This window comes from Mesorhizobium sp. B2-3-2 (genome assembly GCF_006442295.1).
Classification (GTDB): domain Bacteria; phylum Pseudomonadota; class Alphaproteobacteria; order Rhizobiales; family Rhizobiaceae; genus Mesorhizobium.
In genome coordinates this window covers 1-56,226 of record NZ_VFWA01000013.1, presented here as the reverse complement: position 1 = coordinate 56,226, position 56,226 = coordinate 1, and the positions used below count along the sequence as shown (strand labels likewise).

At 63.7% G+C, this 56,226-nt stretch carries 51 protein-coding genes and 1 tRNA gene (1 of these 52 only partly in view); 26 read left to right on the top strand and 26 right to left on the bottom strand.

Annotated features, from left to right (window positions below; translation table 11 throughout):
• The 5 genes from FJ964_RS23950 to FJ964_RS23930 form a co-directional block, all read left to right on the top strand.
• A protein-coding gene (locus FJ964_RS23950; protein WP_140552687.1) for an extracellular solute-binding protein crosses the window boundary here: on the top strand, positions 1–991 show its 3' portion. 281 nt of this gene lie to the left of the window's left edge; only the last 991 of its 1,272 coding nucleotides appear in the window; the start codon falls outside the window, past its left edge; its stop codon occupies positions 989–991.
• A gap of 124 nt (positions 992–1,115) precedes the next feature.
• Positions 1,116–1,976, top strand: a complete 861-nt coding sequence (locus FJ964_RS23945; RefSeq protein WP_140552686.1) for a sugar ABC transporter permease — start codon at positions 1,116–1,118, stop codon at positions 1,974–1,976.
• Positions 1,973–2,809: a carbohydrate ABC transporter permease gene (locus tag FJ964_RS23940; RefSeq protein WP_140552685.1), complete on the top strand. Its 837-nt coding sequence runs from the start codon at positions 1,973–1,975 to the stop codon at positions 2,807–2,809. The genes FJ964_RS23945 and FJ964_RS23940 overlap by 4 nt, the downstream gene beginning before the upstream one ends.
• 8 nt (positions 2,810–2,817) lie before the next feature.
• Complete coding sequence (ugpC, locus tag FJ964_RS23935; RefSeq protein ID WP_140552684.1) at positions 2,818–3,897, top strand: sn-glycerol-3-phosphate ABC transporter ATP-binding protein UgpC; 1,080 nt, start codon at positions 2,818–2,820, stop codon at positions 3,895–3,897.
• Between the two features lie 36 nt (positions 3,898–3,933).
• Positions 3,934–5,961 (top strand): aldo/keto reductase, encoded by a 2,028-nt coding sequence (locus FJ964_RS23930; RefSeq protein WP_140552683.1) that lies wholly within the window; start codon positions 3,934–3,936, stop codon positions 5,959–5,961.
• A 36-nt stretch (positions 5,962–5,997) separates the two neighbouring features.
• On the opposite strand, the gene FJ964_RS23925 is transcribed toward FJ964_RS23930, so the two are convergent.
• Positions 5,998–6,873 (bottom strand): AraC family transcriptional regulator, encoded by an 876-nt coding sequence (locus FJ964_RS23925; protein WP_140552759.1) that lies wholly within the window; start codon positions 6,871–6,873, stop codon positions 5,998–6,000.
• Positions 6,874–7,117: 244 nt separating this feature from the next.
• Here FJ964_RS23925 and FJ964_RS23920 point away from each other — a divergent pair, with 244 nt between their 5' ends.
• The 6 genes from FJ964_RS23920 (at position 7,118) to FJ964_RS23895 (ending at position 16,091) form a co-directional block, all read left to right on the top strand.
• A complete protein-coding gene (locus FJ964_RS23920; protein ID WP_140552682.1) occupies positions 7,118–8,584 on the top strand; it encodes an alpha-glucosidase/alpha-galactosidase in 1,467 nt (488 codons plus the stop codon).
• Positions 8,585–8,693: 109 nt separating this feature from the next.
• On the top strand, positions 8,694–10,766 hold the full coding sequence (locus FJ964_RS23915; protein WP_140552681.1) for an ABC transporter substrate-binding protein: 2,073 nt from the start codon (positions 8,694–8,696) through the stop codon (positions 10,764–10,766).
• A 112-nt stretch (positions 10,767–10,878) separates the two neighbouring features.
• Positions 10,879–11,886, top strand: coding sequence for an ABC transporter permease (locus tag FJ964_RS23910; protein WP_140552680.1), 1,008 nt, complete (start codon positions 10,879–10,881; stop codon positions 11,884–11,886).
• Positions 11,887–13,023, top strand: a complete 1,137-nt coding sequence (locus tag FJ964_RS23905) for an ABC transporter permease (RefSeq protein WP_140552679.1) — start codon at positions 11,887–11,889, stop codon at positions 13,021–13,023.
• Between the two features lie 10 nt (positions 13,024–13,033).
• Entirely contained in the window at positions 13,034–14,701 is a 1,668-nt protein-coding gene (locus tag FJ964_RS23900; RefSeq protein ID WP_140552678.1) for an ABC transporter ATP-binding protein, read from the top strand.
• 19 nt (positions 14,702–14,720) lie between these two features.
• Positions 14,721–16,091 carry an alpha-glucosidase/alpha-galactosidase gene (locus FJ964_RS23895; protein WP_140552677.1) on the top strand — a complete coding sequence of 457 codons (1,371 nt, stop codon included), beginning with the start codon at positions 14,721–14,723 and terminating at the stop codon, positions 16,089–16,091.
• Between the two features lie 13 nt (positions 16,092–16,104).
• On the opposite strand, the gene FJ964_RS23890 is transcribed toward FJ964_RS23895, so the two are convergent.
• From FJ964_RS23890 to FJ964_RS23875, 4 genes are all read right to left on the bottom strand, one after another.
• On the bottom strand, positions 16,105–17,106 hold the full coding sequence (locus FJ964_RS23890) for an ABC transporter permease (protein ID WP_140552676.1): 1,002 nt from the start codon (positions 17,104–17,106) through the stop codon (positions 16,105–16,107).
• Between the two features lie 16 nt (positions 17,107–17,122).
• Positions 17,123–17,911, bottom strand: coding sequence for an ATP-binding cassette domain-containing protein (locus tag FJ964_RS23885; protein ID WP_140552675.1), 789 nt, complete (start codon positions 17,909–17,911; stop codon positions 17,123–17,125).
• Positions 17,911–18,864, bottom strand: a complete 954-nt coding sequence (locus FJ964_RS23880; RefSeq protein ID WP_140552674.1) for a sugar ABC transporter substrate-binding protein — start codon at positions 18,862–18,864, stop codon at positions 17,911–17,913. Before FJ964_RS23880 ends, FJ964_RS23885 begins: the two co-directional genes overlap by 1 nt.
• A 100-nt stretch (positions 18,865–18,964) precedes the next feature.
• Positions 18,965–20,146 carry an SGNH/GDSL hydrolase family protein gene (locus FJ964_RS23875; RefSeq protein WP_181172594.1) on the bottom strand — a complete coding sequence of 394 codons (1,182 nt, stop codon included), beginning with the start codon at positions 20,144–20,146 and terminating at the stop codon, positions 18,965–18,967.
• 170 nt (positions 20,147–20,316) lie between these two features.
• Between FJ964_RS23875 and FJ964_RS23870 the strand changes: the two genes are divergently transcribed.
• The gene (locus tag FJ964_RS23870; RefSeq protein ID WP_181172593.1) at positions 20,317–21,522 is read left to right on the top strand and encodes an ROK family transcriptional regulator; all 1,206 of its coding nucleotides are present in this window, start codon (positions 20,317–20,319) and stop codon (positions 21,520–21,522) included.
• A gap of 20 nt (positions 21,523–21,542) precedes the next feature.
• Here the strand turns inward: FJ964_RS23870 and yacG are convergent, their stop codons facing one another.
• The 9 genes from yacG to FJ964_RS23820 all read right to left on the bottom strand — a co-directional run bounded on the left by yacG (position 21,543) and on the right by FJ964_RS23820 (position 27,289).
• Positions 21,543–21,740 carry a DNA gyrase inhibitor YacG gene (yacG, locus tag FJ964_RS23865; RefSeq protein WP_140552671.1) on the bottom strand — a complete coding sequence of 66 codons (198 nt, stop codon included), beginning with the start codon at positions 21,738–21,740 and terminating at the stop codon, positions 21,543–21,545.
• Entirely contained in the window at positions 21,737–22,363 is a 627-nt protein-coding gene (locus FJ964_RS23860) for a Maf-like protein (protein WP_140552670.1), read from the bottom strand. Before FJ964_RS23860 ends, yacG begins: the two co-directional genes overlap by 4 nt.
• Before the next feature lie 22 nt (positions 22,364–22,385).
• On the bottom strand, positions 22,386–22,604 hold the full coding sequence (gene infA / locus FJ964_RS23855; RefSeq protein ID WP_006200926.1) for a translation initiation factor IF-1: 219 nt from the start codon (positions 22,602–22,604) through the stop codon (positions 22,386–22,388).
• A gap of 196 nt (positions 22,605–22,800) precedes the next feature.
• Positions 22,801–23,211, bottom strand: a complete 411-nt coding sequence (locus tag FJ964_RS23845) for a low molecular weight phosphatase family protein (protein ID WP_140552668.1) — start codon at positions 23,209–23,211, stop codon at positions 22,801–22,803.
• A 48-nt stretch (positions 23,212–23,259) separates the two neighbouring features.
• Entirely contained in the window at positions 23,260–23,745 is a 486-nt protein-coding gene (locus FJ964_RS23840) for a UPF0262 family protein (RefSeq protein WP_140501043.1), read from the bottom strand.
• A 5-nt stretch (positions 23,746–23,750) separates the two neighbouring features.
• A complete protein-coding gene (gene hisD, locus FJ964_RS23835) occupies positions 23,751–25,043 on the bottom strand; it encodes a histidinol dehydrogenase (protein ID WP_140552667.1) in 1,293 nt (430 codons plus the stop codon).
• A gap of 3 nt (positions 25,044–25,046) precedes the next feature.
• Complete coding sequence (locus FJ964_RS23830; RefSeq protein ID WP_140501047.1) at positions 25,047–25,481, bottom strand: DUF2948 family protein; 435 nt, start codon at positions 25,479–25,481, stop codon at positions 25,047–25,049.
• Positions 25,482–25,620: 139 nt separating this feature from the next.
• Entirely contained in the window at positions 25,621–26,913 is a 1,293-nt protein-coding gene (gene murA, locus FJ964_RS23825) for a UDP-N-acetylglucosamine 1-carboxyvinyltransferase (RefSeq protein WP_140552666.1), read from the bottom strand.
• Between the two features lie 127 nt (positions 26,914–27,040).
• On the bottom strand, positions 27,041–27,289 hold the full coding sequence (locus FJ964_RS23820; protein WP_140552665.1) for a hypothetical protein: 249 nt from the start codon (positions 27,287–27,289) through the stop codon (positions 27,041–27,043).
• A 160-nt stretch (positions 27,290–27,449) separates the two neighbouring features.
• Between FJ964_RS23820 and FJ964_RS23815 the strand changes: the two genes are divergently transcribed.
• Positions 27,450–27,524: transfer RNA gene (locus FJ964_RS23815), tRNA-Thr, on the top strand.
• 407 nt (positions 27,525–27,931) lie between these two features.
• The gene (locus FJ964_RS23810) at positions 27,932–29,320 is read left to right on the top strand and encodes a multicopper oxidase family protein (RefSeq protein WP_140552664.1); all 1,389 of its coding nucleotides are present in this window, start codon (positions 27,932–27,934) and stop codon (positions 29,318–29,320) included.
• A 21-nt stretch (positions 29,321–29,341) separates the two neighbouring features.
• Here FJ964_RS23810 and FJ964_RS23805 read toward each other — a convergent pair whose 3' ends face one another.
• From FJ964_RS23805 to FJ964_RS23795, 3 genes are all read right to left on the bottom strand, one after another.
• Positions 29,342–29,629 carry a PTS sugar transporter subunit IIB gene (locus tag FJ964_RS23805; protein WP_140552663.1) on the bottom strand — a complete coding sequence of 96 codons (288 nt, stop codon included), beginning with the start codon at positions 29,627–29,629 and terminating at the stop codon, positions 29,342–29,344.
• A gap of 17 nt (positions 29,630–29,646) precedes the next feature.
• Positions 29,647–30,108 (bottom strand): PTS sugar transporter subunit IIA, encoded by a 462-nt coding sequence (locus FJ964_RS23800; RefSeq protein WP_140552662.1) that lies wholly within the window; start codon positions 30,106–30,108, stop codon positions 29,647–29,649.
• Positions 30,109–30,182: 74 nt separating this feature from the next.
• Positions 30,183–31,589: a PTS transporter subunit IIC gene (locus FJ964_RS23795; protein ID WP_140552661.1), complete on the bottom strand. Its 1,407-nt coding sequence runs from the start codon at positions 31,587–31,589 to the stop codon at positions 30,183–30,185.
• Positions 31,590–31,642: 53 nt separating this feature from the next.
• On the opposite strand from FJ964_RS23795, the gene FJ964_RS23790 reads away from it, so the two are divergent.
• The 4 genes from FJ964_RS23790 to FJ964_RS23775 all read left to right on the top strand — a co-directional run bounded on the left by FJ964_RS23790 (position 31,643) and on the right by FJ964_RS23775 (position 34,194).
• Complete coding sequence (locus FJ964_RS23790; RefSeq protein WP_140552660.1) at positions 31,643–31,861, top strand: hypothetical protein; 219 nt, start codon at positions 31,643–31,645, stop codon at positions 31,859–31,861.
• A 321-nt stretch (positions 31,862–32,182) separates the two neighbouring features.
• Complete coding sequence (locus FJ964_RS23785) at positions 32,183–33,535, top strand: NAD(P)H-dependent oxidoreductase (protein WP_140552659.1); 1,353 nt, start codon at positions 32,183–32,185, stop codon at positions 33,533–33,535.
• 24 nt (positions 33,536–33,559) lie between these two features.
• Positions 33,560–33,802, top strand: coding sequence for a type II toxin-antitoxin system VapB family antitoxin (locus FJ964_RS23780; RefSeq protein WP_140552658.1), 243 nt, complete (start codon positions 33,560–33,562; stop codon positions 33,800–33,802).
• Positions 33,802–34,194, top strand: a complete 393-nt coding sequence (locus tag FJ964_RS23775; protein ID WP_140552657.1) for a type II toxin-antitoxin system VapC family toxin — start codon at positions 33,802–33,804, stop codon at positions 34,192–34,194. The genes FJ964_RS23780 and FJ964_RS23775 overlap by 1 nt, the downstream gene beginning before the upstream one ends.
• 68 nt (positions 34,195–34,262) lie before the next feature.
• Here FJ964_RS23775 and proC read toward each other — a convergent pair whose 3' ends face one another.
• The 3 genes from proC to FJ964_RS23760 are packed head-to-tail and all read right to left on the bottom strand — an operon-like array spanning position 34,263 to position 37,451.
• Positions 34,263–35,078: a pyrroline-5-carboxylate reductase gene (gene proC, locus FJ964_RS23770; RefSeq protein ID WP_140552656.1), complete on the bottom strand. Its 816-nt coding sequence runs from the start codon at positions 35,076–35,078 to the stop codon at positions 34,263–34,265.
• Positions 35,079–35,137: 59 nt separating this feature from the next.
• Positions 35,138–36,484 (bottom strand): O-antigen ligase, encoded by a 1,347-nt coding sequence (locus FJ964_RS23765; RefSeq protein WP_140552655.1) that lies wholly within the window; start codon positions 36,482–36,484, stop codon positions 35,138–35,140.
• Positions 36,453–37,451: a glycosyltransferase gene (locus FJ964_RS23760; RefSeq protein ID WP_140552654.1), complete on the bottom strand. Its 999-nt coding sequence runs from the start codon at positions 37,449–37,451 to the stop codon at positions 36,453–36,455. The genes FJ964_RS23765 and FJ964_RS23760 overlap by 32 nt, the downstream gene beginning before the upstream one ends.
• 170 nt (positions 37,452–37,621) lie before the next feature.
• Here FJ964_RS23760 and FJ964_RS23755 point away from each other — a divergent pair, with 170 nt between their 5' ends.
• From FJ964_RS23755 to FJ964_RS23745, 3 genes are read left to right on the top strand one after another with little or no spacing between them, the layout of a single operon-like run.
• Positions 37,622–38,794: a glycosyltransferase family 4 protein gene (locus FJ964_RS23755; RefSeq protein WP_140552653.1), complete on the top strand. Its 1,173-nt coding sequence runs from the start codon at positions 37,622–37,624 to the stop codon at positions 38,792–38,794.
• Positions 38,791–39,585 (top strand): WecB/TagA/CpsF family glycosyltransferase, encoded by a 795-nt coding sequence (locus tag FJ964_RS23750; RefSeq protein ID WP_140552652.1) that lies wholly within the window; start codon positions 38,791–38,793, stop codon positions 39,583–39,585. Before FJ964_RS23755 ends, FJ964_RS23750 begins: the two co-directional genes overlap by 4 nt.
• Positions 39,582–40,511 (top strand): DUF6492 family protein, encoded by a 930-nt coding sequence (locus FJ964_RS23745; protein WP_140552651.1) that lies wholly within the window; start codon positions 39,582–39,584, stop codon positions 40,509–40,511. Before FJ964_RS23750 ends, FJ964_RS23745 begins: the two co-directional genes overlap by 4 nt.
• Positions 40,512–40,556: 45 nt before the next feature.
• Here FJ964_RS23745 and FJ964_RS23740 read toward each other — a convergent pair whose 3' ends face one another.
• On the bottom strand, positions 40,557–41,852 hold the full coding sequence (locus tag FJ964_RS23740; RefSeq protein WP_140552650.1) for a lipopolysaccharide biosynthesis protein: 1,296 nt from the start codon (positions 41,850–41,852) through the stop codon (positions 40,557–40,559).
• 199 nt (positions 41,853–42,051) lie between these two features.
• On the opposite strand from FJ964_RS23740, the gene FJ964_RS23735 reads away from it, so the two are divergent.
• The 4 genes from FJ964_RS23735 to FJ964_RS23720 all read left to right on the top strand — a co-directional run bounded on the left by FJ964_RS23735 (position 42,052) and on the right by FJ964_RS23720 (position 48,565).
• A complete protein-coding gene (locus FJ964_RS23735; RefSeq protein WP_140552649.1) occupies positions 42,052–44,646 on the top strand; it encodes a GumC family protein in 2,595 nt (864 codons plus the stop codon).
• Positions 44,647–44,887: 241 nt separating this feature from the next.
• A complete protein-coding gene (folD, locus tag FJ964_RS23730) occupies positions 44,888–45,787 on the top strand; it encodes a bifunctional methylenetetrahydrofolate dehydrogenase/methenyltetrahydrofolate cyclohydrolase FolD (protein ID WP_140552648.1) in 900 nt (299 codons plus the stop codon).
• Between the two features lie 55 nt (positions 45,788–45,842).
• A complete protein-coding gene (locus FJ964_RS23725; RefSeq protein ID WP_140501084.1) occupies positions 45,843–46,805 on the top strand; it encodes a GlxA family transcriptional regulator in 963 nt (320 codons plus the stop codon).
• Between the two features lie 89 nt (positions 46,806–46,894).
• Positions 46,895–48,565 carry a VWA domain-containing protein gene (locus FJ964_RS23720; protein WP_140552647.1) on the top strand — a complete coding sequence of 557 codons (1,671 nt, stop codon included), beginning with the start codon at positions 46,895–46,897 and terminating at the stop codon, positions 48,563–48,565.
• A 69-nt stretch (positions 48,566–48,634) separates the two neighbouring features.
• Here the strand turns inward: FJ964_RS23720 and edd are convergent, their stop codons facing one another.
• The 3 genes from edd to zwf form a co-directional block, all read right to left on the bottom strand.
• Positions 48,635–50,458 carry a phosphogluconate dehydratase gene (gene edd / locus FJ964_RS23715; RefSeq protein WP_140552646.1) on the bottom strand — a complete coding sequence of 608 codons (1,824 nt, stop codon included), beginning with the start codon at positions 50,456–50,458 and terminating at the stop codon, positions 48,635–48,637.
• A 73-nt stretch (positions 50,459–50,531) separates the two neighbouring features.
• On the bottom strand, positions 50,532–51,248 hold the full coding sequence (gene pgl / locus FJ964_RS23710) for a 6-phosphogluconolactonase (RefSeq protein ID WP_140552645.1): 717 nt from the start codon (positions 51,246–51,248) through the stop codon (positions 50,532–50,534).
• A complete protein-coding gene (gene zwf / locus FJ964_RS23705) occupies positions 51,230–52,702 on the bottom strand; it encodes a glucose-6-phosphate dehydrogenase (protein ID WP_140501096.1) in 1,473 nt (490 codons plus the stop codon). The genes pgl and zwf overlap by 19 nt, the downstream gene beginning before the upstream one ends.
• Positions 52,703–53,015: 313 nt before the next feature.
• Between zwf and FJ964_RS23700 the strand changes: the two genes are divergently transcribed.
• Positions 53,016–53,762 (top strand): SDR family oxidoreductase, encoded by a 747-nt coding sequence (locus tag FJ964_RS23700; protein WP_140552644.1) that lies wholly within the window; start codon positions 53,016–53,018, stop codon positions 53,760–53,762.
• A 66-nt stretch (positions 53,763–53,828) separates the two neighbouring features.
• Here FJ964_RS23700 and FJ964_RS23695 read toward each other — a convergent pair whose 3' ends face one another.
• Positions 53,829–54,683 carry an SH3 domain-containing protein gene (locus tag FJ964_RS23695; RefSeq protein ID WP_140552643.1) on the bottom strand — a complete coding sequence of 285 codons (855 nt, stop codon included), beginning with the start codon at positions 54,681–54,683 and terminating at the stop codon, positions 53,829–53,831.
• A gap of 224 nt (positions 54,684–54,907) precedes the next feature.
• Positions 54,908–56,194 carry an FAD-binding oxidoreductase gene (locus tag FJ964_RS23690; RefSeq protein ID WP_140552642.1) on the bottom strand — a complete coding sequence of 429 codons (1,287 nt, stop codon included), beginning with the start codon at positions 56,192–56,194 and terminating at the stop codon, positions 54,908–54,910.
• Positions 56,195–56,226: the final 32 nt, after the last annotated feature.

Sequence of the window (56,226 nt, the reverse complement as noted above, 5' to 3'; positions counted from 1 at the left end):
GAGCCAGTTTCCCGATTGCTTCGTCGACCTGCACACGCTGGGCTACAGCGCCGAGGACCAGGCGAAATTCCCCGATTTCAAGCGCACCGAGCTCGAGGTCGGCGACAAGGCCTATGCCATGCCGTGGGATTCCGGCCCGGTCGCCGCCTTCTACCGGCGCGACTTCTACGAAAAGGCCGGCGTCGATCCGGCATCGATCAAGACCTGGGACGATTTCATCGCCGCCGGCAAGAAGATCCAGGCCGCCAATCCCGGCGTCACCATGACCAACGCCGACTTCAACGGCGACACCGAATTCTTCCGCATGATCTCCAATGAACAGGGCTGCGGTTATTTCTCCGAGGATGGCCAGTCGATCACGGTAAACCAGCCGAAATGCGTCGATACGCTGGCCAAGATCAAGGAGATGAAGGACGCCGGCATCATCTCCTCGGCCGACTGGGGCACCAAGATCACCAACAACACCGCCGGCACCGTCGCCACCCAGGTCTATGGCGGCTGGTATGAAGGCACCATCCGCACCGAATCGGCCGGCGAAAACGGCAAATGGGGCGTCTATCTGATGCCGAGCCTTACCGCCGACGGGCCGCGCGCCGCCAATCTCGGCGGCTCGTCGCTGGCCATCACTTCGGGGTCGAAGAACAAGGAAGCGGCTTACGAGTACCTGAAATACACGCTCGAAACCAATGAGGGCCAGATCACCATGCTCAAGGAGTTCGGCCTCGTCCCCTCGCTGGTCTCGGCCCTGAACGACCCCTACGTCTCGCAAGGTCTGCCCTATTGGGGCGGGCAGGCGGTGTGGAAGGACATCCTCGCCACTTTGCCCAAGATCGTCCCCAGCCGCGGCACGCAGTTCCAGAGCGACGCCGAAATCATCATGCGCGCCGTGCAGACCAAATATCTCGCCGGCGGCTATCCCGACGCCAAGGCAGCCCTCGACGATGCCGCCACCCAGATCGCGGCGGCGACCGGGCTGCCGGTCAAGGAGTGAGCGCCGCTTTTCCTTCTCCCACAAGGGGAGAAGGGAAGACAGGGCGGCGCTGAACTCGACAATAGACGCCGGCTAACAGCAACCGGACAAGAACCCGGCAACGAAGGGAAGGAGGAGAAAACCAATGCGCAACCGCAACGCCACGGCCTATCGTTTCCTCGCGCCCTACCTGCTGGTCTTCTCCGTCTTCTGGGTATGGCCGATCATCTCTTCGTTCCTGATCTCGTTCCAGGCGACGCGCACCGTGCCCTGGCGCTTTGCGCCCGGCTTCAACTGGGGCCGGCTGATCGGCGATCCGGCCTTCTTCAACGCGCTGAAGAACACGCTGCTCATCCTCGTCATCCAGGTGCCGGTGATGATCGCGCTGGCAATGGTTATGGCCGTGCTTTTGAACTCGCCGCTCTTGAAGGCGCGAGGGCTGTACCGTTTCGCGTTCTTCGCTCCGGTCGTCGTCGGCGAGGTCGCCTACTCGGCGGTGTTCCGGCTGATGTTCAATCTCGATTTCGGCATCATCAACAAGCTCCTGAACAGCGTCGGGCTGCCCAAGATCGACTGGTTCTCCAATGTCACGCCAGCCATGGCGCTGATCATGATCGCGGTCACCTGGCGCTGGGCCGGCTACAACGCCATCATCCTTCTGGCCGGCATGCAGTCCATCCCCGAGGATGTATACGAGGCGGCGACGCTCGACCGCGTCAGCAAGCTCAAGCAGTTCTTCTTCATCACCTTGCCGCTGTTGAAGCCGGTCATCGTGTTCTGCACCGTGCTGTCGATCATCGGCACCATGCAGCTGTTCACCGAACCGTTCCTGATCACCGAACGCGGCGGGCCGGGCGGCGGCACCGAGACGCTCGGCCTGCTGCTCTATCGCCAGGGCTTCCGGTCGCTCAATTTCGGCTACGCCTCGGCCGTCGCCTACACCATGGCGGGGTTGGCGATCGCCATCACGCTGGTGCAACTGTGGCTGACGAGGGAGAAGCAATGAGTTCGCTCTCGTCCGCTCGCCTGAGGCGCAGCCTCTTGCTGCATCTTTTCCTGACGCCACTGGCGCTGATCTGGCTGTTTCCGCTGTGGATGATGGTCGTGTTCTCGACCATGCCGGACAACGGCATCTTCAGCCCCGGCATCGAGCTTTTGCCGCATGGCAATTTCGTGGACAATTTCAATAACCTCCAGCGCGACACCGACTTTGTCGGCGCGATTTTCATCTCCGTCTCGGTGGCGGTCACCTACACCTTTCTGTCGGTGCTGCTGACCTCCATGGCCGGCTGGGCGCTGGCCCGCTACCGCTTCGTCGGCAAGGGCGTTGTCGTCGCCATCATCCTGGGTACCATCACGCTTCCATACGCGGTGGTGCTGATCCCGCAATTCATCCTGGTGGCGCGCGATTTCAAGCTCGCCAACACCTGGGTGGCGCTGATCGTGCCGCCGCTGTTCAATTCGCTTGGCGTGCTGTTCATGCGCCAGAGCTTTTCCATGATGCCCGATGACCTGTTCGATGCCGCCCGCGTCGAAGGCGTGAAGGAGTGGCGCATCTTCGTCTTCATCGCGCTGCCGCTGGCGCGGCCGATGCTGGCCGCGCTTTGCATCATCCTGTTCCTGGCGTCCTGGAACAATTACCTCTGGCCGCTTTTGATCAACAGCCAGCCGGGCGCGATGACCGCGCCGGTGGCGCTCGGCACGCTGATCGGCCTCACCAAAGTGTCGTGGGGCGGCATCATGGCGGGCGCGGTAATGCTGACCGTGCCGATGCTGATCGTGTTCGTGCTGTTGCAACGCCATTTCATTGCCGGCATCGCCGCCGGCGCGGTCAAGTAAGGGTAGGCATGGCAACCGTCACGCTCAACAATGTCGTCAAGCGCTTCGGCGTCTTCGAAGTCGTCCATGGCGCCAATATCGACATCAGGGACGGCGAATTCGTCGTCTTTGTCGGTCCCTCCGGCTGCGGCAAGTCCACGCTGCTGAGGATGATCGCCGGCCTCGAGGACATCAGCGACGGCGAGATCGCCATCGGCGGCAAGGTGGTCAACGATGTCGAGCCGGCCGACCGCGGCATCGCGATGGTCTTCCAGTCCTATGCGCTCTATCCGCATATGAACGTGGAGCAGAACCTCTCCTTCGGGCTGCGCATGACCGGCAACCCGAAGGCCGACACCGACCGGCGGGTGAAGCGCGCGGCCGAGATCCTGCGCATCAGCGAACTGATGGACCGCCGTCCGAAGAAACTCTCGGGCGGCCAGCGCCAGCGCGTCGCCATCGGCCGCGCCATCGTGCGCGAGCCGCAAGTGTTCCTGTTCGACGAGCCGCTGTCCAATCTCGACGCCGAACTGCGCGTCCAGATGCGGGTCGAGATCTCGCGCCTGCACAAGGAACTCGGCACCACCATGGTCTATGTAACGCACGACCAGACCGAGGCGATGACGCTCGCCGACCGGATCGTCGTGCTGCGCGGCGGCCATGTCGAGCAGATCGGCCGCCCGCTCGATCTTTATGACAATCCCGACAATCAGTTCGTGGCCGGTTTCGTCGGCTCGCCGAAGATGAATTTCATCAAGGGCCGTGTCGTCGGCTGCGATGCGCGCGGCGTCGTGGTGGAACTCGCTGGCCAGGAGAAGACCCGTATCACGCAGCCGCTGACGGGCGCGGTGTCTGAAATCGGCAGCAAGGTCATCGTTGGCGTGCGACCCGAACATTTTGGCAGCGCCGGAGAGGGGGACGCCGATCTTGCCGTCACCATCGATGTGGTCGAGCACCTGGGCGGCACGAGCTTTCTCTACGCCCGAACGGCCAATGGCGAGGACGTGGTGATCCAGCGCGACGCGGCCAGGGTCCCCGAGACATCAGAGATCATCGTATCCATCCGCAAATCCTACCTGTTCGACGAAAAAGGGCTGCGGCTGCGCTGATCGGCTGCCCTTTCCCATCTCGCAAGGAGAATGACAATGACTGCAACCACGCCCATCCGCTGGGGCATTCTTGGCCCGGGCAGCATCGCCAAGGCCTTCGCCGGCGGCGTCGCCGGCTCCCGCAACGGAAAGCTGATCGCCATCGGTGCGCGCGATCCGGGCAAGCCGGGCCTGGCGCAGAGCTTTCCCGGCGCGCGCATTCTCGACGGCTACGAAGCATTGCTCACTGACGCGGACATCGACGCGATCTACATTTCGGTCCCGCATCCTGGCCATGCGCAATGGGCGATCCGGGCAGCGGAAGCGGGAAAGCACGTGCTGTGCGAAAAACCGCTGGCGCTGACCGCCTTCGAGGCCGACGCCATGATGCATGCCGCGCGCAAGGCCGGCACCTTCCTCGGCGAGGCCTTCATGTATCGGCTGCACCCGCAGACGCTGAAGCTGGTGGAACTGATCAAGTCCGGCGTCATCGGCGAGATCAGGATGATCAAGTCGAGCTTCGGCTTCGCCATGCCTGATTTCATGCCGCAGCATCGGCTCTACGCCGACGACCTCGCCGGCGGCGGCATTCTGGACGTCGGCGGCTATCCCGTCTCGATGGCGCGGCTGATTGCCGGCGCCGCGGCTGGCAAGCCGTTCATCGAGCCGGACAAGGTGGCCGGCGTTGCCCATCTTGGCCAGTCCGGCGTCGACGAATGGGCGTCCGCGCTGCTGCATTTTCCAGGTGGCGTCCTCGCCGAGGTCTCCTGCAGCATCTCGCTCAACCAGGACAATGTGCTGCGCATCTTCGGCACCAGGGGCCGCATCGAAGTGCCGGATTTCTGGTTCGCCGGCGGCGACCGCGATGTCGGCCTCGGCCGGATCGATGTGATCGGCGCGGACGGTGTGCGCGAAACCATCAGCGTGAACGAAAAGCGTCACGTCTATTCCTTCGAGGTCGACGCCGCCGGCGATGCCATCCTTGCCGGCCGGCAGGAATTCGCCTGGCCGGGCATGGCCTGGGCCGACAGCCTCGGCACATTGCGCGTGCTCGACAGATGGCGCGCGGCCGTGGGGCTGGAGTACGAGATCGAGAAGGCTTCGCTGCGCACCAACACCATCTCCGGCCGGCCTCTGCGGTCCGCAGGAACGGCGATCGGCAAGCGTGCTATCCCTGGCTTGGCTAAACCGGCCTCGGTGGTGGCGCTCGGCTTCGAGGATTTCCGCACCTTCTCCTCGGGTTCGATCCTGCTCGATGCCTTCTTCGAGGCCGGCGGCAATCTGTTCGACACCGGCTATGTCTATGGCGCCGGCTACACCGAAAAACTGCTTGGCGAGTGGCTGAAGAACCGTGGCGTGCGCGAGCAGTCGGTGGTCATCGCCAAGGGCGCGCATTCGCCGCTCTGCTATCCCGACGTGATCGGCAAGCAGCTCGACCAGTCGCTGGACCGCCTGCAGACCGATCATGTCGACATCTATTTCATGCATCGCGACAATCCGGACGTGCCCGTCGGAGAATTCGTCGATGCGATGGACCGCGAAGTGAAGGCCGACCGCATCCGTGGCCCGTTCGGCGGCTCGAACTGGACGATGCAGCGCATGGACGAGGCGATCGCCTATGCCGAGCGCACCGGCAAGCAGAAGCCGGGCGCGCTATCCAACAATTTTTCGCTGGCCGAAATGCTGGAGCCGATCTGGGCCGGTTGCGTGACCTCCTCCACCGATGACTGGAAGGCCTGGCTGACCGCGCGGCAGATGCCTAATTTCGCCTGGTCGAGCCAGGGGCGCGGCTTCTTCACCGAACGCGCCGGGCGCGGCCGGCGCGACAATGAAGAACTGGTGCGGGTCTGGTACTCGGAGCGCAATTTCGGACGCCGCGACCGGGCGATCGAACTTGCCGCGCGGCTGGGCAAGAGCCCGATCCATATCGCGCTCGCCTATGTTCTCAACCAGCCTTTCCCCTCGGTGCCGTTGATCGGCCCGCGCACGCTGGGCGAACTGGACGACAGCTTGCGCGCCCTCGACATCGCGCTTTCACCTGCCGATCTCCAATGGTTGGACGGCGGTAGCCGGCAAGCGGCGTAGTGCATGTCGTCCAAGGCTGCGCTGACGGCGACGGGGTCAGGTCTCGTCGTCGGACACCCTGATGTCGCGCCTGGCCGGAACCCTCATGCTGGCATACATGCCGGTGGTGCGGAACTGGCCCGGGCTAATGCCGTAACAGCGGCGGAAGACCTTCGAGAAATAGTTCGCGTCCTCGAAGCCGCACAGGATGGCGACTTCCTTCACCGGCAGGAAGTCAGCCTTGGTCAAAAGCTTGGCGGCCCGTTGCAGCCGCTGCTGCAGCACGAACTCCGCGGGCGGGATGCCTTCGCTCTCGGCGAAGCAGCGCGAGAAGTGCGCCCGGCTGAGGCCGCTGATCTGGACGAGGTCCGCTACCGGTAGCCGCCTGTCGAGATTGGCGTTGATGTGGTCGATGACCGGCTGCATGGCGCTCTGCTTTTCGGCAAAGGCATGCGAGCCGAAGACATCGTCATAGAGCGCCATCGCCGCCTCGTAGGCGATCGCCGACGCTGCCCCCGGCGAAACGGCCCCGTTTATGAGCCGCAGGCTGCAATCGGCGAGGTGATCGATCGTCTCCGGCAGCAGCCGAAAGACCGGACCCGAAACGTCGAGGATCGATTTGTGGATGCGCAGCGCCTCCTCGCCATTCATCGAGATCCAGAAATATTCCCAGCGCTCGTCCTTGGCCAGCCAGTAGCGGTGATTGTGCGGCACCAGCACCAGCAGCGTGTCGTTCTGCTGCAGGCGATAGTTGCGGTTCTCATAGCGAAGCCGGCCGCTTCCGTTGATCGTGTGCTGGAGCACGGTGAATGGCGTCTGGCCGCGCTTGCGCCCGTCCCAATCGTAGATTTCGCCTTCGCGCACTTCGTAGCCGGTGCTCGTCGGCATGGCATGCAGGCGCTGGCGACCGCGCGGCAGCGAGATCGTGCGCATCGACTGTCCGTTGGCGATCAGATCCCGCAGCACAAAATTACCCTTGAAAGCATAATCCTTCTCTGGTCGCGCTCGCGAATAAGCGCATAATCGGATCCTCAAGAACGCGAAGAACCCGCGGTCGAGGAGCGGGCGGGAGGAGAAAAGCCGGAATCCGGCTCGATTGGCGCGCGCGCCTTGGCGTGTGGCCATATCCTCCCTTGTTGCTCCTTGCCTAGCATTCGATCGGATCGAGGTGAAGGTGATGAGTTTCAAAATCGCTATTATCGGCGCCGGCAGCGTCGGATTCACCAAGAAGCTGTTCACCGACATATTGTGCGTGCCGGAGTTCAAGGGCATCGAATTCGCGCTGACCGACGTTAGCGAGCACAATCTCCAGATGATCAAGGCGATCCTCGACCGGATCGTCGAAGCCAACAAATTGCCGACCAAAGTGACGGCGACGACAGACCGCCGCAAGGCGCTCGAGGGCGCGCGTTATGTCATCAGCTGTGTGCGGGTCGGTGGGCTCGAAGCCTATGCCGATGATATCAGGATTCCCTTGAAATATGGCATCGACCAATGCGTCGGCGACACGATCTGCGCCGGCGGCATCCTCTATGGCCAGCGCAACATCCCGGTGATCCTCGATTTCTGCAAGGATATACGCGAGGTCGCCGAAACCGATGCGAAATTCCTCAACTATGCCAACCCGATGGCGATGAACACCTGGGCGGCGATCGAGTACGGCAAGGTCGACACGGTCGGGCTGTGCCACGGCGTTCAGCACGGCGCCGAGCAGATCGCCGAGGTGCTGGGCGCGAAGTCGCCTCGGGAGCTCGACTATGTCTGTTCCGGCATCAACCACCAGACCTGGTTCATCGAGCTGCGCCTGAACGGCCGCGAAATCGGCAAGGACGAGCTGGTCGCCGCCTTCGAGGCGCATCCGATCTATTCCAGGCAGGAAAAGCTGCGCATAGACGTGTTGAAGCGCTTCGGCGTCTATTCGACGGAAAGCAACGGCCATTTGTCCGAATACCTTCCCTGGTACCGCAAGCGTCCGGACGAGATCACCCGCTGGATCGACATGTCCGACTGGATCCATGGCGAGACGGGCGGCTATCTCCGTTATTCCACCGAGACCCGCAACTGGTTCGAGACGGAGTATCCGCAATTCCTCGAAGCGGCGTCGAAGCCGATCGATCCGTCAAAGCGCTCCAACGAGCATGCCAGCCACATAATGGAGGCGCTGGAGACCAACCGCGTCTATCGCGGCCACTTCAACGTCAAGAATGATGGTGTCATCACCAATTTGCCGCAGGACGCCATCGTCGAATCCCCCGGCTTCGTCGACCGCTTCGGCATCAACATGGCGGCCGGCATCACCTTGCCGGAGGCATGTGCCGCGACCTGCATGTCCTCGATCAATGTCCAGCGCATGTCGGTGCATGCCGCCATATCCGGCGACATCGACCTGCTCAAGCTCGCCGTGCTGCATGACCCGCTGGTCGGCGCGGTGTCGACGCCGGAAGAGGTCTGGCAGATGGTCGACGAAATGGTCGTCGCCCAGGCGGCCTGGCTGCCGCAATATGCGCATGCGGTTCCGGCGGCAAAAGAGCGGTTGTCCAAATCCAGGGTCAAGACCCGCGAATGGGCGGGTGCCGCGCGGCGCAGCGTCCGCTCGATCGAGGAGTTGCGCGCCGAGAAGGCCGCGCTGAAGCAGGCTGGCTGAAAACCGGGTTCGACGGCGGATCCACGGGAGGCAGATCCACCGCAGTCATCCGTCCAGGCACAAGACGAGCAGCAGCAAAACAAAACGTCTGAACACGAGGGAGGAGACAATGAGGAACATACGCAGCATTGGCATGGTCGCGGGACTGGCGCTGAGCGTCTCCGTTCCGGCGCTCAACGCTTTCGCCTCCGAGCCGACGGTCCCGGCGACGTTTCCGGCTGAAGGCAAGATCACCTATGTGCCGCGTGACTCCATCCTGGAGTTCAAGGCGCTGCCGCAATATCACGAGCCGGATTGGGTGACCGAGAAATACGTCAATGCCGGCAAGCTGCCGCCGGTGAAGGACAGGCTGCCGAAGGAGCCGCTGGTCTTCAAGACGGGAAACATGCCGGATGGCATCGGTGTCTATGGCGATACGATGCGCCATGTCATCGGCGGGCGGCCGGAAGGCTGGAACTACGGCGCCGGCCAGACGCAGGGCTGGGGCGGCATCGACATCGGCCTATCCGAGTGCCTGACGCGCACCGCGCCGCTGTTCCAGGTCGAGGCCAAGGACACCGAGCCGCTGCCCAACCTCGCCAAAAGCTGGGATTGGTCGACGGATGGCCACAAGCTCACCATGCATCTTGTCGAGGGCGCCAAATGGTCCGACGGCGCGCCCTTCAACGCCGACGACGTCATGTTCTACTGGGATGACGAGGTCATCGATCCCAATGTCTCTCCACTCAACGGCGCGACGCAGGAAACCTTCGGCGTCGGCACGACGCTGAAGAAGATCGACGACTACACCGTCGAGTGGACCTTCAAGGAGGCCTTCCCGAAACAGTATCTCTACGCAATGGCCTACGGCACCTTCTGCCCCGGCCCGGCGCACATATTGAAGCCGCAACATCCCAAATATTCGAAGAACACCTACGACCAGTTCAAGAACGCCTTCCCGCCGGAATATATGAACATGCCGGTCATGGGCGCCTGGGTGCCGGTCGAATACCGGCCCGACGACATCATCGTCATGCGCCGCAATCCTTACTATTGGAAGGTCGACGAGAAGGGCAACCAACTGCCCTACCTCAACGAGTTGCATTACAAGCTTTCCACCTGGGCCGATCGCGATGTCCAGGCGGTGGCCGGCTCGGGCGACTTCTCCAATCTGGAGCAGCCGGAGAACTTCGTCGCCTCGCTGAAGCGGGCCGCGGAGGCGAATGCGCCGGCCCGTCTTGCCTTCGGCCCGCGGCTCATCGGCTACAATCTGCGCCTGAACTTTTCCGCCAATGGCTGGGGCAACCCGGATGAGCGCGGCCAGGCGATCCGCGAGCTGAACCGCAACGAGGATTTCCGCAAGGCCGTCACCATGGCGCTCGACCGCAAGGCGCTCGGCAACTCGCTGGTCAAGGGGCCGTTCACCGCCATTTATCCTGGTGGCTTCTCCTCGGGCACCAGCTTCTATGACCGCAAGTCGACGGTCTACTATCCTTTCGACCTCGAGGGCGCCAAGGCCGAACTCGCCAAGGCCGGCCTCAAGGATACCGATGGCGACGGTTTCGTGAACTTCCCGGCCGGCACCGCCGGCGGCAAGAATGTCGAGATCGTGATGCTGGTCAACAATGACTACGGTACCGACAAGAGCCTCGCCGAAGGCGTCGTCGCCCAGATGGAGAAACTCGGGCTGCGGATCGTGCTAAACGGCCTCAACGGCACGCAGCGCGATGCCTCGCAGTATTCCGGGCGCTTCGACTGGCTGATCCGGCGGAACGACCAGGAGTTGACATCCGTCGTGCAGAACACCGTGCAGCTCGCTCCCGTCGGCCCCAAGACCAGCTGGGATCACCGCGCACCTGAAAGCGGCGAGGTCGACCTGATGCCTTTCGAGAAGGACCTCGTCGACATCGTCAACAAATTTGTCACGTCTGAGGACAATGACCAGCGCGCCGCCCTGATGAGAGACTTCCAGAAGATTTCGACGGAGCACGTCTACAATGTCGGCCTGACGGAATATCCCGGTGCGCTGATCGTCAACAAACGCTTCTCCAACGTTCCAAAGGGCACACCGATCTACATGTTCAACTGGGCCGAGGATTCGATCATCCGAGAACGGGTCTTCGTGGCGGCCGACAAGCAGGCGAAATACGAATTGTTCCCTGAAGAGCTGCCCGGCAAGCCTGGAGACAAGGGACCGATGTAAGTTTACCTCCCCTGACTGGGACCTCCGGCCGCGCCGCTGGCGCGGCCGGACAAAGGCAACCTCCGAACGCACCAAAAAGACGCGATCGGCAAGACGAGGAAGCGGACCGTCCATGCTGCGATTTCTGCTCATGCGCATAGCGTCGGCAATCCCGGTCCTTGCCATACTGAGCCTCGTCACCTTCGCCATCATCCAGGCACCGCCCGGCGACTATGCCGACTACATCCGCTCGCAGCTGATCAACCAGGGCGGCGCTTCCTTCGCCGAAGCCGACGCGCAGGCCAACGCCTACCGGATCGAACATGGCCTCGATAAGCCGCTGCCCGTCCAGTATCTCAACTGGATCGGCGGCATCGTCACCCGCGGCGATTTCGGCTACAGCCTCTACTACAACAAGCCGGTGGCCGACGTCGTGGGCGAGCGCCTGCCGCGCACCCTCATCCTGGCGCTTGTGTGCCATCTGCTCGCCTCGGTGCTCGGCATCACTTTCGGCATCTGGGCGGCGACCCGGCAATACACCTGGATCGACTCGACACTTTCGGCCATCTCTTTCCTCGGCATGACGGTGCCGCGCTTCCTGATGGCGCTGATCGTCGTCTATCTCCTGGTCTTCCAGTTCAACGTCTCGGAGATAGGCAGCTTCTTCTCGCCGCAATATGGCGGCGCGCCATGGTCGTGGGCCAAGTTCGTCGATCTGGTCAAGCATGTCTGGCCGGTGGTCGCGATCGCCACCTTCGGCGGGCTCGCCTACAACATGCGCGTCATGCGCGGCAATCTGCTCGACACGCTGAATGCGCAATATGTCGAGACGGCCAGGGCCAAGGGACTGACCGGCAGCGCCGTCGTCATGCGACACGCCGTGCCCAATGCGCTGCATCCGCTGGTCATGTATCAGGGCGTGGTGCTGCCTTACATGCTGACCGGCGAAATCGAGACGGCGATCATCTTCGCGCTGCCGACCGTCGGCCCGGCGATCGTCGGTTCGATGGCGGTCGGCGACGTCTATGTCACCGCCACTTTCATGATGGTGCTGTCGGCGACGCTGATCGTCGGCAACATCATCGCCGACATGTTGCTGGTCCTGCTCGATCCGCGCGTGCGCCAGTTCGGGGAGAGCTAGATGCTGGCCCGCGATACATCGCCACCGCCGCTGCCGGCCGAAGGACCTGTCGAGAGACCCGCGCGCGGCAACGAGAGCTACACCGCGCTCGTCTGGCGCCGGCTGAAGCGCTCCTGGACCGGCATGGTGGGGTTCTGGCTCGTCGTGCTGCTGATCCTTATGGCGGTGTTCGCGGAGTTCCTGGCGCCGATGGACCCGAAGGTGACCGATGTCGCCTTCGCGCCGCCGCAAACCCCTGTTTTCCACGACAGGGACGGCAATTTCGTCGCCCGGCCCAGGGTCTATGCGCTGGCGGATTCGGCGGATCTCGATCCGGTCACCTTCCAGCCCATCGTCGGCCCTGACTATGATCATCCAAGACTGCTCGGCTTCTTCGTCGAGGGCGCGCCCTACAGGCTCTTCGGGCTCATTGGGGCGAACCGGCATTTCTTCGGCTCGATGGACGGCCAGCCGGTGCATTTTCTCGGCACCGACAAGTTCGGACGCGACGTGCTCTCGCGCGCCATCCATGGCTCGCGCGTCTCGCTGATGATCGCGCTGACGGTGGTCTTCATCATCACCGTCATCGGCACTACGGTCGGCATGGCTTCCGGCTATTTCGGCGGTCGGTTCGATGTCTGGATGCAGCGCTTCGTCGAGCTCGTGCTGGCCTTCCCGCAGCTGCCGCTCTATCTGGCGCTGACGACGCTGATCCCGGTCACCGCGCCCACCAACGTCTTCCTCGCCTTCGTCATCATCGTGATGTCGGCGCTGGGCTGGGCGCAGATGTCGCGCGAGGTGCGCGGCAAGACGTTGGCGCTGGCGCGCATTGAATACGTACGCGCCGCCATGGCGGTCGGCGCCACCGACCGACGCATCATCATGCAGCACATTTTCCCCAATGTGATGAGCCATGTGATCGTCGCGGTGACGTTGGCGATCCCCACGGTTGTGCTGCTCGAATCCTTCCTCGGTTTTCTAGGCTTCGCGGTGAAGCCGCCGCTGATCTCCTGGGGGCTGATGCTGCAGGATACCGCGACCTACTCCGTCATCGGCACTTATCCGTGGATCCTGTCGCCGGTCGGTTTCGTGCTGGTCACCGTCTTTGCCTTCAACGCGCTGGGCGACGGGCTGCGCGACGCCGTCGATCCTTATTGAGGTGGCTGGGATGACGCTCGCGCTCGCCGAACCCTTCGCACCGTCCGTCCGGCACGACCATGACGGACGCCAGGGAGAACCCGTGATCGATGCCCGCAACATCGAGGTCGCCTTCAAGGTCGAGCACGGCACGGTCGAGGCGGTCAAGGACGTCTCGTTCCAGCTCTATCGCGGCGAGACGATTGCCATCGTCGGCGAATCCGGTTCCGGCAAATCGGTGACGGCGCGCACCGTCATGGGATTGCTGTCCCGGCGCGCCACCGTGTCGCCGAGATCGACCGTCTGTTATGATGGGCAGAACATCCTGAAGTTCCCCGAGAGCGCCCGGCGCAAGTTGCGCGGCAACCGCATCTCGATGATCTTCCAGGAGCCGATGAGCTCGCTCAATCCGATCTACACGATCGGCAGCCAGATCGTCGAGGCGATCAGGGTTCATCGCAAGGTCGGCCGGCGGCAAGCCTGGGCACGGGCGCTCGAACTCCTGCAGCATGTCCAGATCCCGGATCCGGTCGCGCGGCTCAAGCAATATCCGCATCAGCTTTCGGGCGGCCAGCGCCAGCGCGTGATGATCGCCATGGCGCTGGCCAACGATCCCGACGTGCTCATCGCCGACGAGCCGACGACGGCGCTCGACGTCACCGTCCAGGCACAGATCCTGAACCTGATCCGCAATCTGCAGAAAGAGCTGCGTATGGCGGTGATCCTGATCACCCATGACCTCACGGTCGTGCGCAAATTCTCCGACTACGTCTATGTCATGCAGCATGGAGAAATGCGCGAACACAACGTCACCGAACGTCTGTTCTCCGATCCCCAGCATCCTTATACGCAACGACTGCTTGCCTCCGAACCGCGCGGGCGGCCACAGCCGCTGCCGGAGGGCTCCGGCACCATTCTCGAAGCGAACGGGGTGCGCGTCTGCTTCATGCTGCGCCACGGCACTTTCCTCAAACCGGACTGGCGCGAGCTGGTCGCCGTCGACGATCTCGATCTCAAGCTTTGTCGCCACGAAACACTGGGGCTGGTCGGCGAATCCGGCTCCGGCAAGACCACTTTTGGCCAGGCGCTGCTGAGGCTGATCGATGCCAAGCGCGGTGAGATCCGTTTCGACGGCCAGCCTATCGAAGGTCTGTCTCGCAATGAGATGCGGCCGCTGCGGTCGCGCATGCAGATCGTCTTCCAGGATCCCTTCTCCTCGCTCAACCCGCGTATGACGATCGGGCAGATCATCGAGGAAGGGCTGGTCGTCAACAGCATCGGGGCGACGCGGCGCGAGCGGGTCGAGCGCGTGCGCGAGGCGCTGGTCAGCGCCGGCATGCCGGGCGACATTCTCTCACGGTTCCCCCACGAATTCTCCGGCGGCCAGCGCCAGCGCATCGCCATCGCCCGAGCCATCGCATTGGAACCGGAATTCATCCTGCTCGACGAGCCGACTTCGGCGCTGGACCTCTCCGTCCAGGCGCAGATCATCGATCTCTTGCGCAAGCTGCAGAACGAGCGCGGCTTGAGCTATCTCTTCATCTCGCACGACCTCAAGGTGGTGCGCGCTCTGTGCCACCGCGTCATCGTCATGCAGCACGGCAAGATCGTCGAGCAGGGACCTGTCGACGAGGTCCTCACCAATCCCAAGACCGCCTACACCGAACGGCTCGTCCGGGCCGCTTTCGACGTGGCCTGAACACATGCCGGAGGTTAGCGTGGCAAGAAATCCCAGGATCACTTTCATCGGCGCCGGCTCGACCGTGTTCATGAAGAACATCGTCGGCGACGTGCTGCAGCGGCCGGCGCTTTCGGGCGCGACGATCGCGCTGATGGACATCGATCCGCAGCGCCTGGAAGAGAGTGCCGTCGTCGTCAACAAGCTGATCGCGACGCTCGGCGTGAAGGCGAAAGCGGAGACCTATTCCGACCAGCGCAAGGCGCTGGCCGGCGCCGACTTCGTCGTCGTCGCCTTCCAGATCGGCGGCTACGAGCCCTGCACCGTCACCGACTTCGAAGTGCCGAAGAAATACGGCCTGCGCCAGACGATCGCCGACACGCTCGGCGTTGGCGGCATCATGCGAGGCTTGAGGACCGTTCCGCATCTGTGGAAGATCTGCGAGGACATGCTCGCCGTCTGCCCCGAAGCGATCATGCTGCAATACGTCAACCCGATGGCGATCAACACCTGGGCGATATCGGAGAGATATCCAGAGATCAGGCAGGTCGGCCTCTGCCACTCGGTGCAGGGCACCGCGATGGAACTGGCGCACGATCTCGATCTTTCCTACGAGGACATCCGCTATCGCTCGGCCGGCATCAACCACATGGCGTTCTACCTGAAGTTCGAGCATCGCCAGCCCGACGGCTCCTACCGCGACCTCTATCCAGATCTCCTGCGCGCCTATCGCGAGGGCCGTGCGCCCAAGCCCGGCTGGAATCCGCGCTGCCCCAACAAGGTGCGTTACGAGATGCTGACCCGGCTCGGTTATTTCGTCACCGAAAGCTCCGAGCATTTCGCCGAATACACGCCCTATTTCATCAAGAGCGGCCGTCCCGACCTGATCGAGAAATACGGCATTCCGCTGGATGAATATCCCAAGCGCTGCATCGAGCAGATCGAACGCTGGAAGGGCCAGGCGGAAGCCTACCGCTCGGCCGAGCGCATCGAGGTCGAGCAGTCGAAGGAATATGCCTCCTCGATCATGAATTCCGTCTGGACCGGCGAGCCATCGGTGATCTACGGCAATGTCCGAAACAATGGCTGCATCACCTCGCTGCCCCGCGAATGCGCCGCCGAGGTGCCGTGCCTGGTCGACGCCTCCGGCATCCAGCCGACTTACATCGGCGATCTGCCGCCGCAATTGACGGCGCTGATCCGCACCAACATCAACGTGCAGGAACTGACGGTGCGGGCGCTGATGAGTGAGAACCGGGAACACATCTACCATGCGGCGATGATGGATCCGCACACGGCAGCCGAGCTCGATCTCGACCAGATCTGGTCACTGGTGGATGAGCTTCTTGCCGCTCACGGCGACTGGCTGCCGGCCTGGGCGCGGACAAGCCGCAAGATCCAAGCCGCCTGATCAGAGAACCGCCTCACCGACGGCGCTTGTACAGACGTTCCCTGCGTATGTGATCAACCGCCACTGCGCAGATCAGGATCGCGCCGATGATGATGCTGTTGTACTGAGGCGGCACGCTGGCAACGATAAGGGCGTTATCGATTGCCGACAGCAAGAGCGCCCCAACGGCAACGCCTGTGACTGTCCCCAAGCCTCCGAGCAAGCTTATTCCGCCTATAAGCACGGCCGTTACGACCGAGAGTGTGACCGAGGGCCCGCCGGCGGCAACCTGGCCACTTCCAACGCGCGCCGCGTAGATGACGCCGGCAAGGCCGGCGGAGGCTCCTGCGGTGACGTATAGGATCGTATCGAGCCTGTTGACCTTGAGGCCATTGGCGATCGCGGCCTTGCGATTGCCGCCCAGCGCGCGTGTCTCGACACCGAACGGCGTCTGCTCGAGCAGGAACCAGAAGAGCAGCCCCAGCGCGATGGCATAGAGGACGATATATGGTATGCCGAGCACGGCTCCCTGACCCAGGGCCTGAAACGTTTCGGGCAGCGGGACAATGTCCTCTCCGCCCGTCAATTGGACGCATAGCCCGCCGACGATGAAGAACGTGCCCAGGGTCGCTATGATGGGGGGCACGTGCAGCCGCTCGATGATCACGCTGTTGACGTATCCGACAGCGGCGCCAGCCGCCACTCCCGCCAGGATGGCGAGTGGCCAAGGCACGCCCCACACCAACAACCACGCGCAGACGATGCCGCCGAGCGTGAAGACGGCACCCACGGAGAAATCGAGCCCGCCTCCGATCATGAGCAGTGAGGCGCCGCAGCCCATCACGAAATAGATCACCGCCGCGCGGGCGATATCGGTGAGATTTGCCGGGTTGAGGAATGCGGGGTTGCGAAGAGTGGCGATGATCCCAACCGCCACGATGACTGCCAGCAATGTCGTTTCCTGGCGCGACATCAGTGTCGAGAAGACACCTTGCGAGGGGGTCGAAGATTGCTGTTCCGCCTGTTCGCTGGCCATGGTTTGGTTCCCTCGTTCAGGCAAAGGTCGGGTCGGAACTGGCGGTGTCGCCCTGGATCGCGCCCGTTATCAGCCCGATGATTTCGTCGCGGCTGGTATCCTTGGTACGGCGCGTCGCGACCGAGCGCCCCAGCCGCATGACGGTGATGCTGTCGGTATTGCGGAACACGAAATCCACGTCGTGGCTGATGCAGATGACGGTCTTCCCCTGTTGCCGGAGTCCACCGAGAATGTCTCCCACATGGGCTGTCTCCCGGACTCCCAGTGCAGCGGTTGGCTCGTCGAGTAGTATGATCGGAAGGTCCATCCGAACCGCGCGAGCTATGGCGACGATTTGACGTTCGCCTCCAGAAAGGAGTCCGATCTGCGTGCGGACCGAACCCACTCTTATCTTCAGGTCGTCCAGCACCTTGGCGGCTTCCGTCTCCATGCGGCGACGGTCCAGCCGGAAGCGCCCTCTGCGTGGAATCGCTCCCAGGGCCATGTTTGTTGCGATGTCCAGGCATTCGACAAGCGCAAGGTCTTGATGGACAACCGATATGCCGAGGCGATGGGCTTCCGACGCATCGCGCATCTCGACCGATTTTCCGCCCAGTTGAAGTTGCCCCTGATCCGGACGGAAAATCCCGCACATTATCTTCAGCGTGGTCGACTTGCCCGCGCCGTTGTCACCGACAATTGCATGAATCTCGGATGCGCGGGCGGTGATATCGACGTTCGACAACGCCCTGACGTTGCCGAACGATTTGCCCACCCCTCGCATCTCCAGCGCAGGTGCCGAAACCTCCGGCCGGGCGATTGCCATCACTGCCATCCCTTGGCGAGATACTCCTTGTAATCGCTCGCGTCGAACATGCGTACGCCAACGTCGATCTGCGGCTGAACCGTCTCGCCGCGAGCGACGGCCGCGACGGAATCGACCATTTTCGAACCTGCTGTACAGAGATCCTGCAGCATCAGTTTGTACACGGTGCCGTCGGCTAGCCCCTGCTCGCCGCCGCCTGCCGTCCCATTGGCGACGAATACGACCTTGCCGGTCAGGCCCTTTGACTTGATGGCGGCGGTCCCGCCCTGCGTGGCGGTTCCCATATGCGAGGCGATGACATTGATGTCGGGATGCGCCGTCAAAAGGGCATTAGCCTGGTCAAGGGCCTTGCTGGCATCGTCGTTGGTGTAGACGACGGCGGAGACGGTGACGTTCTGCGTCTTCGCGGCCGCCGCCGTGAACCCGTCGACGAAGGCTTTGGCCGCGCCGCTCGGTCCTTGCGCCATAAGTCCGACATGCTGCGGGCCTTCGCGCTTTGCTATCGCTTCGACAAAGATCTCGCCGACCCGTGTGAAGTTTGCCCCGATGTTCACGTTCGAACCGGACTCCGTTCCGGAAGCGCCATAGAACGTGCCGACCGTGACACCAGCCTTCGCCGCCTGCTGAAGCACGGGAACAAATCCCGCGGTCGCCGGGAAGGTCAATATCGCTCCCGCCTTGTTGGCGATACCCTGCTGAATCTGCTGAATCATAATGGTGGCATCGAGATTGCCGGTGGTCGGGCCGGATTCGGTCGCGGGAATGTTCAACTCCTTCGCTCGATCGGCGACGCAGTCGCCGATCAGCCGCCAAGCCGGATATTTGGGCAACGGATTGACGAAAAGGATCGAGGAAAGGTCCGCCGCCCCGGCGGTCGCTGGCCCGAAGGCGGTGAAGGCACTCGCGGCGCATGCCAGCGCTATGCGCGACAACCGCAGACTATTGGTTCGCATGGTATCCTCCCATTGACGCTTGCGGTTCACGGCTCGCCAGCGTTCGAGGCCATTATGCACAAAGCGCCGGCGGACGTCAATAATAAGTCAGAATGACTTACTAAACCTCTCGCCGCTCGAACAGCGTCAGATCAATGGCTTGCGCCATGGCCCTGTAGCCTGCGTCGCTTGGGTGGATGTGATCACCGCAATCGTAGGCTGGCAGAAGTCTTGTTGGGCGGCTGGGATCGCGAACAGCAGCATCAAAGTCCACAAAGCCGTAAACGCCCTCCGCCTTTCGGATCCACGCATTCACGGCCGCACGAACCTTCTCTTTCTCGGGTGTGTAGAAATCACCGACCGGCGATTCGGATGTTGTCCCTTCGAATGGAGTCAGGGTTCCCAGGATGACGCGAATGCCGGCGGTTTCGGCGCGCGCGGCAAGTTGCCTGATCGCCCATATGATCTGGTTTGCCGTTACCACTTCCTCGGCGCCCGCGAGCGCAGTGTTGGGCCAGCCTATGTCGTTTATGCCCTCCAGAATGACGAGATGCGACACCCTTGGCAGGCTGAGGACATCGCGGTCGAACCGCTCCAAAGCCTTCGCGCCGCGGCGATTGCTCAGAAGCCGGTTGCCTCCGATCCCAAGGTTAAGCACGGCCAGGTCCTGCGTCGCGGGGCTGGCGCTGAGGCGCTCGCCGAGAATGTCCGGCCACCGCCTGTCGCCGTCTATCTGCGAGCCGTAGCCGTCGGTGATGGAGTCACCGAAGCAGGCAATAGCGCGCGATCCTTCCTTTGCATCGACATAGATGGCCGAAGCGAAGTAGCGGCTGGTGGAGGTTTGCTGAAGCGGCAGGAGTTCGGAAGCCCCGAAGTTCCCCGGGATGGATATGAACGCGGTCTGCTGCGCTTCGTAGTGATGGGTTTCCACTGGAAGGTGGCCGCTCACATAGAAACTCAACGCAAGCCGGGACAGCGCGGGGGTCGCCAATTCCACCGGGTCGCTGAACAGCGGAGCGCCCGGGGCGATTGAAGCGGTCGCATCGCCGCCGAAGGTGAGGGGTCGGCTCGTCAGGGGCTGAATGGCTCCGTCCTCGCCCGCCAGGGCGACGTGCGCCGCGTCGATGACGATGGGTGCGCTGCCGAACTCGTTCGACACCCGTATCCGCAGCCGCTTGCCACCAACGCTGATGCGGGCGATCTCGCGAATGGTCTGGTTGTAGAACCCTGGAAGCACCATGTCGGCGGACCAGACGTTCATCGGGCTGGCAGTCCATGTTGCGATCCAGTCGCCGCGCGTCATCTTCATTTCCCTCGTCTTTGGTCCATGTCAGCTACTTTCAGGCCGCAGATCAAGTCAATAGGTAATTTTGATTGACTTATTTACCTTGCTCCTGCAAATCGTTGCCGAAGGTCGTATTTGCGTCTGCCAACATCGGGGTCGGCGGGCGCGTCCTTATTGGGGTATTCACGGTGACCGGACGCATAGGTGGCGGAAGCTCTGCCCGAACGGGCCCGAACGGTATCTATCCAGGTTACAGGGGCGCGAACCAGGTCGGCCTTCGGGCGTCGAATGAGCGTCTTGCCCTGTCGCTGATCAGGATTCACGGTCAACTGTCCAAAGCTCAGATCGCCGAGATCACGGGGCTCACCAAGCAGACTGCGTCCGTCATCGTCCGCTCCCTTGAGGCGGAAGGACTGCTGGCGGCGGGAAGGCCTGTCAAAGGCAAGGTTGGACAGCCGTCGATCCCGATGTCGATCAATCCCGAGGGAGCTCTGTTTCTCGGCCTGCGGCTGGGGCTACGCCACGCGGACATCGCACTGGTCGATTTTGTCGGCGGGGTCCTGGAGCAGCGAAGGCTGTCCTACGGCGCCGGCGACATAGGTGAAATGGCGCGGATCGCGTATGCGGCGATTGCCGAGATGCGCTCGCGCCTGACCTCGGCCCAGCACGCGAGGCTGGAGGACATCGGGATAGCGGTAGCTTCGGATGTTCTTGCGGCGGTCGCCAACGGCAAGGGCACCGACGGCCCGGAGAGTGCGTGGGCTGAGTTTGAGGACTTGGCCCTGCAAATGGGTAAGGAGACATATCTGCGTGTCTATCTCGATCGGGATGCGGTAGCGGCATGCAGCGCCGAACTGGCCTATGGGCTGGCCGGAGGCGCACCCGACTTCCTCTATGTCTTCATCGGGCATTTGCTCGACGGAGGCATTGTCCAACATGGTCGCCTCGGCTTCTCCCGGCGCGACGCAAGACCTGGGATCGGACGCATCCTGGTGCCTTCGGCGACCGGCGGTGTGGCACCGCTCGGCAAATCGGTCTCGGTCGACGATGTCGGCCTGGCACCCGGATCTCGCGCCCCCGACCCGGAACTTAGGAAATGGATCGAGGCAACCTCATTCAGCATATCGCTGGCGGTCCATTCGGCATCGGCGCTCGCCAGGTTCAGGGGCATCGTTCTGGACGGCCTCATGCCGCAATGGGTGAGGGCCGAGCTGGTGCGGGAGATCAGGGAAAAGCTCACCGCCACCGGCGCCCACGATCTCGCTTCTCTCTTCGTCAGGGAAGGCACGTCGGACCGACAGGCCGCTGGCCTTGGGGCGGCCTGCATTCCTCTCCTCGACAGATTCTTTTTGCAATCGGACGCAAATGGCTCTGCGGGCTCAGGAGAAATCTGACCTCGCGCCCATGGCCGCTCTCATTTCGGCTCGTCGGCGTCTGGTTCTTCCTCGTCGTCGCGGGCTTTGATGACATAGGCGCCCTTCAGCCAGCGGTTGAGGTCGATGTCCTTGCAGCGCTTCGAGCAGAACGGATAGGTCTCGCGCGCCGAAGGCTTGCCGCATTCGGGGCAGGGGCGCTTTGGCCGCAGCGGCGTCACCTTGTCGTCCGAGCTCATGGCCGCGCCGAGGACCAGTTTTGATGGACTTTGAAGCCTTCGCCCGAAAGCAACGCGACGGTCTCGTAAAGCGGCAAGCCGACCACATTGGTGTAGGAGCCGACCAGCTTGACGACGAAAGCGCCCGCAAGCCCCTGTACGGCATAGCCGCCGGCCTTGCCGCGCCATTCCCCCGACGCGACATAGGCGTCGATCTCCTCGCGCGGCAGCCGCTTGAACCGCACCCGCGTCTCGACAAGCCGCTGGCGCAGTTTGCCGCCGGGCGTGATCAGGCAGATGCCGGAGTAGACCCGGTGCGAACGCCCCGACAGCAATCCGAGACAGTTGGCGGCATCGTCGAGCGTCTCGGCCTTGGGCAGGATGCGCCGCCCGACGGCGACCACCGTGTCGGCGGCCAGCACCAAGGCCGGCGCGTAGTCGGTTTCCGACTTCAGCGAGGCGAACGCCTTTTCGGCCTTTTCCTTCGAAAGCCTTTTGGCCAGCGAGCGCGGATGCTCGGCACGCAGCGGCGCCTCGTCGATGTCGGCAGGCAGTATGCGGTCCGGCTCGATGCCGGCCTGCTGCAACAATTCGATGCGTCGCGGCGAACCCGAGGCAAGCACCAGCTTCAGCAAAATGCTCATCGCGGACCAGTCGGCCTTGATCTTACTTGAAACGATAGGTGATGCGGCCCTTGGTCAGGTCGTAAGGCGTCATCTCGACCAGAACCTTGTCGCCGGTCAGCACGCGGATGCGGTTCTTGCGCATGCGGCCGGCCGTATGGGCTATGATTTCGTGTTCGTTTTCGAGTTTCACCCGGAACATGGCGTTGGGCAGCAGTTCCGTGACGACACCCGGAAACTCGAGGACTTCTTCCTTCGGCATTCGATACCTTTGCTTGGATGGTTTCCCGGCGTTTAGAGCATGATGCCGAAAAGTGTGAAGCGGTTTTCGGACGACATCATGCTCTACTTCTTTGATCTGGAGTCGGATCCTGTCAGGTCGAAGAGACCCAACCGCATCCGACTCCAGCCGGAAATTCGGCGGAACCTATATGATAATCGTCGGCTTGTGAACACGCTTAATCCGTCGCGTTTTTTGCTTCCGGAAGCAAAAAACGTCGGCCTATGCGCAACTTCAGCCGTTCGCGCACATCGCGATAGGCCGCGATGATCTGCTCGCGCGTGCCGCTGGCGCCGGTGGGGTCCGGCGTCGGCCAGTATTCGACCTCGACGGCGAGCGAGCGGGTGAGCTCGAGCGCGGCGTGGTGCGCCTCCGGCGCGAGCGTGACGATGAGATCGAAATAGTCGTCTTCCAGTTCGTCCATCGTCCTTGGGTGGCGCTCGCCCAGCGACAGGCCTTCCTCGGCAAGCACGGCATCGACGAACGGGTCACGCTCGCCGCTGCGCACGCCCGCCGAGGCGACGAAGGTGGTGGCCGGCAGCATGCGCCGCGCCAACAGCTCGGCCATCGGCGAGCGCACGGCATTCATGCCGCACAGGAACAGGATCGAACGGGGCGGGGCGCCGGCGGTCAGGGGTTAACCCCGCCAATGGAGCACGCAGACCAGCGTGAACAGCCGGCGCGCCGTGTCGAAATCGATGTCGATCTTGCCGGCGAGCCGGTCCATCAACGTCTGCGAACCTTCGTTGTGCAGGCCGCGGCGACCCATGTCGATCGCCTCGATATGGCTCGGCGTCGAGGAGCGAATGGCGTCGTAATAGCTTTCGCAGATCATGTAGTAGTCCTTGACGATGCGCCTGAGCGGCGTCAGCGACAGGATATGGGTGACCACGGCGGAACCGTCGTCGCGCGTCACGGCGAAAACCAGGCGGGACTCGGCCAGCGACAGCTTCAGCCGGTAGGGGCCGGCGCCGCTGTCGTTGACCGGTTGAAAACTGTTCTCCTCGATCAGGTCGAAGATCGCCACCGCGCGTTCGTGCTCGACGTCGGGCGTCGAACGGCCGATCGATTCATCGAGTTCGACATCGATCAGCCTCGCACGGGTTTGATCGGAGCCCGACATGGCGCCTACATGTTCAGCCGGATAGCGACGGAGCGTCCATGCGCGTCGAGCCCTTCCGCCTTGGCCAGCGCGATCGCGGCGGGCGCCAGCGCGCGCAATTGCTCGGGCCCGAGCTTCAGGATCGAGGTGCGCTTGACGAAATCGAGTACCGAAAGGCCTGACGAGAAACGCGCCGAGCGCGCCGTCGGCAGCACGTGGTTGGAACCGCCGACATAGTCGCCGATGGCTTCCGGCGTATGGCGGCCGAGAAACACGGCACCGGCATTGTGCATCCGCGACAGGAAACCCTCGGCGTCGTCGATTGCCAGTTCGACATGCTCGGCCGCGATGCGGTCGACCAGCGGCAGCGCTGCCTCGATCGCCTCGACCTCGATCACCGCGCCGAAATCGCGCCAACTCGCCGCCGCCGTCTCCGCCCGCGGCAGGCCCGGCAACTGCCGTTCGACCGCCTCCGCCACCGCCTTGCCAAAGGCCGGATCGTCGGTGATCAGGATCGACTGCGCCGACGCGTCATGTTCGGCCTGGGCCAGGAGATCGGCGGCGATCCAGTCGGGATCATTGTCGCCATCGGCCACGACGAGCACTTCCGAGGGGCCGGCGATCATGTCGATGCCGACCGTGCCGAACACCTGGCGCTTGGCCGCCGCGACATAGGCATTGCCAGGGCCGACGATCTTGGCGACCGGCTTTATCGTCTCGGTGCCATAGGCCAGGGCAGCGATCGCCTGAGCGCCGCCGACGCGATAGATTTCCGGCACGCCTGCAAGGTCGGCGGCAACCAGCACAAGCGGATTGATGATGCCGCCCGGTGCCGGCACGACCATGACGATGCGCTCCACGCCGGCGACCTTGGCCGGTATGGCGTTCATCAGCACCGAACTCGGATAGCTCGCAGTGCCGCCGGGCACGTAAAGCCCGACCGCCTCGACCGCGGTCCACCGCCAGCCGAGCTCGACGCCCGTGGCATCGGTAAAGCGGTCGTCCGTCGGCCGCTGCCGCTCGTGATAGGCGCGGATGCGGTCGCGCGCGAATTCGAGCGCCTCGATCGTCTGGTGGTCGCAAGCGGCATAGGCGCGGGCGATCTCGTCCTTCGACACGGCAATGCCGAGTTCCCTGAGGTCGGCCCGGTCGAAGCGTCTGGTAAAGTCGACGAGGGCGGCGTCGCCGTCGGCGCGCACGCGCGCGATGATCTGGCGCACGGCCGCGTCGACATCGGCCGACACTTCCCTCTTGGTGGTGAGGAAAGCGGCGAAACGCTGTTCGAAATCGGCGTCGGACTGGCGAAGCGTGATGGCCATCGCTCAAGCCCTGTGCACGGGACGCGACGTGGCTTCCCACGCGCCGCCGACATCGGCAAGGCGGGCCTCGATGCATTCGACATCGAGCATGATCGCGCCGCCTCCTGAAAAGATCAGTTCGACGATACCGGCCGGCTTGCTGATCTCGATGAAGCTGATCGCCAGCAGCGACAGCACTTCGGCCGGCTTGTCGCGGGCAATGCCGCTGGTTTTGGCGCCCAGAACCCGATCGAAATGCAGCACGGCCTGGCGCCGCTCGTTATGCTGGCGAAAGAAGCCCGATTTGGCCTCCCAGACGAAACGGTTCATGGTCAGCACGAAACGCTTGGCCGCGGGAAGGTATTCAAGGTCCGAGACTTTCATCACGGCGTCCTGGACATGGGCGGAGACGATGCTCAGGTCCTGGTCGTCGAGGGCGATAAGCTTGAGGCCGTTCATGCGGATTTCGCACCTGAAAATTGACTGTTCAGCCTTCTGTTAGAGCATGATCCCGAAAAGTGGAAACCGCTTTTCGGAAAAGATCATGCTCGAGCAGGAATCCGGAGGTCGTTCCGGTCCGCGCAGCCGTGAGGCGGGCCTAAGCCGAAATGCGCTCGATCACGGCGCCGCAATTGGACAGCTTTTCTTCCAGCCGCTCGAAGCCGCGGTCGAGATGATAGACGCGGTTGACCGTGGTTTCGCCTTCGGCCGCCAGGCCGGCGATGACCAGCGAAACGGAAGCGCGAAGGTCGGTCGCCATGACAGGCGCGCCCTTCAATTTCGGCACGCCCTCGACGATCGCCGTCTGGCCCGAAAGCGTGATGTGGGCGCCCAGGCGCGCCAGTTCCTGCACATGCATGAAGCGGTTTTCGAAGATGGTCTCGGTGATGCGCGACTTGCCCTTGGCCATGGTCATCAGCCCCATGAACTGCGCCTGCAGATCGGTCGGGAAGGCCGGGAAGGGCGCCGTCGTCACGTCGACCGGCGAAATGCCGGCGCCGTTGCGCTTGACGCGGATGCCGGAATTCGTCTGCGTGATCTCGGCGCCTGTCTGCGAGATCACGTCCAGCGCGGTCTGCAGCAGGTCGGAACGCGCGCCTTCGAGCACGACGTCGCCGCCGGTCATGGCGATGGCCATGGCATAGGTTCCGGTCTCGATGCGGTCCGGGATGACGCGCACGCGCGCGCCCGATAGCGCCTCGACGCCGTCGATGGTGATGGTCGGCGTGCCGGCGCCGGAAATCTTGGCGCCCATGGCATTGAGGCATTCGGCGAGGTTGACGATCTCGGGCTCGCAGGCGGCGTTTTCAAGCACCGTCTCGCCCTTGGCGAGCGCCGCGGCCATCATGAGCACATGGGTGGCGCCGACCGACACTTTCGGAAAGACGTAACGGTTGCCGACGAGGCGGCCGTTCCTGGTCTTGGCGATGACGTAGCCGGTGTCGACATCGATGTCGGCGCCCAGCACCTGCAGGCCTTCCAGGAACAGGTCGACCGGCCGCGTGCCGATGGCGCAACCCCCCGGCAACGACACCTTGGCCTCGCCCATGCGGGCCAGCAGCGGGCCGATGACCCAGAACGAAGCGCGCATCTTCGACACCAGCTCGTAAGGGGCCGTCGTGTCGACGATGTTGCGGGCGGAGAAGTTGATGGTACGCGAATAGCCTTCATTCTGCTTTTCGCGGCGTCCGTTGACCGAATAATCGACGCCGTGATTGCCCAGGATGCGGATCAACTGCTCGACATCGGCCAGATGCGGCACGTTTTCGAGCGTCAGCGTGTCGTCCGTCAGAAGCGACGCGATCATCAGCGGCAGGGCGGCGTTTTTCGCGCCCGAGATCGGAATGCTTCCGGCGAGCTTGTTGCCGCCGACAATTCTGATGCGATCCATGAAAACTATCCCCTCGGCCCCGAAAGCCGGTTTCAATCGTTTGAGTATCGGCCCGTCTAGACCATCGGCCAAGCTGGTTCAAGAAATAGGATTTCCTGGCACCCGACCCAAGAGTGGCTGATTTGAGTTAATCTTTTTGTATTTCCTTCACCGCGCCGAGCCCGTCAGTCCGCTGGTCCGCGTCGCCCGCGCGCTGTTTGTCGGCGTCGCCGGTGCGCTGCTTGCCAGCGTCGCCCGCGCGCTGCTTCCCAGCGTCGCCAGCACGCCGCGAGCGCGACTGCGCCTTGCGTTTCAGCAGATTCGCGCGCAGCTGCTCGGCCAGCCGGTCCTTGCGGCCGGTGCCGCCCTTTTTCGGTGGAGTTGTCGTGTCGTTCATCGTCCCGTCCTAGCCGGCGGCCGGCCAGCCCGCTATTCAGGCATAACCAACATTGTGGCGCGGCCATGTCATCAGAACCTATCCGGCAAGGCTTTCACAGATGCGTTGCACTTGGCCTTGCGCTCGCCGGTTCGATATGGCAGAAGCCCCGCCATCAGCGGCTGCGGTAGCTCAGTGGTAGAGCACTCCCTTGGTAAGGGAGAGGTCGAGAGTTCAATCCTCTCTCGCAGCACCAGTCTATCCGACATTTTCAGCGCCATTCGCCCCGTTCATGTGTCTTTGCGGCACCAATGGGCAAAACAAGGCGCATCCCGGCACCTGAATCCGAGGATTTCGCGCAAGGTTGGTTCCCGTTTGCCGGCAATATCTTACGAATCGGGGCTTCAACGACATGGTCTGGCACCGGATCGCGCACAGTCGCACAATCCGGTCGCGCGTCGGCTAGCCCGTCCGTTCCTCTCATTGAAGATGAGAAAATTCGGCATACACGTTCCCGCCGAAACGGCGGGGGCGAAGTGCCGTCCGCGCAGACCTGCTGGCCGCGGCTTCATCGGGACGCAAATGCCGATATCGGCATTTGCGCTGGCCGTCCGATCGTGATTCAAGTCGGCGATTCCGAGGGTTTTCCCGCTGGAGCGCAGCATGAGCTTGATCACACGCCGTCGACTTCTGAAATCGGCCGCTGTTGCCGGTGCGGGCGGGCTCGCCGCGATGGGCAGGCTTGGCGGCTGGGCCGCCGCCACGCCCGAGCCGGTGGTGCTGCGGACGGCCAAGATCCAGGCCAAGCTGATGGAGATCGGCCCGACCAGGGACGTGCTGACCTATGGCAGCGCCGGAATGCCGCCGGTGCTGAGGATGAAAAAGGGTGAGCCCTTCGCCGCCCGGCTCGTCAACGCCATCGATGACCCGACGACGATCCACTGGCACGGCGTTCGGGTCCCCAACAGGATGGACGGCGTTCCGTTCCTGGTCCAGCCCTATGTCTATACCGGCGATCACTTCGATTATGCCTTCACGCCGCCCGATGCCGGCACTTTCTGGTACCACCCGCATTGCAACACGCTGGAGCAGATGGGGCACGGCCTGACCGGCGTGATCGTGGTCGAGAACCCGAACGATCCGAAATTCGATGCCGAAATCGTCCTCAACCTGCGCGACTGGCGTCTCGGCGACGACGGCCAGTTCATCGACCAGTTCCGGCCGCGCGATGCCGCGAGAACCGGCACCTATGGCACGGTGCGCACGGCCAACTGGGTCGACCAGCCGCACTATGACGCGCCGGCCGGCGGGCTGGTGCGGCTGCGCGTCGCCATCACCGACGTGACGCGCATCCATGCCTTCCGCGTCGAGGGCGCGCAGGCGACGGTGATCGCACTGGATGGCAATCCTGTGCCGCGGCGTTTTTCGCCAGATGCCTTGCTGCTTGGCCCGGGACAGCGCATGGAACTCGCCATCCGCATGCCCGACGCGGAGGGCGCGACCGTGAGCCTGCGGGACGTCAGGGGCACCAAACCCAAGGTGCTGGCGACCTTGCGTGCGGCCGGCCAGTCGCTGAAGCGCGACATTCGCGATATCGCGCCGCTGGAGGCCAATCCGGTGGCGGAGGTCGATCTCGGCGCGGCCCGGCATATTTCGCTGGCCCTCAGCGCTACGGCCGAGAACGTTCCGGGCGACGGCATATGCGGTTCGCTCGGCTACAGTTTCTGGGCCATCAACAAGGTGCCGTGGCCGGGTGACACGCCGGATCCGACCGCGCCGCTGGCCGAATTGAAGCTTGGCAAGAGCTATGTCATCGACATGGAGAACCTGACGCCGCAATCGCATCCGATGCATTTGCACGGCATGAGCTTCAAGGTGCTGTCATCCTCGACGCGGCAGGTTGAGCCGCTGATTTCCGACACCTATCTCATCCAGCCCAACGAGAAGGTGAGCCTCGCCTTCGTCGCCGACAACCCCGGCGACTGGCTGCTGCACTGCCACATCATCGAGCACCAGAAATCGGGCATGACGAGCTACGTCAGGGTGACTTGAAACCGAGTCGCGCGCCGCGGCCTACTTGCGCAGTTGCGCCTCGATCTCGTCGAGCACCTTGTCCTTGCCGATGCCGGTGAGGAAGGCGAGGCCCTTGATGACCGGCTTGGTCACCGAAGCCGAGATCGGGGTCGTCGCGACGATGAAGTCGACGCTGTCGGCCAGCCCCGGCACCTCGGTCGCCTTGGCCTGCTGGGCGTTGAAGATCAGGCCGCGCTGTTTCATCGCCTCGGTGACGGCGACGTTGACCGCGGTCGAGGTGGCTATGCCCGTGCCGCAGGCAAAGAGAATTGTTTTCTGTCTGGACATCTCTTGCTTCTCCTTGTTCAGCCGAGCACGGCCCGAACGTCGTCTAGCGTCCTGGCCGCCCTCAGGCCGTCCAAGGCTTGCTGGTTCTGGATGGTGGCCATGACGGCCTGCAGCGCTTCAATCTGCTTGTCCTTGTCATTGATGGCAAGCAGGAAGACGAAGCCGACCGGCAGCTTCTCGTCGGGGTCTTCCATGTTTGCGAAGACGACGGGTTGGCGCAATGTGCCCAGGGCGATCCCGGGCTTCAGCACATGTTCCGGATCGGTGTGCGGCACCGCGACATTGTCGGGGCGCTCCAGCGGCAGTCCTGTCGGGATGGTCAACTCGCGGCGCACGACCGCATCGGCGTAGGAACTTTTGACATAGCCGAGGGTCTCGAGCCGGCCGGCCAGGATGCGGATGATCTGCTCATTGGTCGAGGCATCGGATCCGAGCACGATCGCTTCGGGATCCAGAAGTTGCATGAGTCCGTCAGACATGTTTTTGCTCCGTCGATAAAATCGTGCGCCCGGGGAGGGCGCACGATCATTTCAAACGTCAGGCGTGATGAGGCTCAGGCCGTGCCTTCGGCCGGCTCGTCCTCGGCGCCCGCTGCCCGTTCCCAGCCGAGCGTGTTGCGGCGATAGAGGACGAACAATGCCGCGATGACCACGGCGATCACGACGATGCCGGCAAGGCCAAGTCCCTGGATCGCCTCGATGATCACATAGGGAACCCACAGGAAGCCGTCGACGACCGAGGTGATCTGCAGCGCGTCCGCCGGGAGCTTGAAGCCCGAGGCGACGGCGGCACTTGTGAACAGCGGCGCCAGCGCGTTGGCGACGTAGAAACCGATCGCCAGCGTCACCGTGCCGATCACCACCATGCGGAACACATTGCCTTTGACCAATGGCGCGGTCATGGCGACGATGAAGGGAATGACCGCCAGGTCGGCGAACAGGATGACGCGGTTGCCCGGCAGGATCACCGACAGGATGATCGCGATCGGCACCAGGATCAGCGATGACGAGATCGCGGCGGGATGACCGATCAGGATCGCCGAATCCAGGCCGACCAGAAGTTCGCGGTCGCCGGTACGCTTGCGCACGAATTCCTGCGCCGCGTCCGAAACCGGGATCAGCCCTTCCATCAGGATCTTCACCATGCGCGGCAAAAGCAGCATGACGGCCGCCAGGGTCATGCCGGTGCCCAGCACCTTGGCGAGCACCGTGCCGAGATCGCCCGCATTGTAGAAGGCGATGGCGCCGAGCACGAGGCCGATGATCAAGCCGAGCACGACAGGCTCGCCGAACACGCCGAACCGGCGCTCGATGGTCTCGGTGTTGATGTTGATGCGGTTGATGCCGGGAATGCGGTCCATGATCCAGTTCAGGATGATGGCGATCGGCAGGATCTGCGCCGAGGCCAGGTGCGGCACCGAAATGCCGGGCACGCCGTAGAACTGCTGCACCGCGCGCGCCGACCAGTCGGCGAACAGCAGCGACAACGCGGCGACCAATGCCGCGATGGCGATGCCATAGGCCAGATTGTCGGTCGCCGCCACGACCAGCGAGCCGACAAAGGCGAAGTGCCAGAAGTTCCAGACGTCGACATTGAGCGTGCGCGTCATGCGCGTCAGCAACAGCACGATGTTGACCAGGATGCCGACGGGGATGACCCAGAGGCCGACCGACGAGCCGAAGGCGATGGCGGCCGCCGACGGCCAGCCGACATCGATGATGTCGCGATGAATGCCTGTGTTGGTGACGATGGCCTTGGCGACGTCGCCAATCGACGTGAACATCAGGCCAAGCACGAGGTTGATGCCGATGAAGGCGACGCCGATGGTGACCGCGGCGCGAAAGGCCTTGCTGACCTTTGCGCCCAGAACGACGGCTATGATGAAAATGACGATCGGCAGCAGCACTGTTGCGCCGAGCGTGTCGATGGCCCCTTTGAGGCCTGCAAGAATAGTATTCATTTGTCCTCCCCTGGAGCACCGAGCCCGACCCCCGGGTTCGAAATGATGCTCCGTTGACCTCCAACGCCTTTGCCGCCAACCTCGGAGCAAAGGCACTCCCCATTCTGCCCGCGAGCCGGAATATGTCCCGCTCGGTGATGCGGGATGAACATTTGCCTTCGCTGGCGAACGAATGTTTTATTGAGGCAGTTCAAGGCAATGTCAATTGGCAAGTCTTTGAAACCCAAGGCAACGAATCCGGGCTGACGGAGCCTTCGCCTGTGCGCTCTTGACGGACCATTGAACGGAAAAACCCGCCTGTGCGGCGGGCCCGTGGCGCAACTCAGCACCATAAGCAAATATGTAGCATAGTTGCCCTCACCCAGTCAAGAAAAAATTCCTATCACGGGAAACTGCCGGCAAAGCCTGGCTGGCAGCCGTCGGGTCTTTGTTGCCCCGAGTTCGGAGCCCCGCTTCGGGCCAGTCGGGACCGGGGCGAGCGCGTCTGTACCGCGCGATCTCATGGGAAATTGATGGGCCGAGGCCAGTTTCGTTGGCAAGGAGGGACTATTCCCTGCTAATCCGATGCGAACCAAAACTGTGGACATCCCCGCATGACCAACGTCGCGCTGACCGGACTTGCCCGAGATCTTGCCCGTCGCGCCGCCGAGGGCCGCCCGGTGCGCATCGGCGTCATCGGTTCGGGCGAGATGGGTACCGACCTGGTTACGCAAGGCATGCTGATGCCCGGCATTTCGGTCTGCGCGGTCTCGACAAGACGTCCGCATACGGCGCGAGAAGCGGTCCGCATTGCCTATGGTGACGAAGCGAAGGCCGTCGAAGCCGATACCGCTTCGAAAGTTACCGCGGCGATCGAGTCGGGAAAGATCGCCATCACTTCCAACGAGATGCTGGTCACCAATCCGCTGGTCGACGTCGTCATCGACGCCACCGGCAAGCCCGGCGTCGCCGCCGATTTCGACCTGATGGCGATGGAGCATGGCAAGCATCTGGTGATGATGAATGTGGAGGCCGACGTCACCATCGGCTGCTATCTCAAGCAACAGGCCGACCGGCTTGGCGTCGTCTATTCGGTCGGCGCCGGAGACGAGCCCTCGAGCTGCATGGAACTGATCGAGTTCGCGTCCGCGCTGGGCCTGACCATCGTCTCGGCCGGCAAGGGCAAGAACAATCCGCTCAACCACGATGCCATGCCCGACGATTATCGCGAGGAAGCGATCCGCCGCAACATGAACCCGCGCATGCTGGTCGAGTTTGTCGATGGTTCGAAAACCATGGTCGAGATGTGCGCCATCGCCAACGCCACCGGGCTGGTGCCCGACGTGCCCGGCATGCACGGCCCGAAGGCCGACCGCGATGACCTCGTCAAGGTGCTGATCCCGCGCGAGCACGGCGGGCTGCTCACGAAAAAGGGCGTCGTCGACTACACCGTCGGCAAGGGTGTGGCACCCGGTGTCTTCGTCATTGTCGAGGCGACCCATCCGCGCATCGTCGAGCGCATGGACGACCTGCATATCGGCCACGGTCCCTATTACAGCCTGTTCCGGCCCTACCATTTGACCTCGCTGGAGGTCCCGCTGACAGCGGCCCGCATCGTGCTCTTCGGCAAGCCCGACATGGTGCCGCTGCCAAGGCCCGTCGCCGAGGTATGCGCCGTCGCCAAGCGCGACCTCGTAGCCGGCGAAACCTTCGATGCGATTGGCGAAACCTGCTATCGCTCCTGGACGATGATCGTCGAAGACGCTCGCGCCCGGCGCGCCGTGCCGGTCGGCCTGCTCGAAGGCGGCAAGGTGCTGAAACCGGTCAGGAAGGGCGAGCTGCTGACGGCCGACAACGCCGCGCCCGACCAGACGACGAGGCTGTTCGGCTTGCGCCGGCTGCAGGACGAGATGCTGTACGGAAATAGGTCGCTGTGGCGCCGTCATGACAAGTGCACTATATTGTAGTGGCATGTCGCTGAGGACCGATTAATGAACCTCCAGATCAGAGACCCGCGGGCACGTGAATTGGCACAGCGGCTCGCCGCCAAACGTAAGATTTCAATGACCGAAGCTGTTATCGAAGCGCTTGAGTCGGAATTGAAACGGGAAAGCGGACGCATCCCCCTGGCGAAGCGGCTGTCTGCGATCGCCGATGACCTTAAGACCAAAGCCGGCCACGGCGGCCGGCCTGTGAGCAAGGATGAGATCGACGACATGTGGGGACATCCCTGATGCTCGTCGACACCTCCGTGGTCGTCGCAATTCTTTCGGCAGAAGGGGATGCCGGCGAATGGAGTGACAGGATCGCGGCAGCACCACGCAAGATTACTTCCGCGCTGGTGGTGCTTGAGGCAGCGATGCGGCTTTCCACCATGCTTGCTGTCGAGCCGCTGGTTGCGGAAACGGCGATAGAAGCGTTTCTGCGCGAAGCCGAAATCGAAATTGTGCCGATCGGCGCCGACGATGCCAAACTCGCCATCCAAGCGTTTTCAGACTACGGCAAGGGACGTGGGCACCCCGCGCAGCTCAACCTTGCCGATTGCTTGTCCTATGCTTGCGCGAAGGGCCACGGCTCGGTTTTGCTCTACAAGGGCAACGACTTCTCACATACGGATCTCGCTTAGAGCAATTCCAGGAAAAGTGTGAGCGGTTTTTCGTCCAGAATTGCGTCAAAACAAAGAGTTAGATCGCTCTATTTCCCCAATTCGATCGACCGCAGCCGAGCCGCTTCCACTGCTTGCGTGAGAAGATTGGTCAACCGGTCATCGCCCATCAGCACTGCCAGCGCGGCCGCCGTCGTGCCGTTCGGGCTGGTCACCTGCTGGCGCAGCAGGCCCGGCTCCTCGCCGCTTTCGGCGGCAAGCGAGGCGGCACCATAGACGGTCTGCATGGCGAGCAGCCTGGCGGTCGCCGCCGGCAGGCCCGCCTTCTCCGCGGCGACGGTCAGCGCTTCGATGAAATGGAAGATATAGGCCGGTCCCGATCCCGACACGGCGGTCACCGCATCCATCAGTCCCTCGTCGTCGATGGTGGCCACTTCGCCGCTGGCCGACAAGAGGTCGGCGACGAAGCGCTTGGTGTCGTCGGAAACCAGCGGATTGGAAAACACCACCATCATGCCCTTGCCGATGGAAGCAGGCGTGTTGGGCATGCAGCGCACGACAGGCGCCCGGTCGCCCAGGATTTGCTCGAAGGTGGCGACCGGCGTGCCCGCGGCGATGCTGACGAAAGTGGTGCGCCCCTCGCCGAAACGTTTGTAAGCGGCCGTCACGTCGCGGATCACCTGGGGCTTGACGGCGATGACGATGAGATCAGGCACGGCACCGGCCGGAATATTGGCGGCGTCGGCAGCCGTGCCGCATCCGAGTGCGGCCGCGCGCTGGCGCAGGTCGGCATTGGGCTCGACCACGAAAACGGCCGACGGTGCAAGCTTGCCGGATTTCAGCCAGCCCGAGAGCATGGCGTAACCCATATTGCCGCAGCCGGCGAGAACAAGCCTGATCGTCATCGAAAGCCCTCCGAGGAAAGGCTTCACATAAACGCTCGCGGATCAACGGGGAAGCCCTGTCAGGTGGAGTGGCCCAATCGCGCGCCACGACCGGCGTTGCGCACCGCGATCGGACGCAGCGAAACTTGCCTGAGCCCGAGCACGCCGAGCACGAAGAACAGCCACACCGGATCGCCGCGATGGAAGAAGAAGCTTTCGAGGAAGGCGTTGAGCGCGGCGAACAGCACCACCATCATGAAGAAGTCGCCGAGATAGATGTTTTCCTTGCGCAAGGGAATGCGCATGTAGTCGCGCAAAGGGGCGATGAGGAAGGTGTAGACCGCCACGCAAAGCGCCGGAATGCCCATCAGCACGGCGATGTCGAGATAACCGTCATGGCCGTGCACGATGGTCCTGATATCCCACGGCCGATCGAAGGGCTGATCCTGGTTGAGCAGCAGCGGCGTTCCCCAGAAACTCTCATAGCCGTAGCCGGTCCACGGTTTCTTCGCCAGCATCTCGCCGGCGAACTCCCAAAGCGTGGTGCGCCCGGTATAGGTCAGGCCGGGGAAATAGATCGCCGCCAGCTCTTTCACCGGCGGCAGGAAAACGATGCCCAGCGTGCCGACCGCGGTAGCGATGATCGCCAGCGCGAACAGGATCGGCGTGCCGAGCCGCATGCCGACGATGCTTGGAAACATGACGATCAGGATCGAGAACGGCACCAGGCCGGCCGTGGTCTTGGATCCGGTGTGCAGCATGAACACCATCGCCGCGAAGAAAATTCCAGCACCCCAGAACCGCTGCCCGCGCCGGAAGAGATAGAGGCCGGCGAAGCTGAGGCAGGCCATGACCGGGCCGGCGATGTTCTTGTGGGTGAAGACGCCGCGCCACAGGCCGGCATGTTCCGGTTCCTGTGAATCGGCCGTGTGCATCGCCTCGTGCGGAAAGACGATGAGGCCGAGATAGGAAAGGCCCATGACCGCCACGGCGGTGAAGATGATGACCTTCGAGAAGGAATCCGCATCGCGCGGCAGCACGAGGATCGTCGCCATGGTCAGGATGCCGATCATGGTGAAGGAGGCGGCGCGCATCGCCGAGGGCGGGTCGGTCGCCAGCACCACCGACAGGAAGAAGAAGCCCAGCATCAGCATCCAGGACGGGCTGAGCAGCGAGCGCACGATGCGCGGGTCGGCAAACGCCATCAGCGAGAAGATGGAAACGGCGCCGAGCGAGCCGAAGCCGAGCTGGTTGACGATGTCGCCGCCTTCGCCGGTGAGTTCCGCACCCGCGGGCTGGAACGGGCGGAAGGACACCATGATGACGGTGAACAGCAGCGCCGCGATCGCGGTTGCCACGCCGTCGCGCGTGAACGCTGCGCTGAGCGGCGCGCGCTCAGTTCTTTTCAGGCTGGCGGTATTGCTCATTGGCATATCCGAATTCGGCCAGCACGCGGCCCAGCGCCACATGGACAGGGTAGATGGCGGCCGCGGGCGATCCTGTCCGTGCCAGCCTGGCGGCGCCGCGAAATGGCGAGGCGGCAAGCAGGGCCAGGCTCTTCAGCAACACCTTGACGCCGGCCAGCGGGGTGCCGGCGCGTTTCTTCTTTTCGACCAGCGTCGATATCACGCCGTTGCGCAGGCTGCGGGCGCGGATCCAGTCGGCCTCGACCCGCCGGGCCGGGACGGTCTCGGTCACGCTGGCCTCGGCGCACCAGCCAAGCACGAAGCCGCGCTGCGCCGCCCGGCTCAGGAAGTCGGAATCGCCGCCGCCCATGAAATTGAATTTCAGGTCGAGGAACGGCGGCCCCATGGCGGTAAGCACGTTGCGCCCCACCAGGAGATTGCCGGACGAATAGAGCGCCGGCACGAGGCCGGTCTTGCGGTAGGGCGGCGCGAAGACCGGATGCTCGGCCCAGCGCGCATGGGCGGGATCGGCAAAGTCGGGCACTTGCGGGCCGCCGACAATATCGGCGCCAAGGCTTTCAGCCGCCCCGCACATCCGTTCCAGCCAGTGCGGATCGGCTATCTCGTCATCGTCGATGACCAGCAGGTGCTTGAAATTCGGGAAATGCAGGATCGCCGTCTGCCAGCCGGCATTGTAGGCGCTGCAATTGCCGCGCTGATGCGCGATGATCACCATGCCCGGTATCTCGCCGCGCTCGAACAGCGGCAGCGACGCCTGGGCGCCGGCACGCGCCTCGGCCTCGTTCTCCATGACGATGACGGCGAAGCGCCTGCCGGTCTGCTGCGCCCGCAGCGACGCCAGCGTTTGCAGGACCTGGTCCGGCCGCTTGAAGGTCGGCAAGGTGACGATGGCTTCGACGGCCTCCGTGTCAAGCCGGGGGGATCGTCCCGCGATCGATACCGAACCGTCCGATGGCAAAGGGATCATCCGTGTCAGCCGCATGGTGGGTCGAGTTCTGTTAGCACCACGACGATAACGTTTCGTTAATCACCTTTCACGGAGTGGCCCTTCAAGCCGGGGTTTGGGCCGCCGATGCGCGCACGTTTAATCAAGGGTTCACCGCGCTTTGCTACCGGCTGCACCACAGGATAGGTGAGATGCATCTGCTGTTCGCCACATCGATCGTGCCCGATGGCGCTCTCGCATCGGGCTACGAGATCGCCAATGCTGCAATCATCGCTGCCTTGCGGCGCGCCGGCGCGCGCGTCACCGTCATCGGCTTCATCTGGCCGGGGAAAGCCGCGGCCGATCCTGAAAACACCATCGTGCTGGGCGCCGTGGACGTGCGCACCGAAAATGCTTCAGCGCTGCAAAAGCTCGCCTGGGTCGGCAAGGCGATGCTTTCGGGCCTCACCTTCGCGTCGGCCAAGTTGCGTGCGGTCTCCGATGCCGAAGTCCTCGCCGCCATCGAGCACGCCGGCCCCTTCGACGGCTATGTGCTTAATTCCGTGCAGTTTGCCGGCGCCTTCGAAAAGCTCTTTGGCGACCGGCCTTCGATCTTCGTCGCCCACAATGTCGAGCATCTTTCGGCGCGGGAGAATGCCGCTGCCGCCCCGGGCATCTTCCAGCGCCTGTTGTTCCGCCGCGAGGCAAGGCTGCTCGCGAGCGTGGAAGAGCGTCTGTGCCGCCGCGCGCGTTTCGTCTTCACGCTGGCCGAGGAAGACCGCTCCGCACTCGGCGTGGCCTCCGACGACCGCTCGGCGGTGCTGCCGCTGGTGACGGGCGCCAGGCCACCGGCGCACAACGGTCGGCGCAAGATCGAGTGCGACGCCGCGCTGATCGGCACCTGGACCTGGCAGCCGAACCGCATCGGGCTCGGCTGGTTCCTGGACAAGGTGGTGCCGCATCTGCGCCCGGACTTCCGCATCAGGATCGCCGGCAGCATGCCGTCTGATATCGTCTCGTCTCATCCCGGCGTCGCTTTCGTCGGACGCGTGCCGGACGCTCAGGCTTTCATACGCGGCGGCGCCGTCATCCCGCTCATCAGCACCGCCGGCAGCGGCGTGCAGCTGAAGACGATCGAGACGTTCGAGCTCGGCCTGCCCGCCGTTGCCACCAGCCACGCGCTGCGCGGCATCGACCATCGCCCGGTCAATTGCGCCGTCACCGACGATCCGGTCGCCTTTGCCAGGGCGCTGGAGGCCGCGGCGGCTGATATTCGCGACGTTGACGGCAGCGCGTTCCACCGCCGGCAGCTCAAGGCGCTCGATGCCGCCATCCGGCTTGGCCTGGAGAGGCTCGGTCCTGTCATGCAGGAGGCGTTTGCATGAACATGCACACCGCCCGGGCCGCGTTCGGGTCCGACACGTTGAAGACGATCTTCGGCATCTCCGTACTCGCCATTCGCTGGGACGACGCGATCGCCCTGCTGACGCGGCTGATCGCGGAACGGCGCTTCACCAAGGTCAGCTTCCTCAACGCCCATAATGCCAATCTCGCCTACACCGATCCGGTGTTCGCCCAGGCGCTCGACGATTTTCTCATCCTGCCGGACGGCATCGGCGTCGATCTCGCAGCGCAACTTCTCTATGGCGCGCCGTTCCCGGACAATCTCAACGGCACCGATTTCGTGCCGGCCTTTCTGCGGTCGGTGGCCCGGCCGCTGACCGTGGGGCTGCTCGGCGCGACGCGCATCAATGCCGAGGCCGCGTCGAAGAAGCTCGCGGCGATTGCCGTCCAGCACAGATTCGTGGTCATCCATGACGGCTACTTCTCCGCTGCGCAGGAGCCGGAAATCATCGAACGGATCGCGGCGCTGCGGCCTGATATGCTGCTGGTCGCCATGGGCGTGCCGCGCCAGGAATTGTGGATCGAACGGCACATCGACGAGCGCCACTGCACGCTGCCGGTCGCGGTCGGCGCGCTGCTGGATTTTCTCAGCGGCGCCGTGCCGCGCGCGCCCTTGTGGATACGGCGCCTCAGGCTGGAGTGGCTGTTTCGGCTGGCGGTCGAGCCGGGACGGCTCTGGCGCCGCTATGTGGTCGGCAACCCCTTGTTCCTGTGGCGGGTCCTCAAACAGAAATTGTTGAACCGGCCCCAAGCCGCCGGAGACGTCCGTTGAACGAGAGGTTCGTTCCAGGCGCGATCGCCGAACCCGGACTGCTTCGGGCAACGCCGACGGCAGCCATGGTGACGGCAAGCTATGCGCCGGATTTCGAGCGTTGCCGCCTGCTCTGCGAAACCCTCGACCGGCACGTCACGGGGGTCGCGCATCATTACATTCTGGTCGAAGGCCGGGACGTCAAGCTGTTTCGCCGGTTGGAGAGCGCCAACCGTTCCGTCGTCGACGAACGTGAGCTGCTGCCGCGCTGGCTGCATGTCTTCGACGATCCGCTCAGCCTGTTCCGGCGGCGCGTCTGGCTCAGTCTGAAGACCCAGCCGCTGCGCGGCTGGCACGTGCAGCAACTGCGCCGCATCGCCGTTGCGGCGCATGCATGCCAGGACGTCCTGGTCTTCTGCGATTCCGACGTCGCCTTCCTGAAGCCTTTCGATTGCGGCGCGTTCTGGCGTGACGGCAAGGCGCGGCTGTTCCGCCGTGACGGCGTGCTTGCGCAGGACGGTCATGACGAGCATCGCATATGGTCGCGCAATGCCGGTTCCGCGCTCGGCATCGATCCGTCGAGGAATTCGGTCCACGACTATATCTCGACGCTGATCGCCTGGCGCCGCGACACCGTGCTGGCCATGTGCAACCGGGTCGAGGAGGTGCATGGCCGAAACTGGGTCGAGGTCGTCGGCTCGGCGCGCAAATTCTCCGAATGCATGATCTATGGCCGCTATGTCGACGATCTGCTGGACGGCGCCGGCCACTTCCACGGCACGGAAGAATTCTGCCGCGTCCATTGGACCGGCGAGGCGCTGTCGGACGACGAATTCCGCCGCTTCGTTGCCGCCATGGCTCCCGAACAGGTGGCGATCGGCATGCAATCCTTCATCGGCACCGACACCGGCCGCATCCGCCGGCTGATCGGGCTCGACCGATCCTGATCCTGAAAACGAGTCGGTTCTCGGAAAGACTGCCCGGATGAAGGATCAGATCGCCTTCGCCGGTTTGCGCAGCGCCGAATAGGTCAGCAGCATCGACGCGAGATAGAGCAGCAGGAAGACGACGTTGAGCGACAGCACCAGCTTCGACGTGTCGGCAATGGTTGTCAGCACATAGGTCAGCAGCAGCGCCTTGAGAGCGGCGAGCAGGCCGAGATTGAGCGCCCGCACCAGCGTCTGGCCACGCGCGAACAGAAGTTCCGCCTGATATTCGACCAGATTGCGCAACCCCGGAACGCCGATCGCAAGCGCCACCAGGGGGGCGGCCTCCGAGACGTTCTTGCCGAGCGCCCCGGGGAAGAAATGCAGCACCACGGCAAGCGCCAACAGCGCCAGCGTCGAGACCGCGAATACGCCGCCTTCGATGCCGCTCTTGACCGCCAGCCGTGACAAGAGCTCCGGGGCACGCATCATGCGCTGCACCAGCATCATGGAGAAGGTGCGGATCGGGATCGCCGTCAGGTCGACCAGCCGCATGATGATGGCATAGATGCCGGCCAAATGCGGGCCACCGATCGCCAGCACCAGAAGCTTGTCGAATTCCATCTGCAGGTAGAACAGCACCTCGGCGCCGGCGACATAGACCGAATCGGCGAGCCGCCTGAGATAAAGCTCGCTGCGCAGCCGCAGCCGCTGGCGCGGATAGAAGAGGCCGAACGCGAGCACCAGCGAGGCGGCGTTGGCGCCGATATAGAACCAGGACCATACCCAGACGCTGTGTTGCGCCCATAACATGAACAGCACCGCGCCGGCTGCCCGCAACGCCGTCGCCAGGATCGCCAGCACGGCGGCACGGCCGAATTTGCCGAGGCCGTTGTTGACGATCAGCGCCACCTCCACCGGCCGCCACAGAAGCGCCTCGGCAAAGACGATTGCCGCGAACACCGGCAGCGGCACGGTGCTGGCAAAGAAGATCAGGTAGACGATGTAGGAGGTTGCGGCGAGCAGCGGCAACGAGACGATGCCGAGCAGCAGGAAGCCTGCGGTGAAGGTGCCGATCAGGTTGGGGCGGATGGTGGCGGTGCGGTAAAGTGCCGAGATGAAGCCGAAGGCCAGAAGCCGCGACAGCATCACTCCGGCGGCCGAGGCGGTGGCGAACATGCCGAACTCGGCAATGGAAAGCGTGTTGGCCAAGGCGATGAAGTAGGCGAGTGAAAACACCAGCCGCCCGCCGGCGCCGCTGATTGCCGAAAAATAGTCGCGAACCAGCCCCCGTCTTTCGGCCACCAAGGTGCCGATCCGGGCGAGGGGCCGCCTCTGCGGTATGTCGCTGGCCTCAGTCATGGGTCAAGGAAAGGCATAGGCGGCAAAGTTTAACGTGCCCTTCTGAAATCTTCCTGCATCTGCTGAAATTCCAGGCATCCGGCATCAAGCAATGCTTTCGGCCTCTTAAAATTAACCTTTTGTTTCCTATGCTTGTTTAGCGTGGCTTAACAAATGACCGACCGCCGCTGTCTGGCGGCTGAAAGTAAGCTTCGCGACAATGGGCGACAGGGAAAATCGTGAGGACTGGAGGCGCGAACGATCCTTGCTGGCGCTTGGCCAAGCCGTGCGCGGTGAGGATGAGGCATCGCTGGTCTCGCTAGGGGATCGGGCAAATCCGTCATGGCGCGAGGATGCCGCCACACGTCATCGCCTGGCGCGCTCGCAGCGCGAGGCGAAGATGAATCCGGCGCCTCCCGCATCCGCCGGAACGCAACGCTTGCAGCCGGGCGACGAGCCGGCTCCGGCATCCGCCGGCATTTCGCATTCGCACGATGGGGCCGGTATCGGCGGTTCGGACTCGGCGATGCCCTATGAGGGGACGGTTCCCGAGATCGCCTCGAGAGTTGATTCCCAGCGCAGCACATCCGAACCGCTGAGCGCGAGCGAAGCGGGAACATCTCCTGGCGAGGATGCCGACAGCCAGCACTGGAAGCCCCTGATCGATCCAATGCAGGTGGTTCGCGGCGTCGCCAGGTCCAAAGCGCTGATCATCACCACGACGGTGCTGGGCGCGGCGCTCGGCGTTGCGATTGCCCTGTCGACGCCGAAGAAATACGAATCCACCACCGAGCTGATCGTCGACCCGCGCGACCTGAAGCTTACGGACCGCGATCTCACCCAGGCGGTGGTCATGCCCGACGCGGCGCTCGTCAACGTCGAGAACCAGATCAAGTTGCTGACCTCCGGCACCGTGTTGAACAAGGTTGTCCAGGAGCTCGACCTAGTCGACGACCCCGAGTTCAACGGCCAAGGCAATGGCGGCCTTGGCGTCATGTCACTGATCCGCTCGATCCTGTTGCGCCAGGACGGACCGGGCGGTGTCGACCAATCCCGCCGCCTTTCCCTTGCCATCGTCAACCTGGCCGAGAGCGTTTCGGTCGAGCGCGGCGGCAAGACCTCCGTGATCACCATCGGCGTCACCACTCAGGATCCCCAGAAATCGGCACTCATCGCGGAAACGATGACGAAGGTCTTCCTGCAGACCTCGGGTGAAATCCAGTCCGACACTGCCGGCCGGGCCAACAACGAACTGACGGCGAAACTCGACGAGATGCGCAAGGGCGTCGAGGCGGCCGAGCGCAAGGTCGAGGATTTCAGGGCCACCCATGATCTTGTCGACGCGCAGGGCCATCTGATCAGCGACGACCAGATGCTCAAGCTAAACGAGCAGCTTTCCGTCGCCCGCGCCCGCACGCTGGAGCTGAACGCCCGCGCGGCCTCGGCACGTCAGGTCAACGTGAATTCGGTACTCAGCGGCACCTTGCCGGAAGAGATCAACTCCACCTCCATGAGCGATCTGCGCTCGCAATACGCAACGCTCAAGCAGGAGGCTGATCGGGCAGCGGTCCGGCTCGGACCGCGCCATCCCGAGCGCCGGGCGCTCGAGGCCCAGCTCACCGGCGCGCGCGAACGCATCGTCGCCGAACTCAGCCGCATCGCGTCGTCGTTGCAGGTTGACCTGAAACGCTCGGTCCAGCTCGAACAGGACCTCGCTTCCCGCCTGGCGCAGATGAAGGTGCGCAGCGGTGACGTCAACAGCGACCTTGTCTCGATGCGGGAGCTGGAGCGCGAGGCCTCGGCCAAGCGCTCGGTCTATGAACAATATCTCCTGCGCGCCAAGGAGACCGGCGAGCAGAAGAATATCAACACCGCCAATATGAGCGTCATCTCGCCCGCCTCCATTCCGCTGGAGCCGAACGGGCCGTCGCGCGCCGTGGTGGCGCTTGCCGGCCTGCTGCTGGGCTTTGCCTCCGGCGTCGGCCTCGGCGCCATGCGCGGCGCCTATGAAAGCCTGCGTGAGACCGCCGGGTCACGATCCCGCCGTGACCGCAAGATAGAGGAACGCCGGGTGCCGCTCGATGACCAGGCATTCCGGGCGCCGCCTCCGCCGGCGCTGCCGATACCGCAAGCATCGCCGCCGCAATCACCGCCGTCGCCGCCAGCTTCAGTGCCGCCGCTTGCCGCGCAGGCCGGGGCCGCTGCCGTCGAGAGCTCAGGACGGATCGGCGCGCTGATGTCCAGGCTGCGCAAGGCTGTGTCCCGCAAGCCCGCCACCGAGGTGCAGGACGAGGCGTTTCCCGGTGCATCTGCGTCGGCCCCTGTCGCCGAAGACGGCCGGCCGGCGAACGCTCCTGCATTTCCCGACTATCCGGCTCCGGATTCCGCCTTTGGGCATCGGTCGCCAGCTCCAAACTATCCGCGCCCATCTTTTCAGCCAGCCGCGGACACCGGCTACGCGCGGCCCATGGGATCGCCGTCAAGGTCGCCCCTGATGCCGCAGCAGGCGATGTATCCGGCCGCGTCCCATCCCTATGCGCAGCCCCTGGTCTATCCGCACATGCAGCCTTGGCAGACGCGGTCGCCGGCAGGCCATTCCCAGGCCACGGCGCCCTATGACGCGCCGATGCCCTACCCGCCCGCACCCGCTCCGGCTCAGCCGTCGGCCTATCCCGCCGCGCCGCTGGAGCAGCCCGCCGCCGCCGAGAAGGGCGCCGAGCAGGCGTCGATAGAGGAAATTCGCGCCAGCCTGCGCGAATTTCGCGAGGCTGTTCGCGAGCTTACCGAGAGCCGCGCGGGCCGCCGCTATTTCTGAGCCACAAGATAGTCTCCTGTGTCGAACAAAAGCGCGCCGGTTTCGCGTAAACGGCATCGGACGGCGCTTTGACGGGATTGCGTGTTCGAATTTTCGTCAAAATGCCGCGCGGTGTCTTTGCTGGAGACGCAGCCCGGCTGGCCGGGCCATGCAGGCTTCGGCGCACGCTTGAGAAAAGGATCCAAAGCGCCGCATTTTCGGACGCGGCCGGTTTGGCGGAACGTATCGAGGGGTGATTCATATGGCCGAAGTGATTGACGGCAAAAGCGTTGCCGAAGACGTGGTGCGGACGGTGAAGACCTTGACCGCCGAGCTTGTCGCCAAGGGCAATGTCCAGCCCGGCCTCGCCGTGGTCATCGTCGGCGAGGATCCGGCGAGCCAGGTCTACGTCGCCTCCAAATCCCGCACCGCCAAGGAATGCGGCTTTCATTCGGTCCAGCACACGTTGCCGGCGGATACCTCGCAGGAGGCGCTGCTCAAGATCATCGCCGACCTCAACGCCGACACCGCCATCAACGGCATCCTGGTGCAGCTTCCGCTTCCCGCCCACATCGATGCCGGCAAGGTCATCCAGGCGATCGCGCCGCACAAGGATGTCGACGGCTTCCATTTCATCAATGTCGGCAAGCTCGGCACCGGCGAACTCGACACCGCTTTCGTTCCTTGCACGCCCGCCGGCTCGATGCTCCTGATCGAGCGCGTGCGCGGCAAGGACCTGTCGGGCCTCAATGCCGTCGTCGTCGGCCGTTCCAACATCGTCGGCAAGCCGATGGCCAATCTCCTGCTCGCCGCCAATTGCACCGTCACCATCGCGCACAGCCGCACGAAGGATCTGCCGGGGCTGGCCCGCACCGCCGACATTCTCGTCGCCGCCGTTGGCCGGCCGGAGATGATCAGGGGCGATTGGGTGAAGCCCGGCGCAACCGTCATCGACGTCGGCATCAACCGCATCCCGGCCCCGGAGAAGGGGGAGGGCAAATCCCGCCTCGTCGGCGATGTCGCCTATGCCGAAGCGGCCAAGGCCGCCGGCGCCATCACGCCCGTGCCCGGCGGCGTCGGGCCGATGACCATTGCCATGCTGATGGCCAATACGTTAGCCTCCGCCTACCTTGCGGCCGGGTTGAAACGGCCCTCCTTCTGACCACCAGAAAGCAGCAGCTTTGCCGAACCCAACTATTCCCTTGGAACGGCCGGTCATGAATGATCCCGTTCAAGGCGGCCGGCAATTCGCGTTCCTGCTGGTCGATAAATTCTCCATGTTCTCGCTGGCCGCCGCGATCGACACGTTCCGTTCGGCGAACCGGCTGCTCGGCCGCGATTTCTACGGCTGGACGACGGTATCGGCCGATGGCGATCCGGTGATGGCGTCCAACGGCTTGCCGCTCAAGATCGACTATGCGGTTGCCGACCTGCCGCCGGTCGACATCCTCTTCGTCTCGGTCGGGTTGACCACGGAATTTCCCGGCAAGAGCAAGGTTCTGGCGGCGCTACGCAGCTGGGGCCGGCGCGGCAATGCGCTCGGCGCGCTGTCGGTCGGATCCTATTTGCTGGCCGAGGCCGGCCAACTCGACGGCTATCGCTGCACCATCCATTGGGAGAACCGCGCCGGCTTCGTCGAGCGCTTTCCCGACATCAACTGCACTGGCAACGTCTTCGAGATCGACCGCAAGCGCTACACCTGCGCCGGCGGCACCACCTCGATCGACCTGATGCTGGAGATCGTGCGCGGCGACTTCGGCTCGAACCTCGCCAATGGCGTCGCTAATCAGTTCCAGCACGAGCGCATCCGCTCGGCCGGCGACCGCCAGCGCGTCGGGCCGGAGCGCGACCTCACCGGCAAGTCGGAGAAGCTCAGGCGCATCGTCGAGCTGATGGCCGACCATCTCGACGAGCCGCTCTCGGCGGTGCAACTCGCCAAATCGGCTGGCCTTTCGGTGCGTCAGGTAGAGCGATTGTTCCTGCGCCACCTCAACGTCACGCCCGGCCGCTACTACATGCGGCTGCGGCTGGAGCGGGCGCGCGAATTGTTGCGCCAGACCAACATGCCGATCCTCGACGTGGCGATCGCCACCGGCTTCACCTCGCATTCCTATTTTGCCCAGAGCTATCGGCTGCAGTTTGGCCGCCCGCCTTCCGAAGAGCGCCGCACCACCTACTAAGCCGCGGACAAGCCGCGTCCGGGCTTGTGTCCCAAGGTGGGCTCAAATAGCTTCAGCCGGCGGACGGAGCGGCTACTCAGGAGATTTCGATGGCGGGACTTGCACGGAGCGTCGCTGCGGCGTTTCTCCTTTTGTCGATGACGACATTCGGCTTTGCCGCGAACAAGGTCATTGTCATCCTCGACGCTTCCGGGTCGATGTGGGCGCAGATCGATGGCAGGCCCAAGCTCGAAATCGCCCGTGAGTCGCTGAGAAGCGTGCTGCAATCGGTTCCCGCCGACGATGAACTCGGTTTCATGGCCTATGGCCATCGCGAGAAAGGCAGTTGCGAGGACATCCAGCTGATCGTACCGCCGCAGGCCGGCTCGGCGAGCGCGATTTCGGCCGCGGCCGACAGCATGAAATTCCTCGGCAAGACGCCGCTGACATCAGCCGTCAGGCAGGCGGCCGAAGCGCTGAAATACACCGAGGACAAGGCGACCGTCGTTCTCATCACCGACGGGCTCGAGACCTGTGGCGGCGACCCTTGCGCGCTTGGCAAGGAACTCGAATCGTCCGGCGTCGATTTCACAGCCGACGTTGTCGGCTTTGGCCTTACGGCCGACGAAGGCAAGCAGATTGCTTGCCTCGCCGACAACACCGGCGGCAAGTACATCCAGGCGTCGGACGAGAAGGCGCTGCGGGAAGCTTTGGTCGAAACCGTCGCCGCACCGGCACCCGAACCGGCCCCTGCACCCGAACCGGCGCCTGCGCCTGCACCTGCACCGGAGCCCGCAAGGCCTGTTTTCAATTTCCAGCCGAGCGTGGTGATGGCCGAAGGCGGCGAGCCGATCACCGACGGCAATGCGTGGGAGATTTACAAAGCCAACCCTGACGGCTCGCGCGGCGAGTCCGTCACCACCGAATACGGCACCTATAACGGCAATCTCGATCCCGGCGACTATATCGTCGTTGCGCGCGACGACGAAGCCAAGGTTGAGCAGAAGGTCAAGATCGAAGCCGGCCAGATCTATAAGCCGCTCTTCACCCTGAACGCCGGCACATTGATCATCCACCCACATGCAAGCCAAGGCGCCGAGATCAGCAGCGAAGCCCGCGTCGATTTCGCCTATCCCGGTGGCAGCACCACCCATTACGGCGACACCCAGGCCATCGTGCCGGCGGGCGAACAGAAGGTCACGGTGCAGATCGGCGCCGGCACGGTGACGCAAACAATCCAACTCGCCCCCGGGCAGACCGTTGAAAAGGACCTCGTGGTCGGCGTCGGCCAGGCCGTGCTCAATGCCTATTATACATCGGGCGGCGACAAGGCCGACAATTCGGCCATCGGCTTTGAGATCGTCAAGGCGAAGAAGAAGATCGACGGCAGCCGCGACAGCGTCGAGCACTCCTATGGGGCCGACAGCAAGTTCTGGCTGCCGCCCGACGACTATGTGGCGGTGACAACGCTCGATCTCGCCGTCGTCGAGCAGCCTTTCAGCATCAAGGCCGGCGACAGCCTGGATGTGAAGGTCGTGCTCGATGCGGGTGTGCTCGCAATATCGGCGCCCGGCGCTTATTCGATTGAGGTGCTTTCGTCGAAAAAGGACATCGAGGGCAAGCGCAAATCGCTCGGCTTCAACTACGGCGACAACTGGCAGCAGACGATCCCGGCCGGCGATTATGTCGTCGTCCGGCATATGTCGGATGAGGGTCATGACAAGGAGATGCCGGTGACAGTCAAGGCCGGCGAACGGACCGAGATCGCCGTCGCGGAATGATGGCTGGGGTTCCCGAAGCAAAAAGGGCGGTTCCGAACCGCCCTTTTTCATGAATTCCTTGCAGATGGATCAGGCGGTTCCAAACGCGCTGGCCCCGTGGTCGGCGCGGCCGACCAATTGCCGGAGACCGGCGAAGAGCTCACGGCCGAAGCCGAACTCATTGCCGATGAGATCGGCTTCCGCTGTTCGGCGCAGCGCGAATTCCGCTGCTGGTACCAGAACTTCAAGCGTGCCGGCATCCGCATCCAGCCGGATGATGTCGCCGTCGTGGATCCTGGCGATCGGGCCGTCCTCGACCGCTTCCGGCGTGACATGGATCGCCGCAGGCACCTTGCCGGAGGCGCCCGACATGCGCCCGTCCGTGACCAGCGCGACGCGCTGGCCGCGATCCTGCAGGATGCCGAGCACGGTGGTCAGCTTGTGCAGTTCCGGCATGCCGTTGGCCTTCGGTCCCTGGAAGCGGATGACTGCGATGAAGTCGCCGGTAAGCGTGCCGGCCTTGAAGGCCTCGTTCAGCCCTTGCTGGCTGTCGAACACCTTGGCCGGCGCCTCGATGAGGCGCCGTTCCGGCTTCACCGCGGACGTCTTGATGACGGCATGACCGAGATTGCCGGCCAGCACTTTGAGGCCGCCCGTCGGCTGAAAGGCTTTCTTGAACGGCGCCAGCACCTTCGCGTCGCCACTCGCGCGCGGGGCGGCTTCGCGCACGACGCTGCCGTCGGCACCGAGCTTTGCCTCGACTGCATAGGGCCGCAGGCCTTCGCCCCATACCGTCTGCACATCTTCATGCAGCACGCCTTCGTCGAGCAACTCGCGAATGAGAAAGCCGAGCCCGCCCGCGGCGTGGAAATGGTTCACATCCGCAAGCCCGTTGGGATAGACGCGCGCCAGGAGGGGCACCGCTTCCGAGAGGTCGGAAATATCCTGCCAGGTCAGCGCGATCCCGGCGGCTGCGGCCATCGCGATCAGATGAATGGTATGGTTGGTCGAGCCGCCGGTCGCGTGCAGGCCAACCACGCCGTTGACGATCGAACGCTCGTCGATCATCCGCCCGACCGGCGTATAGGCGTTGCCAAGCGCGGTGATCGCCAGGCCCCGCTTCGTCGCCTCGCGGGTCAAGGCGTCCCGCAGCGGCGTGCCCGGATTGACGAAGGAAGCGCCTGGCGTGTGCAGGCCCATGATCTCCATCAGCATCTGGTTGGAGTTGGCCGTGCCATAGAAGGTGCAGGTCCCCGGTCCATGATAGGACTTGGACTCGGCCTCCAGCAGTTCGGCGCGTCCTGCCTTGCCCTCGGCGTAGAGCTGGCGGACCCTGGCCTTTTCATCGTTGGGCAGGCCTGTCGTCATCGGCCCGGCCGGAATGAACACCGCCGGCAGATGGCCGAAGGTCAGTGCCGCGATCACCAGCCCGGGCACGATCTTGTCGCAGACGCCCAGATAAACGGCGGCGTCGAACATGTTGTGCGACAGGCCGATCGCGGCCGCCATGGCGATGACATCGCGCGAGAACAGCGAAAGCTCCATGCCCGGCTGCCCCTGGGTGACGCCGTCGCACATCGCCGGCACGCCGCCGGCGACCTGGGCGATGCCGCCGGCCTCGCGCGCCGCTTCCTTGATCAGGGCCGGGAAGGTCTCGAAGGGCTGATGCGCCGACAGCATGTCGTTGTAGGAGGTGATGATGCCGAGGTTCGGCACCTTGTCGCCGCCCAGCGCTACTTTCTCGGAGGGGCTGCACACGGCAAAGCCATGGGCGAGGTTGCCGCAGGATAGCACCGCCCGGTTGGCGGTCTGGTTCGATGCCTCGGCGATACGGCCAAGATAGCGCTCGCGCCCCGGCTTGGAGCGTTGGCGGATGCGCTCCGTGATGGCTTCGATATCGCGTCTGGCAGTCATGGCATCAGGTCCTTTTCAAGCGAGGTCCCGGAAACATCCTCCCGCCGTTTGCCGGGACCAGATAAGTCTAGAGTCAGGGTGCCCAGAAAACCTCTACAGGCCTGGGGGCGGCGTCGAGCACGGCGCGGATCGGCTTTCGCGGACCGGGCGCGACCGCGCCGTCGAAGGCGGTGCGTTTGTCCTCGCCCTCTATGTGCAGCGCCAGGAAGCCGGCATCGACGATGCGCGCCAGCGACAAGGTCAGCCGCGGCTCGCCGGCGCTTTCCGCATGAACCGGCAGCACGATCCTGTCCGAGGACGGGTCCAGCAATTTCGCAAGATCGTCGGCGTCGGGAAAGAATGAGGCGGTGTGGCCGTCAGGTCCCATGCCGAGCACCGCGACGTCGAGCGGCCAGGACAGGGACTGGAGTGCTGCATTGTCCGATGCCGCGGCATCCTCGATGCTGACGGCTTCGTGGTAGAGCGGCACGAACCGTGCCGCCGCAGCCGCGTTCTGCAACAGATTGGCGGCAACCAGTCCAGCGTTGGAACGCGGCGAGGACGCCGGCACGAAGCGCTCGTCGATCAGCGTCACCGTCACCTTGTCCCAGGCTATCGGCATTCCCGACAGGGCAGCAAAAAATTTTGCCGGCGTCGTGCCGCCGGAAACGGCCAGCAACGCCGTGCCGCGCGCCGCGATTGCCTTTGCCAGGCGGTCGGCGACGCGGCCGGCCAGCGCAGCGGCCAATTCCGCGCGGTCGGAAAAGCCATTCCAGTGGTAGCTGGCGCTGTTCAATTGCTCTCGTGCCATGTCCGTCCGTCACGTTCGATAAGCGCTATCGAGGCCGAAGGTCCCCAGGTGCCCGCCGTATAGCCCTGCGCCTCCTGCCTGGCGCTTTCCCAGGCGTTCTGGATCGGGTCGATCCACCTCCACGCGGCCTCGACCTCGTCGCGGCGCATGAACAGCGTCTGGTTGCCGCGCACGACATCCATGATCAGCCGTTCATAAGCGTCGGGCGCGCGGCCGTCGAAGGACTGCGCAAAACTCATGTCGAGCGAAATCTGCCGCAGCCGCATGCCGCCCGGACCCGGGTCCTTGATCATGATGAATTGCTTGACGCCTTCGTCGGGCTGCAGCCGGATGACCAGCTGGTTGGCGAAGATCGGCCCGGCGCTGTCGCCGCCGAAGATCGAATGCGGGATCGGCTTGAACTCGATGACGATCTCCGAGACCCGGGTTGCCAGCCGCTTGCCGGTCCTGAGATAGAACGGAACGCCTGCCCAGCGCCAGTTGCCGATCTCGGCCTTGATCGCGACGAAGGTTTCGGTGTTGCTGTCCTTGCCGAGCTCCTCGACATAGCCTTTCACCGGCCCGCCTGCGGAGGCGCCGGCGCGGTATTGTCCACGCACCGTGTGCTTCGGCGCCTCGTTGCCGTTGATGCGCTTGAGCGCGCGCAGCACCTTCAGCTTCTCGTCACGGACGGCGTCGGCGTCCATCGACGAGGGCGCTTCCATGGCCACCAGGCAGAGCAGTTGCAGCATATGGTTCTGCACCATGTCGCGCAGCGCGCCGGCCTTGTCGTAATAGGTGACGCGGTCTTCCAGGCCGACGGTCTCGGCGACGGTGATCTGCACGTGGTCGATATGGGCGGAGTTCCACAACGGCTCGTAGAGCGCATTGGCAAAACGCAGCGCCATCAGGTTCTGCACCGTCTCCTTGCCGAGATAATGGTCGATGCGGAAGATCTGGCTTTCGTGGAAGTCGTCGCCGACCAGGTCATTGAGGGTCTGCGCCGAGGCGAGGTCGCGTCCGATCGGTTTCTCCAGCACGATGCGCGAGTTCGGCGTGATCAGATCGTGTTCTTTCAGCTTGTGCGAGATGTCGCCGAACAGCGCCGGCGCCACCGCCAGATAGAAGGCGCGGATGCAGTCGCTGTCGCCGATCGCCTTCTTCAGCCTGTCGAACCCCGCGCCGCTCGTCGCATCGGCCGGGACATAGGAAAGCCGCGCCAGGAAGGTCTTCAGCTCCTTGGGATCGATATCGGCCGCCTTGACGTGGTCGGAAATGGCCTGCTTGGCGAAAGCCCGAAATTCATCGTCGCTCATCTTCGAACGCGACGTGCCGATGATTCGGGTTGGCTCGGAAAATTGATGGTCGCGCTGGCGATAATAGAGCGACGGCAGAAGCTTGCGTTCCGACAGGTCGCCGGTGCCACCGAAAATGATGAAGTCGAAAGGGTCGACGGGGATGATCTGGCTTGTCATGGTCTGTCCGCTTTGACGCCGGTCGCGAGTACGCGGCTTATGTATTCTAATCGATTTAAATTTTCCAGTGCCATGGTGTCACATCGAGGACCGATCGCTACATATTTGCGTCGGTCCAGATGTGTGCTTGACACTGGCACCAGGCGGAGGCTTGTCGGCAAACGACAACTCCGCCAAGCCTTCGCAGTTGCAGCATAGGACGTGAATGTGACGAAAGCTAAGGGAGAATCAGCGCTCTGCCTGTTGCGGCACAGGCCATGCCGCCGGCAGCCCGCGGTAAAAGCCACGCGATGAACCCAGGGAGCGGAAAAACATGCGTCTGAAGGACAAGGTCGCCATCGTCACCGGGGCCGCTTCGGGTTTCGGCGAGGGCATTGCCCGTCGCTTCGCCGAGGAGGGCGCCAGGATCGTCGTGGCCGATCTCAATGCCAAGGGTGCCGAACGCGTAGCCGGCTACATCGGCGAGGCGGCGATCTGGACCCAGACCGACGTTTCGCAGCGCTCCGAATTCGACGAGATGGTCAACGCCGCAAAAAGCGCCTTCGGCCGCATCGACATCATGGTCAACAATGCCGGCTTCACCCATCGCAATGGCGACATGCTCGAAGTCGACGAGGCAACGTTCGACCTGATCACATCGGTCAACATGAAGGCCATCTATCATGCTGCCCTTGCCGTCGTGCCGATCATGGAGCGGCAGGGCGGCGGCGTCATCCTGACCACGGCGTCGACCGCTGGCCTGCGGCCTCGGCCCGGCCTCACCTGGTACAACGCCTCCAAGGGCTGGGCGATCACCGCCACCAAGTCGATGGCGGTGGAACTCGCGCCCAAGAACATCCGCGTCAACTGCCTGTGTCCGGTGGCCGGCGAGACCGGCATGCTGGAAAAGTTCATGGGCGCCGACACACCCGAAATCCGCGAGAAATTCCGTGCCTCGATCCCGCTCGGCCGGCTTTCGACCCCGCTCGACATTGCCAATGCGGCCCTGTGGTTGGCATCCGACGAGGCCGCCTTCATCACCGGCGTGGCGCTGGAGGTCGACGGCGGGCGCTGCATCTGACGCATCGTCATCGCTGCCCCCAACCATCGGCCCGGCCGTACCTGGCTTGATCGAGGCGCTGGCGCGTCAGGCGCCGGTCTTGATGTAGGTTTTGTAGACCCAGCCTGTCTTGCCGTTGTAGACGATCTGGCACCAACGCTTGCAGCTCATCACTTGCACCGAGGTCTTGGCGGGCACCGTGACGATGGCGGCTGCATTCTTCTTCGGGCCGCTGCGCATGGTCACGGCCCTGAGGATGCGCCCGGTGCCAGCCGCGGCCGCTTTGCGCGGTTCGGCCTTGCTGTCATCATCCTGCTGCGCCGCAGCCTGCTGTGGTTGCGCGGCAGGAATGGCGGCGGTCTGCGCGCCATCGGGAGTGCTGCCCGCCGCCGGAGCCGGTGCGGCGACCTTGGCGAGCTCGGCGGCCGCGTCGGTGTCGGCAGCGGGTTGCGCGAACGCCGCGGCCGCCGCCGGCTTGTCAGCCGTCTGCCCGGCCTTGCTCGTCGACTGGCCGGAAGCGGCAGGCTCGGAAGCCGGTGCGGTCTTCGACTGGGAAGCGGTCCAGCGCGGGTCGTTCGCCGCGAGCGCCGGAATGGCGGCTTCCGCGACAGCCACGGTCGGCGAGACCTGGTCGGATTTTCGCGCTGCTTGCGGCACGGCCGCCGCGGCCACCGTGATCCCCGCCGGCGCGATCTTCGTCGTCTTCACAGGAACGGCTGGAATGGCTTGCTCTGGATTGGCAACCGCTTGCCGCTCGTTCGCCGGCAACGCCAGCCAAAGGGCCACCGCGGCCACGCCGAGCAGCGCGGCCGTGCCGACCGCGGCAATCACCAGATGCGAGTTCGAACGGACTTCCTGCCAGAATGACGGACGCATGTCGTAGCCGAACTGCATGGCAAAGCGCCGACGTTCCGGAGCACCGAAACTGAAGGGCTCTCTCACTCTTGCCACCTCCATAAGGGGCCGATGTTCTTCGATCAAACACCGCAACGTGTGCGTCGATCACACCGGTCCCAAATCAAACAGCGGGCGGGCCCGCAGAAAATCCCCGTCTATATTCGCCCAGAGAATGCACTTTTTGCCCGCGATTGTGGCATCAGTGCGCCATTGCTGAAGATTCTGCAACGCTTGGATGTCGCAGCCCCCATGATATTACTCAACAATTGTTAAATCCTGTCGCGCAACGCGAACCAGTTGAGCGCCAGGAAAAGCAGCGGCGCGCGCAAGCGCCGGCCACCGGGAAACGGCGGAATCTTCAGATCCTCGATGAGCTTCAGCCGGTCGCGGTTGCCGGCTACCGTTTCGGCATAGAGCTTGCCGAAGAAGTTCGACAGCATGACGCCGTGGCCGGAATAGCCGCCGACGGAGATCACATTCGGCATCACTTCCCGCACGAACGGCTTTCTCGGCACCGTGATGCCGACATAGCCGCCCCAGCCATGCGTGATTTCGACGTCCCTCAGTGCGGGATAGAGTTCCGCGATCTGGCGGCGGATATGGATATGGATGTCCTTGGGATCGTTGACGCCATAGACCTCGCGCCCGCCGAACAGCAGCCGGCCGTCCCTCGACTTGCGGAAATAGCGCACGACGAAGCGGGAATCATCGACCGACTCGCCGCCCGGCAGCACGTTCGAATCCGCTCCAAGCGGCACGGTCGCGCCGATGAACGAGCCGATCGGCATGATGTGCGCGGCACTTACCGGTTCGAGCGTGCCGCCATAGGCATTGACCGCGATCAGGCATTTCTGCGCTGTGATCGTCCCCTTGGCTGTCGAAACCTTCACTGTGCCGCCGCTCGAAACAATGCCGGTCGACGGCGTCGCTTCGAACAATTGGGCGCCGGCCTGTGCCGCCACCCGCGCCGTGCCGATCACCAGCTTCATCGGATGGATATGGCCGGTGCCGGTGTCGCGCGTCCCGCCGAAATAGGCTGTCGAGCCCAGCCGCTGCGCAGTTTCCGTCGCATCCATGAACGAAATATGCGGATAGGAGAAGCGGCCGGCCATGATCTCGGCATGCGCCTTGTAGTCGTCGACGTAGCGCGGCTTGTGCGCAACCGAGAGCTGGCCCGGCATGTAGTCTATTTCGATCTGGTTGGCGGCTGCGAATTCGAACAGGTGCGCCTTCGCCTCCTCGGCGAGATCGAACAGTGTCTTGGCCCGGGAAAACCCGTATTCGGCCTCCAGCTCCTCGGCCCAGGCGCGCTGCCCGGTGCCGAGCTGGCCGCCATTGCGCCCGGAAGCGCCGTCTCCAAAGCGATACGCCTCGATCAAAACGACATTGGTGCCCGCCTTGGCCAGATGCGCCGCCGCCGACAAGCCGGTGAAACCACCCCCGACAATAACGACGTCGCAGCTGCGGTCGCCGTCCAGCGCCGGATACTCGGGTCGCGGGCCGGCGGTGTCCTCGTACCAGGAACGGCCGGGGGAGATCGGGGATTGGTAGGGCATGATGCTCACGGAGTAGGGGAGTAGGGGAGTAG

Excerpts from the sequence above, each read along its gene's own strand:
- FJ964_RS23945 (WP_140552686.1), top strand. The coding sequence starts at position 1,116 with ATGCGCAACCGCAACGCCACGGCCTATCGTTTCCTCGCGCCCTACCTG.
- FJ964_RS23940 (WP_140552685.1), top strand. The coding sequence starts at position 1,973 with ATGAGTTCGCTCTCGTCCGCTCGCCTGAGGCGCAGCCTCTTGCTGCAT.
- ugpC (WP_140552684.1), top strand. The coding sequence starts at position 2,818 with ATGGCAACCGTCACGCTCAACAATGTCGTCAAGCGCTTCGGCGTCTTC.
- FJ964_RS23930 (WP_140552683.1), top strand. The coding sequence starts at position 3,934 with ATGACTGCAACCACGCCCATCCGCTGGGGCATTCTTGGCCCGGGCAGC.
- FJ964_RS23925 (WP_140552759.1), bottom strand. The coding sequence starts at position 6,873 with ATGCGCACGATCTCGCTGCCGCGCGGTCGCCAGCGCCTGCATGCCATG.
- FJ964_RS23920 (WP_140552682.1), top strand. The coding sequence starts at position 7,118 with ATGAGTTTCAAAATCGCTATTATCGGCGCCGGCAGCGTCGGATTCACC.
- FJ964_RS23915 (WP_140552681.1), top strand. The coding sequence starts at position 8,694 with ATGAGGAACATACGCAGCATTGGCATGGTCGCGGGACTGGCGCTGAGC.
- FJ964_RS23910 (WP_140552680.1), top strand. The coding sequence starts at position 10,879 with ATGCTGCGATTTCTGCTCATGCGCATAGCGTCGGCAATCCCGGTCCTT.
- FJ964_RS23905 (WP_140552679.1), top strand. The coding sequence starts at position 11,887 with ATGCTGGCCCGCGATACATCGCCACCGCCGCTGCCGGCCGAAGGACCT.
- FJ964_RS23900 (WP_140552678.1), top strand. The coding sequence starts at position 13,034 with ATGACGCTCGCGCTCGCCGAACCCTTCGCACCGTCCGTCCGGCACGAC.
- FJ964_RS23890 (WP_140552676.1), bottom strand. The coding sequence starts at position 17,106 with ATGGCCAGCGAACAGGCGGAACAGCAATCTTCGACCCCCTCGCAAGGT.
- FJ964_RS23885 (WP_140552675.1), bottom strand. The coding sequence starts at position 17,911 with ATGGCAATCGCCCGGCCGGAGGTTTCGGCACCTGCGCTGGAGATGCGA.
- FJ964_RS23880 (WP_140552674.1), bottom strand. The coding sequence starts at position 18,864 with ATGCGAACCAATAGTCTGCGGTTGTCGCGCATAGCGCTGGCATGCGCC.
- FJ964_RS23875 (WP_181172594.1), bottom strand. The coding sequence starts at position 20,146 with ATGACGCGCGGCGACTGGATCGCAACATGGACTGCCAGCCCGATGAAC.
- yacG (WP_140552671.1), bottom strand. The coding sequence starts at position 21,740 with ATGAGCTCGGACGACAAGGTGACGCCGCTGCGGCCAAAGCGCCCCTGC.
- FJ964_RS23860 (WP_140552670.1), bottom strand. The coding sequence starts at position 22,363 with ATGAGCATTTTGCTGAAGCTGGTGCTTGCCTCGGGTTCGCCGCGACGC.
- infA (WP_006200926.1), bottom strand. The coding sequence starts at position 22,604 with ATGCCGAAGGAAGAAGTCCTCGAGTTTCCGGGTGTCGTCACGGAACTG.
- FJ964_RS23845 (WP_140552668.1), bottom strand. The coding sequence starts at position 23,211 with ATGAATGCCGTGCGCTCGCCGATGGCCGAGCTGTTGGCGCGGCGCATG.
- FJ964_RS23840 (WP_140501043.1), bottom strand. The coding sequence starts at position 23,745 with ATGTCGGGCTCCGATCAAACCCGTGCGAGGCTGATCGATGTCGAACTC.
- hisD (WP_140552667.1), bottom strand. The coding sequence starts at position 25,043 with ATGGCCATCACGCTTCGCCAGTCCGACGCCGATTTCGAACAGCGTTTC.
- FJ964_RS23830 (WP_140501047.1), bottom strand. The coding sequence starts at position 25,481 with ATGAACGGCCTCAAGCTTATCGCCCTCGACGACCAGGACCTGAGCATC.
- murA (WP_140552666.1), bottom strand. The coding sequence starts at position 26,913 with ATGGATCGCATCAGAATTGTCGGCGGCAACAAGCTCGCCGGAAGCATT.
- FJ964_RS23820 (WP_140552665.1), bottom strand. The coding sequence starts at position 27,289 with ATGAACGACACGACAACTCCACCGAAAAAGGGCGGCACCGGCCGCAAG.
- FJ964_RS23810 (WP_140552664.1), top strand. The coding sequence starts at position 27,932 with ATGAGCTTGATCACACGCCGTCGACTTCTGAAATCGGCCGCTGTTGCC.
- FJ964_RS23805 (WP_140552663.1), bottom strand. The coding sequence starts at position 29,629 with ATGTCCAGACAGAAAACAATTCTCTTTGCCTGCGGCACGGGCATAGCC.
- FJ964_RS23800 (WP_140552662.1), bottom strand. The coding sequence starts at position 30,108 with ATGTCTGACGGACTCATGCAACTTCTGGATCCCGAAGCGATCGTGCTC.
- FJ964_RS23795 (WP_140552661.1), bottom strand. The coding sequence starts at position 31,589 with ATGAATACTATTCTTGCAGGCCTCAAAGGGGCCATCGACACGCTCGGC.
- FJ964_RS23785 (WP_140552659.1), top strand. The coding sequence starts at position 32,183 with ATGACCAACGTCGCGCTGACCGGACTTGCCCGAGATCTTGCCCGTCGC.
- FJ964_RS23780 (WP_140552658.1), top strand. The coding sequence starts at position 33,560 with ATGAACCTCCAGATCAGAGACCCGCGGGCACGTGAATTGGCACAGCGG.
- FJ964_RS23775 (WP_140552657.1), top strand. The coding sequence starts at position 33,802 with ATGCTCGTCGACACCTCCGTGGTCGTCGCAATTCTTTCGGCAGAAGGG.
- proC (WP_140552656.1), bottom strand. The coding sequence starts at position 35,078 with ATGACGATCAGGCTTGTTCTCGCCGGCTGCGGCAATATGGGTTACGCC.
- FJ964_RS23765 (WP_140552655.1), bottom strand. The coding sequence starts at position 36,484 with ATGAGCAATACCGCCAGCCTGAAAAGAACTGAGCGCGCGCCGCTCAGC.
- FJ964_RS23760 (WP_140552654.1), bottom strand. The coding sequence starts at position 37,451 with ATGATCCCTTTGCCATCGGACGGTTCGGTATCGATCGCGGGACGATCC.
- FJ964_RS23755 (WP_140552653.1), top strand. The coding sequence starts at position 37,622 with ATGCATCTGCTGTTCGCCACATCGATCGTGCCCGATGGCGCTCTCGCA.
- FJ964_RS23750 (WP_140552652.1), top strand. The coding sequence starts at position 38,791 with ATGAACATGCACACCGCCCGGGCCGCGTTCGGGTCCGACACGTTGAAG.
- FJ964_RS23740 (WP_140552650.1), bottom strand. The coding sequence starts at position 41,852 with ATGACTGAGGCCAGCGACATACCGCAGAGGCGGCCCCTCGCCCGGATC.
- FJ964_RS23735 (WP_140552649.1), top strand. The coding sequence starts at position 42,052 with ATGGGCGACAGGGAAAATCGTGAGGACTGGAGGCGCGAACGATCCTTG.
- folD (WP_140552648.1), top strand. The coding sequence starts at position 44,888 with ATGGCCGAAGTGATTGACGGCAAAAGCGTTGCCGAAGACGTGGTGCGG.
- FJ964_RS23725 (WP_140501084.1), top strand. The coding sequence starts at position 45,843 with ATGAATGATCCCGTTCAAGGCGGCCGGCAATTCGCGTTCCTGCTGGTC.
- FJ964_RS23720 (WP_140552647.1), top strand. The coding sequence starts at position 46,895 with ATGGCGGGACTTGCACGGAGCGTCGCTGCGGCGTTTCTCCTTTTGTCG.
- edd (WP_140552646.1), bottom strand. The coding sequence starts at position 50,458 with ATGACTGCCAGACGCGATATCGAAGCCATCACGGAGCGCATCCGCCAA.
- pgl (WP_140552645.1), bottom strand. The coding sequence starts at position 51,248 with ATGGCACGAGAGCAATTGAACAGCGCCAGCTACCACTGGAATGGCTTT.
- zwf (WP_140501096.1), bottom strand. The coding sequence starts at position 52,702 with ATGACAAGCCAGATCATCCCCGTCGACCCTTTCGACTTCATCATTTTC.
- FJ964_RS23700 (WP_140552644.1), top strand. The coding sequence starts at position 53,016 with ATGCGTCTGAAGGACAAGGTCGCCATCGTCACCGGGGCCGCTTCGGGT.
- FJ964_RS23690 (WP_140552642.1), bottom strand. The coding sequence starts at position 56,194 with ATGCCCTACCAATCCCCGATCTCCCCCGGCCGTTCCTGGTACGAGGAC.